50 protein-coding genes, 2 pseudogenes, 1 riboswitch and 1 other annotated feature are annotated in these 43,948 nt (G+C 40.7%); of the genes and pseudogenes, 26 read left to right on the forward strand and 26 right to left on the reverse strand.

Going from position 1 to position 43,948, the window contains the following annotated elements; genetic code table 11:
• Positions 1-248: 248 nt before the first annotated feature.
• Positions 249-470: a DeoR family transcriptional regulator gene (locus DCC82_RS14745; RefSeq protein ID WP_015864852.1), complete on the forward strand. Its 222-nt coding sequence runs from the start codon at positions 249-251 to the stop codon at positions 468-470.
• A gap of 180 nt (positions 471-650) precedes the next feature.
• On the opposite strand, the gene DCC82_RS14750 is transcribed toward DCC82_RS14745, so the two are convergent.
• Positions 651-1,373: a pseudouridine synthase gene (locus DCC82_RS14750; RefSeq protein WP_062755030.1), complete on the reverse strand. Its 723-nt coding sequence runs from the start codon at positions 1,371-1,373 to the stop codon at positions 651-653.
• A 111-nt stretch (positions 1,374-1,484) separates the two neighbouring features.
• Between DCC82_RS14750 and DCC82_RS14755 the strand changes: the two genes are divergently transcribed.
• Entirely contained in the window at positions 1,485-1,697 is a 213-nt protein-coding gene (locus DCC82_RS14755) for a hypothetical protein (RefSeq protein ID WP_108430402.1), read from the forward strand.
• A 20-nt stretch (positions 1,698-1,717) separates the two neighbouring features.
• Here DCC82_RS14755 and DCC82_RS14760 read toward each other — a convergent pair whose 3' ends face one another.
• Entirely contained in the window at positions 1,718-3,346 is a 1,629-nt protein-coding gene (locus DCC82_RS14760) for a putative polysaccharide biosynthesis protein (protein ID WP_097354880.1), read from the reverse strand.
• Between the two features lie 124 nt (positions 3,347-3,470).
• Here DCC82_RS14760 and DCC82_RS14765 point away from each other — a divergent pair, with 124 nt between their 5' ends.
• On the forward strand, positions 3,471-4,745 hold the full coding sequence (locus DCC82_RS14765) for a BaiN/RdsA family NAD(P)/FAD-dependent oxidoreductase (RefSeq protein ID WP_108430403.1): 1,275 nt from the start codon (positions 3,471-3,473) through the stop codon (positions 4,743-4,745).
• A gap of 9 nt (positions 4,746-4,754) precedes the next feature.
• Here DCC82_RS14765 and DCC82_RS14770 read toward each other — a convergent pair whose 3' ends face one another.
• From DCC82_RS14770 to DCC82_RS14795, 6 genes are all read right to left on the reverse strand, one after another.
• Entirely contained in the window at positions 4,755-4,934 is a 180-nt protein-coding gene (locus DCC82_RS14770; protein WP_015864857.1) for a sporulation protein Cse60, read from the reverse strand.
• A gap of 254 nt (positions 4,935-5,188) precedes the next feature.
• Complete coding sequence (locus DCC82_RS14775; RefSeq protein ID WP_097354882.1) at positions 5,189-5,506, reverse strand: rhodanese-like domain-containing protein; 318 nt, start codon at positions 5,504-5,506, stop codon at positions 5,189-5,191.
• Between the two features lie 53 nt (positions 5,507-5,559).
• A complete protein-coding gene (gene leuS / locus DCC82_RS14780; RefSeq protein ID WP_108430404.1) occupies positions 5,560-7,977 on the reverse strand; it encodes a leucine--tRNA ligase in 2,418 nt (805 codons plus the stop codon).
• 72 nt (positions 7,978-8,049) lie between these two features.
• Positions 8,050-8,282, reverse strand: a binding site (T-box leader).
• A 222-nt stretch (positions 8,283-8,504) separates the two neighbouring features.
• A complete protein-coding gene (locus DCC82_RS14785) occupies positions 8,505-9,698 on the reverse strand; it encodes an MDR family MFS transporter (protein ID WP_108430405.1) in 1,194 nt (397 codons plus the stop codon).
• A 102-nt stretch (positions 9,699-9,800) separates the two neighbouring features.
• A complete protein-coding gene (locus tag DCC82_RS14790) occupies positions 9,801-9,968 on the reverse strand; it encodes a hypothetical protein (protein ID WP_015864861.1) in 168 nt (55 codons plus the stop codon).
• Between the two features lie 15 nt (positions 9,969-9,983).
• A complete protein-coding gene (locus DCC82_RS14795) occupies positions 9,984-10,247 on the reverse strand; it encodes a YtzC family protein (protein WP_015864862.1) in 264 nt (87 codons plus the stop codon).
• A 159-nt stretch (positions 10,248-10,406) separates the two neighbouring features.
• Between DCC82_RS14795 and mnmL the strand changes: the two genes are divergently transcribed.
• Both mnmL and mnmM read left to right on the forward strand, forming a co-directional pair.
• Complete coding sequence (gene mnmL / locus DCC82_RS14800) at positions 10,407-11,369, forward strand: tRNA modification radical SAM protein MnmL/YtqA (protein ID WP_097354885.1); 963 nt, start codon at positions 10,407-10,409, stop codon at positions 11,367-11,369.
• The gene (gene mnmM, locus DCC82_RS14805; protein ID WP_015864864.1) at positions 11,366-11,941 is read left to right on the forward strand and encodes a tRNA 5-(aminomethyl)-2-thiouridylate-methyltransferase MnmM; all 576 of its coding nucleotides are present in this window, start codon (positions 11,366-11,368) and stop codon (positions 11,939-11,941) included. Before mnmL ends, mnmM begins: the two co-directional genes overlap by 4 nt.
• A 29-nt stretch (positions 11,942-11,970) precedes the next feature.
• Here mnmM and DCC82_RS14810 read toward each other — a convergent pair whose 3' ends face one another.
• Together DCC82_RS14810 and DCC82_RS14815 are read right to left on the reverse strand one after the other, a co-directional pair.
• Positions 11,971-13,050 (reverse strand): tetraprenyl-beta-curcumene synthase family protein, encoded by a 1,080-nt coding sequence (locus tag DCC82_RS14810; protein ID WP_097354886.1) that lies wholly within the window; start codon positions 13,048-13,050, stop codon positions 11,971-11,973.
• 29 nt (positions 13,051-13,079) lie between these two features.
• Positions 13,080-13,871 carry an alpha/beta hydrolase gene (locus tag DCC82_RS14815; protein ID WP_097354887.1) on the reverse strand — a complete coding sequence of 264 codons (792 nt, stop codon included), beginning with the start codon at positions 13,869-13,871 and terminating at the stop codon, positions 13,080-13,082.
• 87 nt (positions 13,872-13,958) lie between these two features.
• On the opposite strand from DCC82_RS14815, the gene DCC82_RS14820 reads away from it, so the two are divergent.
• Both DCC82_RS14820 and DCC82_RS14825 read left to right on the forward strand, forming a co-directional pair.
• Positions 13,959-14,477: a gamma carbonic anhydrase gene (locus DCC82_RS14820; RefSeq protein ID WP_097354888.1), complete on the forward strand. Its 519-nt coding sequence runs from the start codon at positions 13,959-13,961 to the stop codon at positions 14,475-14,477.
• A gap of 58 nt (positions 14,478-14,535) precedes the next feature.
• Positions 14,536-15,378 carry a C39 family peptidase gene (locus tag DCC82_RS14825; protein WP_097354889.1) on the forward strand — a complete coding sequence of 281 codons (843 nt, stop codon included), beginning with the start codon at positions 14,536-14,538 and terminating at the stop codon, positions 15,376-15,378.
• Here DCC82_RS14825 and asnB read toward each other — a convergent pair.
• Positions 15,375-17,273, reverse strand: coding sequence for an asparagine synthase (glutamine-hydrolyzing) (gene asnB, locus DCC82_RS14830; RefSeq protein WP_097354890.1), 1,899 nt, complete (start codon positions 17,271-17,273; stop codon positions 15,375-15,377). The genes DCC82_RS14825 and asnB overlap by 4 nt on opposite strands.
• Positions 17,274-17,473: 200 nt before the next feature.
• A complete protein-coding gene (metK, locus tag DCC82_RS14835; RefSeq protein ID WP_015864870.1) occupies positions 17,474-18,685 on the reverse strand; it encodes a methionine adenosyltransferase in 1,212 nt (403 codons plus the stop codon).
• A 180-nt stretch (positions 18,686-18,865) separates the two neighbouring features.
• Positions 18,866-18,980: riboswitch (SAM riboswitch) on the reverse strand.
• Positions 18,981-19,165: 185 nt separating this feature from the next.
• On the opposite strand from metK, the gene pckA reads away from it, so the two are divergent.
• Positions 19,166-20,752 carry a phosphoenolpyruvate carboxykinase (ATP) gene (gene pckA, locus DCC82_RS14840; protein WP_041269730.1) on the forward strand — a complete coding sequence of 529 codons (1,587 nt, stop codon included), beginning with the start codon at positions 19,166-19,168 and terminating at the stop codon, positions 20,750-20,752.
• Between the two features lie 30 nt (positions 20,753-20,782).
• Here pckA and DCC82_RS14845 read toward each other — a convergent pair whose 3' ends face one another.
• Both DCC82_RS14845 and DCC82_RS14850 read right to left on the reverse strand, forming a co-directional pair.
• Entirely contained in the window at positions 20,783-21,025 is a 243-nt protein-coding gene (locus DCC82_RS14845) for a DUF2584 domain-containing protein (RefSeq protein ID WP_015864872.1), read from the reverse strand.
• Positions 21,026-21,054: 29 nt separating this feature from the next.
• Positions 21,055-21,843: an alpha/beta hydrolase family protein gene (locus DCC82_RS14850; RefSeq protein WP_062755103.1), complete on the reverse strand. Its 789-nt coding sequence runs from the start codon at positions 21,841-21,843 to the stop codon at positions 21,055-21,057.
• 104 nt (positions 21,844-21,947) lie between these two features.
• Between DCC82_RS14850 and DCC82_RS14855 the strand changes: the two genes are divergently transcribed.
• From DCC82_RS14855 to DCC82_RS14865, 3 genes are read left to right on the forward strand one after another with little or no spacing between them, the layout of a single operon-like run.
• Positions 21,948-22,946, forward strand: coding sequence for an ABC transporter substrate-binding protein (locus DCC82_RS14855; RefSeq protein ID WP_015864874.1), 999 nt, complete (start codon positions 21,948-21,950; stop codon positions 22,944-22,946).
• A 17-nt stretch (positions 22,947-22,963) separates the two neighbouring features.
• Positions 22,964-23,737 carry an ABC transporter ATP-binding protein gene (locus DCC82_RS14860; protein ID WP_015864875.1) on the forward strand — a complete coding sequence of 258 codons (774 nt, stop codon included), beginning with the start codon at positions 22,964-22,966 and terminating at the stop codon, positions 23,735-23,737.
• The gene (locus tag DCC82_RS14865) at positions 23,721-24,530 is read left to right on the forward strand and encodes an ABC transporter permease (RefSeq protein WP_015864876.1); all 810 of its coding nucleotides are present in this window, start codon (positions 23,721-23,723) and stop codon (positions 24,528-24,530) included. Before DCC82_RS14860 ends, DCC82_RS14865 begins: the two co-directional genes overlap by 17 nt.
• 14 nt (positions 24,531-24,544) lie before the next feature.
• Here the strand turns inward: DCC82_RS14865 and ytkD are convergent, their stop codons facing one another.
• From ytkD to DCC82_RS14885, 4 genes are all read right to left on the reverse strand, one after another.
• On the reverse strand, positions 24,545-25,006 hold the full coding sequence (gene ytkD / locus DCC82_RS14870; RefSeq protein WP_015864877.1) for an RNA deprotection pyrophosphohydrolase: 462 nt from the start codon (positions 25,004-25,006) through the stop codon (positions 24,545-24,547).
• 86 nt (positions 25,007-25,092) lie between these two features.
• On the reverse strand, positions 25,093-25,428 hold the full coding sequence (locus tag DCC82_RS14875; protein WP_015864878.1) for a hypothetical protein: 336 nt from the start codon (positions 25,426-25,428) through the stop codon (positions 25,093-25,095).
• 70 nt (positions 25,429-25,498) lie between these two features.
• Positions 25,499-25,894, reverse strand: a complete 396-nt coding sequence (locus DCC82_RS14880; RefSeq protein ID WP_062678036.1) for a phage holin family protein — start codon at positions 25,892-25,894, stop codon at positions 25,499-25,501.
• Positions 25,895-26,005: 111 nt separating this feature from the next.
• The gene (locus tag DCC82_RS14885; RefSeq protein WP_015864880.1) at positions 26,006-26,446 is read right to left on the reverse strand and encodes a Dps family protein; all 441 of its coding nucleotides are present in this window, start codon (positions 26,444-26,446) and stop codon (positions 26,006-26,008) included.
• Positions 26,447-26,655: 209 nt separating this feature from the next.
• Between DCC82_RS14885 and ytzI the strand changes: the two genes are divergently transcribed.
• Positions 26,656-26,793, forward strand: coding sequence for a YtzI protein (gene ytzI / locus DCC82_RS14890; protein ID WP_073967992.1), 138 nt, complete (start codon positions 26,656-26,658; stop codon positions 26,791-26,793).
• Between the two features lie 33 nt (positions 26,794-26,826).
• Here ytzI and DCC82_RS14895 read toward each other — a convergent pair whose 3' ends face one another.
• Positions 26,827-27,300 carry an S-ribosylhomocysteine lyase gene (locus DCC82_RS14895; RefSeq protein WP_062755068.1) on the reverse strand — a complete coding sequence of 158 codons (474 nt, stop codon included), beginning with the start codon at positions 27,298-27,300 and terminating at the stop codon, positions 26,827-26,829.
• Positions 27,301-27,419: 119 nt separating this feature from the next.
• On the opposite strand from DCC82_RS14895, the gene yidD reads away from it, so the two are divergent.
• The 3 genes from yidD (at position 27,420) to DCC82_RS14910 (ending at position 28,781) form a co-directional block, all read left to right on the forward strand.
• Positions 27,420-27,656 (forward strand): membrane protein insertion efficiency factor YidD, encoded by a 237-nt coding sequence (yidD, locus tag DCC82_RS14900; protein ID WP_041269731.1) that lies wholly within the window; start codon positions 27,420-27,422, stop codon positions 27,654-27,656.
• A gap of 175 nt (positions 27,657-27,831) precedes the next feature.
• Positions 27,832-28,026 carry a hypothetical protein gene (locus DCC82_RS14905; RefSeq protein WP_041265042.1) on the forward strand — a complete coding sequence of 65 codons (195 nt, stop codon included), beginning with the start codon at positions 27,832-27,834 and terminating at the stop codon, positions 28,024-28,026.
• 299 nt (positions 28,027-28,325) lie between these two features.
• Entirely contained in the window at positions 28,326-28,781 is a 456-nt protein-coding gene (locus tag DCC82_RS14910; protein ID WP_108430406.1) for a replication/maintenance protein RepL, read from the forward strand.
• A 39-nt stretch (positions 28,782-28,820) separates the two neighbouring features.
• Here the strand turns inward: DCC82_RS14910 and DCC82_RS17385 are convergent, their stop codons facing one another.
• From DCC82_RS17385 to DCC82_RS14920, 3 genes are all read right to left on the reverse strand, one after another.
• Positions 28,821-29,069 (reverse strand): hypothetical protein, encoded by a 249-nt coding sequence (locus DCC82_RS17385; protein ID WP_097355121.1) that lies wholly within the window; start codon positions 29,067-29,069, stop codon positions 28,821-28,823.
• A 101-nt stretch (positions 29,070-29,170) separates the two neighbouring features.
• The gene (gene mobV, locus DCC82_RS14915; protein ID WP_097355120.1) at positions 29,171-30,163 is read right to left on the reverse strand and encodes a MobV family relaxase; all 993 of its coding nucleotides are present in this window, start codon (positions 30,161-30,163) and stop codon (positions 29,171-29,173) included.
• 309 nt (positions 30,164-30,472) lie between these two features.
• Positions 30,473-30,790 carry a hypothetical protein gene (locus DCC82_RS14920; protein WP_033017351.1) on the reverse strand — a complete coding sequence of 106 codons (318 nt, stop codon included), beginning with the start codon at positions 30,788-30,790 and terminating at the stop codon, positions 30,473-30,475.
• Between the two features lie 74 nt (positions 30,791-30,864).
• Between DCC82_RS14920 and DCC82_RS14925 the strand changes: the two genes are divergently transcribed.
• On the forward strand, positions 30,865-31,437 hold the full coding sequence (locus DCC82_RS14925) for a hypothetical protein (protein WP_108430407.1): 573 nt from the start codon (positions 30,865-30,867) through the stop codon (positions 31,435-31,437).
• A gap of 1 nt (position 31,438) precedes the next feature.
• Here the strand turns inward: DCC82_RS14925 and DCC82_RS14930 are convergent, their stop codons facing one another.
• Positions 31,439-31,654 (reverse strand): hypothetical protein, encoded by a 216-nt coding sequence (locus tag DCC82_RS14930; protein ID WP_097355007.1) that lies wholly within the window; start codon positions 31,652-31,654, stop codon positions 31,439-31,441.
• 534 nt (positions 31,655-32,188) lie between these two features.
• On the opposite strand from DCC82_RS14930, the gene DCC82_RS14935 reads away from it, so the two are divergent.
• The 3 genes from DCC82_RS14935 to DCC82_RS18310 all read left to right on the forward strand — a co-directional run bounded on the left by DCC82_RS14935 (position 32,189) and on the right by DCC82_RS18310 (position 33,628).
• Positions 32,189-32,539, forward strand: coding sequence for a DUF3221 domain-containing protein (locus DCC82_RS14935; protein ID WP_008881771.1), 351 nt, complete (start codon positions 32,189-32,191; stop codon positions 32,537-32,539).
• An 80-nt stretch (positions 32,540-32,619) separates the two neighbouring features.
• Complete coding sequence (locus DCC82_RS18305; RefSeq protein WP_233253003.1) at positions 32,620-32,877, forward strand: hypothetical protein; 258 nt, start codon at positions 32,620-32,622, stop codon at positions 32,875-32,877.
• 145 nt (positions 32,878-33,022) lie between these two features.
• Positions 33,023-33,628: a trypsin-like serine peptidase gene (locus DCC82_RS18310; protein WP_233253039.1), complete on the forward strand. Its 606-nt coding sequence runs from the start codon at positions 33,023-33,025 to the stop codon at positions 33,626-33,628.
• Positions 33,629-33,865: 237 nt separating this feature from the next.
• On the opposite strand, the gene DCC82_RS14945 is transcribed toward DCC82_RS18310, so the two are convergent.
• Positions 33,866-34,780, reverse strand: a complete 915-nt coding sequence (locus DCC82_RS14945; RefSeq protein ID WP_097355008.1) for a tyrosine-type recombinase/integrase — start codon at positions 34,778-34,780, stop codon at positions 33,866-33,868.
• 578 nt (positions 34,781-35,358) lie between these two features.
• Between DCC82_RS14945 and DCC82_RS14950 the strand changes: the two genes are divergently transcribed.
• Together DCC82_RS14950 and DCC82_RS18900 are read left to right on the forward strand one after the other, a co-directional pair.
• Entirely contained in the window at positions 35,359-35,874 is a 516-nt protein-coding gene (locus DCC82_RS14950) for a GNAT family N-acetyltransferase (RefSeq protein WP_047817803.1), read from the forward strand.
• A gap of 133 nt (positions 35,875-36,007) precedes the next feature.
• Positions 36,008-36,391, forward strand: a pseudogene (locus DCC82_RS18900) (IS3-like element ISBth8 family transposase); the annotation flags it as partial.
• A 55-nt stretch (positions 36,392-36,446) separates the two neighbouring features.
• Here DCC82_RS18900 and DCC82_RS14960 read toward each other — a convergent pair.
• A complete protein-coding gene (locus tag DCC82_RS14960; protein WP_097355010.1) occupies positions 36,447-37,670 on the reverse strand; it encodes an MFS transporter in 1,224 nt (407 codons plus the stop codon).
• A 510-nt stretch (positions 37,671-38,180) separates the two neighbouring features.
• Here DCC82_RS14960 and DCC82_RS14965 point away from each other — a divergent pair.
• From DCC82_RS14965 to DCC82_RS14980, 5 genes are all read left to right on the forward strand, one after another.
• Entirely contained in the window at positions 38,181-39,209 is a 1,029-nt protein-coding gene (locus DCC82_RS14965) for a radical SAM protein (RefSeq protein ID WP_097355011.1), read from the forward strand.
• Positions 39,151-39,495 (forward strand): PqqD family protein, encoded by a 345-nt coding sequence (locus DCC82_RS18760; RefSeq protein ID WP_158268590.1) that lies wholly within the window; start codon positions 39,151-39,153, stop codon positions 39,493-39,495. Before DCC82_RS14965 ends, DCC82_RS18760 begins: the two co-directional genes overlap by 59 nt.
• Complete coding sequence (locus DCC82_RS17720) at positions 39,449-39,616, forward strand: hypothetical protein (protein ID WP_167438927.1); 168 nt, start codon at positions 39,449-39,451, stop codon at positions 39,614-39,616. Before DCC82_RS18760 ends, DCC82_RS17720 begins: the two co-directional genes overlap by 47 nt.
• Before the next feature lie 75 nt (positions 39,617-39,691).
• Positions 39,692-42,076, forward strand: a complete 2,385-nt coding sequence (locus tag DCC82_RS14975) for a B12-binding domain-containing radical SAM protein (protein WP_097355013.1) — start codon at positions 39,692-39,694, stop codon at positions 42,074-42,076.
• Between the two features lie 13 nt (positions 42,077-42,089).
• On the forward strand, positions 42,090-43,232 hold the full coding sequence (locus tag DCC82_RS14980) for a hypothetical protein (RefSeq protein ID WP_047817797.1): 1,143 nt from the start codon (positions 42,090-42,092) through the stop codon (positions 43,230-43,232).
• Between the two features lie 145 nt (positions 43,233-43,377).
• On the opposite strand, the pseudogene DCC82_RS14985 reads toward DCC82_RS14980, so the two are convergent.
• Positions 43,378-43,745, reverse strand: a pseudogene (locus DCC82_RS14985) (DDE-type integrase/transposase/recombinase); the annotation flags it as partial.
• Between the last annotated feature and the right edge of the window lie 203 nt (positions 43,746-43,948).

A 43,948-nucleotide genomic window follows, 5' to 3' on the forward strand; every position in this document is an offset into this window, starting at 1 on the left:
TCTATCGAAAATCAAAAAAGAAGGGAGAAACAAAAAAGAAGCCATTCATCCCCCACCTGTAGAGGTGGGGGACTTCTGGCTAATTTATGTTAAAAAATATTGAAATATTTTGTTAATGTCGGTAAATAGGTAGCATTTTTCATCTATTTTCGTGTAAAATGATAGTAAATCACAGCAAGATATAATCTCTCATCTCAGAAGCAGCGATGTTGTGCCATGCGAATTATGCAATGATAGGGAGTGGTTTTTTGAAACCTTCAACACATCGTATGCTAACACGAATTAAATCCGTATACATGTACATTAGTGAGAAAGGAACCGTAACGACACAAGAGCTTGTTGATGAGTTTGGCACCACCCCAAGAACGATTCAGCGTGATTTAAACGTGTTAGCGTATAACGACCTAGTTCGCAGCCCTAGCAAAGGCAAATGGACGACAACCAATAAGAAGGTACGAATATCTTCTTAATGGGTGCGAAGAAGAGAGAGAAAGGTGAGAGGTTATAGCGAGATAAGAATAAGCCTCAACATGCCAAAAAAGAATACGTATTAGTTTGCATATAAAAGGAACCTAAGTGCGGTTCCTTTTTTTTCAGCTTTAATCCCAGAGAAGTCTCTCCTCCTCTAAACGGAGTGAAGGGAGGAAGGTTCATGGGCGAAATTGTTTTAACATCTCCACTTCCTCATCCGTCAATTCTCGATATTCACCAAGATCTAGCGACGGATCAAGCACAAGAGGCCCCATTTGAATCCGTTTTAAGTAAATGACCCGTTTACCTATCGCCCGGAACATTCGCTTCACTTGGTGAAACTTTCCTTCTGTGATCGTTACCTCCACATCCGAACGAAGTCCCGATTTTAAAACCACCAGTTCCGCTGGCTTTGTTTCGTAACCATCATCCAACACCACCCCGTGGCGGAATGCCGCCACATCTTCCTCTGTCACTTCTCCCTCAATAACGGCAAAATACGTTTTCGGCACATGCTTTTTCGGGGAAAGCAGCTGATGAGCTAATTGCCCATCGTTCGTCAACAATAAAAGCCCCTCTGTATCTTTATCCAGACGCCCAACTGGGAATGGCGAAAACACGCGATCTTCCTCTTCTAGCAGGTCAACAACCGTTTCTTCCACCACATCTTCCGTCGCCGAAACGACTCCCGGCGGTTTGTTCATCATTAAATAAATAAATTCTTTATACTCCACTTCTTTTCCCCGCACTGTCACGACCTGCTCCGTCGGGTTGACTTGTGTTTTCGGATCTTTGACCACAACCCCGTCAATTTTGACGACTCCTGATTTCAGCAATTTTTTTACTTCTTTTCTTGTCCCGTACCCCATGTTGGCGAGCATTTTATCAATACGCAATCCCAATGTTTTCACCACCTTTTAAAAAATTTGCTTCAATTAGGCGTTTGTCTAGTCCGCATTCTTCCTATTTCCATACACTATGAAAGAAAAAAGAAGAAAGGAGATTTGCCCATAATGAATTATTATTATCTTCCAGTGACAGATGATTATCATCAACAACCTACTCAACCTTTTGGCCCAGGCTTCCCAGGAGGTTTCGGAAACATTCAACAGCAACTGAATCGGATCGAACGGACGTTACAGCGTCATGAAGATCGTCTCAATCGCCTTAACCGCCGTTTGCAACGCGTCGAGCGCCGACTTGGGCTTCCTTTTGAACAATTTTAATCTTTTAGAAAAGAAGGCGGCTAAGAGACCGCCTTCTTTTCCTTTCTGCGCTGCAAAAACGCAAATCGATTTCCAAACAGCGAGGCAAGCAGCCCAGACCGTTCGCTGAAAAAGAAATACACCCCAGCGCCGATAAGCGCACTAATCGCAACAATCACGATCGATTCCACTCTTCCGCCATGATAATGCAGCATTGATTTCAAAAGCAGCTGCACAATCGCAACAAATCCTGACATAAGCGCCGTTAATATTCCAATAAAAATCGTGCGGCGCATGACAAACTGATATTGGTAGTTGGTGTATTTTTTAATAATCCATAAATTAAATACAACCGAAACAAAATAACCAGACATCGTCGCAAGTATCGCGCCAATCGTCGCCAATTTTGTGATAAGAAACGTATTGAGTAACAGTTTCACAAAAAGTCCCATCGTTAAGCTGACGACCGAAAAACGTTGTTGATTAATGCCTTGCAGCATCGCCGCTGTCACGGAAAACAATGCGAACAAAATGGCGGTTGGCGCATACCAGCGCAACACTTGCTCTCCAAGCGGATCATAGCTATAAAACGCGGCATAAACTGGTTCTGCAAGAAGTGCCATGCCGACAACGGCAGGCAATGTTAAAAACATGACGACTTGAAACGTTTGGTTTAAATATTTTCGCAATGATTTCCGGTCTTTTTCTACATACGCCTTTGTAATCGTTGGAATCAGCGTCAAACTAAACGATGTCGCGAGCGTTACCGGAATAATGACAAGTTTCTGCGCCCATATATTAAAAATAGAATAAGCATGCTCAGAAATTTTCCCAAGTCCTATGTTCGCCATCGCATGGTTAAAGGTAAACTGATCAATTAACTGGTAAAGCGGCATCGCCAGCCCAACAAAAACGAACGGCGCTGCATACAGAAACAATTCTTTGTACATTTCTTTCAAGGAAAGCGTGACTTGTCCACGATCTCTCCCTAATAAATCATCCAGATACTTCTTTCGTTTCCACCAATACCAAATAAGAATAGCGAGCCCACCGAGTGCGCCGACAAATGCAGCAAACGTTGCCACACTGACTGCCGTAACGAGAGAACCTTCAAATACGCGCAACACAACGTAACAACCGATTAACAAAAAGGTGATGCGGACGATTTGTTCAACTACTTGTGATAGCGCTGTCGGCCCCATCGATTCATGGCCTTGGAAAAAACCGCGGATTAAGCTCATGACAGGAACGATAATAAGCGCAAAACTTACCGCGCGAATAACAGTTACGACGTCATCAGTAGAATTGACGTTCGCACGTTCATCAATCACAAACGGAGCAATCCATGGGGCAATGGTATATAAAACAACACAAGAAACGATGCCGGTAACGATCATTAATCGTAATCCCGATCGAAATAGCACATAACCGACACGATACTCTTCTAAAGCGTTATATTTGGACACAAACTTGGAAACCGCCAGTGGCAGTCCTGCTGTAGCAAGGCTGAGAAAAATTTGGTACGGCACATATCCATATCCGTAAAGCGCACCGCCTTCTTCCCCTACAAGATGATAAAAAGGAATGACATAAATTAAACCGAGAATCCGGGAAATCATAACACCAGCTGTCAGAATAAACGTCCCGCGCAATAATTTTGAGGTAGACATACCATCCCTTCCCTAATTTGATCACATTGAAAATAATAACTATGTTATTTTATCATATTTTTGGTCAGGTCGAGAAAATTTCCCCCGCTCCATTATAATCTAGAAGGAAAGGATAGTGAAGAAGATGACATATGAAGTTGTTGTTATCGGGGGAGGGCCATCGGGATTAATGGCGGCAATTGGCGCTGCGGAACAGGGCGCAAAAGTGCTTCTTATTGAAAAAGGGAACAAGCTCGGGCGGAAGCTTGCCATTTCCGGCGGTGGGCGATGCAATGTAACAAACCGCCTTCCAGTGGAGGAAATTATTAAACATATTCCAGGAAATGGACGGTTTTTATACAGCGCTTTTTCTGAATTTAATAATGAAGATATTATCCGCTTTTTCGAACGGTTAGGCGTACAGTTAAAAGAAGAGGATCATGGCCGCATGTTTCCGGTGACCGATAACGCGCAATCTGTTGTACAAGCGTTAGTAAACGAATTAAAACGGCTGCATGTAGACATTCGGCTCAACACACCGGTTGCCGATGTCGAATACGAGCATGGAAAAACGATCGGCGTAACGCTAAAAACAGGCGAATTTATTGGCGCAAAAGCAGTTGTTGTCGCCGTTGGCGGCAAATCGGTTCCGCAAACAGGCTCTACCGGCGATGGCTATGCTTGGGCGGAAAAGGCAGGACATACGATCACCGAACTATTTCCAACCGAGGTTCCGATTACATCAAACGAACCGTTTATTCAAGAGCGGACACTGCAAGGATTGTCGTTGCGCGATGTCGCTTTAAGCGTCCTGAAACCAAACGGAAAACCGATCATTACCCATCGAATGGACATGCTGTTTACCCATTTCGGCATTTCCGGTCCCGCCGCTCTTCGCTGCAGCCAATTTGTCGTCAAAGCGTTAAAAAAGTATGGAACGAATTCCGTCATGATGAGCATTGATGCACTTCCCGACCAAAATAAAGAAGAACTGTTTCAGCAGCTTGCTAACGCGTGCAAAGCGGAACCGAAGAAGGCGGTAAAAAATGTCATGAAAGGCTTGCTTCCAGAGCGGTATATATTATTTTTGCTAGAACAATGCAATATCGATCCGCAAACACCGGCTGGAATGCTCTCACACGAAAAAATTCAAACGTTCGTTCATCATTGTAAACAATTTACGTTTCACGTCCACGGCACGTTGCCGTTAGAAAAAGCATTCGTCACCGGCGGAGGTGTTTCCGTCAAAGAAATTCACCCGAAAAAAATGGCTTCGAAATTGATGGAGGGACTTTATTTTTGCGGAGAAATTTTAGATATTCATGGTTATACAGGAGGATATAACATCACAGCAGCCCTTGTCACTGGAAGGCTTGCCGGAGTGAACGCAGCCAACCACGCAATCTCTTTACGGACCTAACGGATGGCGTTAGGTCCGATAAATAACCATTGCTGAAAAGCAATAAATTTGCTCTCCTTCGGATTCCATCATCGCAACATTATATTTCACATCAATCAGCTGCCCTTCTTTTAGTCCTGCCAAAAACGCATTCACCGCGCGTTCTAAATCTTTTTCATGCTCTTCATCAAATAATTTTACTTTATACATTTTTTTATTTCCCTTCCTCCCCCATTATGGTTTCCCCTCATTTACTCATTCCATTTACAAAGAGAAATTCCTTCACTTTCCTAAAAATAGAATATCAGCGAAAGAACTCTCCCTAACCTTTCATACATTCTGCCGCATTAAGATTTGTTATATCGTTATATTTCACGTAAACAATTAAAGAAAAAAGCGTTCAGCTATTTCCAGACCAAATAGCCAAACGCTTTTTTTATATCTTCACAAATAATCAATGACCTTTAATATTTTTTCGGAACGGTATCCCCTTCCCATGCCAGCATCCCATCCACCATATTGCGGACATGGTAGCCTAGCTCCTGCAAATAGAGGCAAACCATTTCGCTGCGCCGGCCGGAACGGCAGACGAAAATATACTCTTCCTCTTTATTGAATTCATCGAGCCGGCTTGGAATTTCCCCCATTTTGATATGTTTGGCGCCAGGGATCATGCCAAGCGCCACTTCCTCATCTTCGCGCACATCGACTAAATTTAGCTTTTCACCGCGTTCGAGTTTTTCTTTTACTTCTGCCGCGGTAATTTCTTTAATTTCTTCCATCCTCGAATCTCCCTTCAATCATTTGCCCCTCGTAAAAAGAGGGGCATTTTTTATTAGTTTGCCACGATATTGATTAATTTTCCTGGTACGGTAATCACTTTACGCACCGTTTTTCCTGCAATATGCTCTTTAATTTTCTCATCTTCCATCGCAAGCTGTTCGAGCTTCTCTTTCGATATATCCGCAGGCACCCGTAATTTAGCTCGCACTTTTCCATTTACTTGAACAACAATTTCAACTTCCTCTTCGACTAATTTTGACTCATCATATGTTGGCCATGGTTCGTACGCGATCGTATTGTTATGACCGAGTTTTTCCCATAACTCTTCCCCGATATGCGGGCAAACTGGCGATAATAGCTTCACAAATCCTTCCATATAGGCTTTTGGCAGTTGCGGCGCTTTATATGCTTCATTAATAAACACCATCAGTTGCGAAATCGCTGTATTAAAGCGAAGCGCTTCATAATCTTCCGTTACTTTTTTTACCGTTTGATGATATACGCGCTCAAGTGTATCTGTTTCTGGGTTGTCAACAATTTTCGGATTCAAATTGCCATTTTCATCGACAAACAAGCGCCAAACGCGGTCTAAGAAACGGCGCGCCCCGTCTAACCCTTTTGTCGACCATGCGATCGATGCTTCAAGCGGCCCCATGAACATTTCATATAAGCGCAGCGTATCGGCGCCATGGCTTTCGATAATATCGTCCGGGTTGACGACATTTCCTCTTGATTTACTCATTTTTTCATTGTTTTCCCCAAGAATCATTCCTTGGTTAAATAGTTTCTGGAACGGCTCTTTTGTCGGTACAACGCCAATATCGTATAAAAATTTATGCCAGAAACGTGCGTACAATAAGTGGAGTACAGCATGTTCCGCCCCGCCGATGTAAACATCAACCGGAAGCCATTTTTTCAATTTTTCCGGATCGGCAAGCTGTTTATCGTTATGCGGATCAATATAGCGCAAATAATACCAGCAGCTTCCTGCCCATTGCGGCATCGTATTCGTTTCACGGCGCCCTTTTTTGCCGGTTTTCGGATCGACGACATTCACCCATTCTTCGATGTTCGCAAGCGGTGATTCTCCTGTACCCGATGGTTTAATTTTATCTGTTTTTGGAAGCTTTAACGGGAGCTCTTCTTCCGGCACCGGTGTCATTGTACCGTCTTCCCAGTGGATGATCGGAATCGGTTCGCCCCAGTAGCGCTGACGGCTGAACAGCCAGTCGCGGAGGCGGTATGTAACTTTCTTTTGCCCTTTTCCATTGGCTTCTAGCCATTCAATCATTTTCTTGATCGCTTCTTCTTTGTTGAGACCGTTTAAGAAATCGGAGTTAATATGTTCTCCGTCGCCCGTATACGCTTCTTTCGCAATATCGCCGCCGGCGACCACTTCTTTGATTGGCAAATTAAATTTTTTCGCAAATTCATAGTCGCGCTCATCGTGTGCTGGCACGGCCATAATCGCGCCCGTACCGTAGCTCATTAACACATAATCAGCAATCCAAATTGGCAGCTTCTCGCCAGTGACCGGATGAATCGCGTATGCACCGGTGAATACTCCTGTTTTTTCTTTCGCCAAATCCGTACGCTCAAGGTCGCTTTTGCTTTTAATTGTATCTAAATATGCCTCTACTGCCGCTTTTTGTTCCGGAGTTGTAATTTTTTCGACAAGAGGATGTTCAGGTGCTAACACGGTATATGTTGCGCCAAATAGCGTATCTGGGCGAGTTGTAAAGACAGTGAACGTTTCATCACGGCCATCGACTTCAAAACGAATTTCTGCACCTTCTGAGCGCCCAATCCAGTTTCGCTGCATTTCTTTAACGCTTTCCGGCCAATCTAACTCTTCTAAGTCTTCCAAAAGGCGATCCGCATACGCTGTAATGCGAAGCAGCCACTGTTTCATCGGTTTACGGATGACTGGATGGCCGCCGCGTTCGCTTTTACCATCAATCACTTCTTCATTTGCCAGTACCGTTCCCAGCGCCGGGCACCAGTTGACCGGGACTTCATCCATATAAGCTAATCCTTTTTCATATAGCTTTAAGAAAATCCATTGCGTCCATTTATAGTAACTCGGATCGGTCGTATTAATTTCCCGGTCCCAATCGTACGAAAATCCTAATGATTTAATTTGGCGGCGGAATGTATTAATGTTTTTCTCCGTAAATTCCGCAGGGTCATTTCCTGTATCAAGGGCGTATTGCTCCGCAGGCAGCCCGAAAGCGTCCCACCCCATCGGGTGAAGCACATTATATCCTTGCATTCGTTTCATCCGTGCTAAAATATCCGTCGCTGTGTAGCCTTCCGGGTGTCCGACGTGAAGCCCAGCTCCCGAAGGATACGGGAACATATCTAGCACATAAAATTTCGGTTTGTCATCGTCATCGACCGTTTTAAACGTTTTATTTTTTTCCCAGTATTCTTGCCATTTTTTTTCGATTTCCCGATGATTAAAGCTCATTGTCTTTCCTCCTATTCTTTTTTCATATCCATCATTGTTAACGAAAATACGTATGAAAAAACCCCCCATCCCAAAAGGGACGAGAGGTGAAAATTCCCGCGGTACCACCCTTCTTAGCATGCATCGGCGCATGCTCACTCAATATCGTTAACGCAGATTCACGGCGAACATTACGAGGCAACCACACAGCCGCTCATGTTCGCAACTCCAAGGCGAGTTCGTGAACAAACTTCGGTTGACTCGCACCAGCCGTCAACTCTCTGCAGTCCGTTTTGTTCACTACTACTCCTTTTCACCGTTATTTACCGATATTGTTCGTGTATAATATTTTAAAAAATTTGTCGTTTTATTGCAAGTGGGGAAAGTAGAGATTACATGCTATATATGCCGTTAATATCCACACATGGCTTGTTTTATTCATCTATTTTATGCCACATTTCCCGCGGATTCAGTTCATATATGCCGTTTTCGATGAGGATTGTCAACCTCCATATTTTTTCAGATAAAAAATGAAGCAGAGAACATGTCTACCCTACTGTAACCGTTTGTTTCCCCTTGTTTTGCTTCTTTGGCAAGTTCCGGTCATAGAAGAACGTCGTGACAAGCGAAAGTGCGGAAAAGAAAACAAGCGCGGCAAACAGTGGTTTCATGCCAGCGTAATCAGCGATCAACCCGCCAAGCACCGGACCGACCATCCGCCCTGCGGTAGCCGTGCTGTTGACAAATCCTTGGTAAAACCCTTCTTTCCCTGCAGGAGCGAGCTCGCTTGCCACCGTTGGAATCGCCGGCCAGACGATCATCTCCGCCATCGTCAAGACGACCATCGCAACGGCAAATTCCACGAATGAATCTGCTTCTAGCAATAAAGCAAACGAAACGACAAAAATCGCAAACCCGACCAGCATTTGCTTCTTGATATAAGGCATCCATCGCCGGATCACGACAGACAAGAGCGGCTGCACCAATACAATCAGCGCGCCGTTGATTGTCCAAAGGAGACTATATTGCCGCAGCGGAATATGAAGTGTCTGCGTATAAGCAGCAATCGTCGTCGGCCATTGCACATAGCTGATCCAGCATAAAAAATAACCGATACAAAGCGTCACGAGCGCATACCAATTGGCCCGCGCCTCTCCTTTCACTGCTTCCGCCTCCTTTGATTTTGCCGCTTTGACAGCGCGGACATGACGCAATCCAAACACGATAAGCAAGCAAAAGACGGCGTATAGCAATAAATTGGCAAGGAAAATAAGCGTAAACGAATACGATGCGACTACACCGCCAAGCGCCGAACCAACTGCCACGCCAATATTTTGCGCGACATAAAGCCCGTTAAATGCCCGTCTTCCGCCCTCTGGCCAAATTGCTCCCGCATACGCAGCCGCTACTGGAAATACAATCCCGCTTCCCATCCCGATGATCGTTAAAAAGATGGCATAATGCGGCCAGCCATGAAAGAAAACAAGGCCAACAAGCGCGGACATCGTCGCGACAATTCCGATCATCATCGACTTAAAACCGCCAATTTTATCAAACAATAGCCCTCCGGCTAAGTTTCCAACCACGCTTGCTCCAGAATTGAGCATGAGCACCATTCCAGCGACAGAGAGTGATTTGCCAAGCTGCTCATGAACGTAAATCGTATTCATCGGCCATAAAAAAGAAGCCCCTGTCACGTTGATGGCCATGCCGATCATTAATATCCAAAGCGCACGGGGCATATGTAAATCCTCCTTCAATATTTCGAGTGACAAAATAATTGTATGGATTTTGCTGAAAAAAGGCAATAAAAAAGCAGCTTGCCGACTATTCGACAAGCTTTCTCACCCTTCGACGTGCTGCTTTGATTTTTGCGGCTGCCCGCCTGTTTGTTCATATGCTTTTTTCGCTTGTTTCACTGGATCAAAATCTTTTCCAAGTTCGATATCATTGTTGTTAAGGCCATTTCTCGTTTTTTGTTCAGGATTGTTCTGTTTAGAACGTTTTTTCACAGCGCCCACCCTTCCTTAATGATTAAGCAAAATCATTTCGTTTTGCAATTGCTGAAGCTGCAAACGCATTCGATGCAGCTGCTCGCGCTGTTGCGCGTTACAGCTAAGTGCTAAATGCGCCAAATCATTGATTGCGTTCTCTAGCATTTGCTGTGCTTGTGTATATTCAAGGTCATTATAATGTTCTTGCTTTTGCGCCTCTGTATATTGCTCTTTTGCATAGCGAATGACATCTTCGCAATGCTGCAAAAATTCATCGACCGATTGCCGCGTTGCCATTATGTTCCCTCCAAGCGTATAATCGTTTGTTTCATCTTTTAATGTGCACATTTCATTTTGCGAATATCACGTTAATGATTGGCAATCATCGATTTTTCCCGCTAATCATGTTACAATGCTGAAATGATGTTATTTTAAATAAGGAGGCGGCTGTTTGTTTTGAAACAGTTCAACCCATTTCCATATACAAACGATCATAAACGTTACCATACATGGAATTATCATTTACGACAAACGTTTGGCTATAAAGTATTTAAAGTCGCTCTTGATGGCGGTTTTGATTGTCCGAATCGCGATGGGACAGTCGCTTATGGCGGATGTACGTTTTGCAGCGCGGCAGGTTCTGGCGACTTCGCGGGCAATCGTGCTGATGACCTTGTTACCCAATTTAATAAAATTAAAGAAAAAATGCATAAAAAATGGAAGGATGGAAAATATTTAGCTTATTTCCAAGCGTTTACGAATACACACGCTCCTGTAGATGTATTGCGGGAAAAATACGAAACCGTCCTTAACTTAGACGGAGTTGTAGGATTGTCCATTGCGACTCGCCCGGATTGTCTCCCTGATGATGTGGTCGAATATTTGGCCGAATTGAACGAGCGCACTTATTTATGGGTCGAACTGGGCTTGCAAACCGTCCATGAACGGACAGCCATGCTTATTAACCGTGCACATGATTTTGAATGCTTTGTAAAAGGAGTTGAAAAACTTCGCAAACATGGCATTCGCGTTTGTGCTCATATTATTAACGGGCTTCCGCTTGAAGATTATGATATGATGATGGAAACAGCAAAAACAGTGGCAAGCATGGACATTCAAGGAATTAAAATTCACTTGCTTCATTTGTTAAAAGGAACACCGATGGTAAAGCAATATGAAAAAGGGCTAGTCAAATTTTTGTCATTTGAAGAATACGTGAACCTTGTCTGTGATCAGTTAGAAATTTTACCTCCAGAAATGATTGTGCACCGAATTACAGGGGACGGTCCAATCGACTTAATGATCGGTCCAATGTGGAGCGTCAATAAATGGGAAGTATTAAACGCAATTGATGCGGAACTTGAACGCCGCGACAGCTATCAAGGGAAATATTACAAAAAAGAAGTGATGAAACAATGAAATTGGCCAAAATCCTTCCTTTTACCCGAACATTGATGGATCTTGCGGTGAATGAAGGGGATATCGTTGTCGATGCCACGGTCGGAAACGGGCATGACACGCTTTATTTAGCCCAGCGCGTTGGAGAATCTGGACACGTATTTGGGTTTGACATTCAAAAAGAGGCGATTGCGAAAACATCGGCCCGCCTTCAAGAACACAATATGTTAAACCGAGTAACGTTATTTCAAGCAAGCCACGATCAACTGATCGAAAAAATTCCCTCTATTTATCATGGCCGCATCACCGGAGCAATGTTTAATCTCGGCTACTTGCCGGGCGGCGATAAACGAATTGTAACAAAACCTGATTCAACGATCCGCGCCATTGAGCAATTGATGCAAATTATGGCGAAAGAAGGGATCATCGTTCTCGTTGTTTATCATGGCCATCCGGAAGGCATCATCGAACGTGACGAGCTTCTTAACTACGTGAAGACGATAGACCAAAAGCGAGCCCACGTATTAAAATATGAATTCATCAACCAAATAAACAATCCCCCTTTTATTATCGCGATCGAAAAACGATCATGAGGCTGCCCTTCTAATCAGGACAGCCTCCTTCATTTTGCTATTACAGAGAACTTTTTTTGCCATAACCGATATGCTTTTCCATTCCAATAGAAAAACCAAGCAATCATTCCGCCTGATCGAACAAGCTTTTTCGCAAGGCGGCGGAGTTCTTTTTGTTTCTTTACTTTTTCATCCGATAAATATAAACCAAGAAGTCCTCGATGAATGAGACGATGAAACTCCCCATGCGGCAATTGATTCACATGGCGGTCCGCCTCTTCAATAAAATGGCAAAGCCGCTCTAACAAAACAGATTGATTTGGATAGTAAAAACAAAAATTCAAATCTCCTCCTAGACGATCTTCTTCTTGGTCAATAAAATAATCAAGCAAAATATGCAGCCCTTGAATATAAGGAAAATAACCGTCGCGTATTTGTTTTGCCATTTCCTCATGAAATGTTTCTGTAAACGCATAGGCAACTAAGCAAAAAATGCCCAGCGTAGAACCGGAACAAGCAGAAAACTCATACCATTCCATTGGTGGAAGCTGATCTTTATATTGTTTAAACCATTTCTCAAGACGCGGTACTCGCTCGTCTACATGCACATGTTTATGTACTTGTAAATCACAATAATATCCAGCTAATTCATGCAAAAACGGAACAATTTTATCGTAATGCGTTACTTTCTTTAAAACATCTTGACAGGTTCGTACAAGGTCATGTAAATAGCCGCCGTCATCTTGTTCTTGACGATGGCGGTAATAATTCGAAACGTCGGCATCAATCGATAATGCGGCAGGCATCGATTCATGAAGAGCACGAAAATCAAGCGGATCTAATGAAGTGCTTCGATCACATAAATTATCAAGATAATCGCTGATTGTTTGATAAGCGACAATAAAACGAATACACTCCTCCATTTTCTCTCCTGCTAATAACGATAAAATGGAGCCTCCTTCACAGTGAAACGTTTTTGTTTCAATACTTGCCAACGCTTGCTTTCGAAGCTCCGGGTCTGGAATATTTTGTGCTCTTTGTTTCCAATAGGCTAATTCGCGATGCACAATCGGAAAGACGTCGCGATAGACTTTTTTCATAAGAGTAATCGGATGTGTCGGGATTTTCAACAGGCTCACCTCAGATGCTTCTACATTGTCTAATAATACAGTTGGCATTGTGTATCTAAAAACGATTTTGCGTATAAGAAAACATCTTCCCGCTCCGGTTCGTTAAAAATTTCATGATATAACTTGTTCCATTCTTTATACATTTTTTCCGATATCGGCAAACGGTCAAACCATTCTTTTACAGCTGTTTTATCGACAATTTTATCGTCCCCGCCTTGCATGAGCAGCAATGGGATATCAGGGAATTTCTGAATACGGCGAAAAGCCAATTCCATCGCCTTTACTAATTCACGATACCAGCGGACAGATACTTTCGTCACATAAAGCTCATCATGTTTATCCGTCTCATGTACTTCTTTATTTCTTGTTGCCAGTTCGACAGACAATCCTGAATCGATCAAAAGGGATGGCGCGATATAATTTAATACTCTTGATAACATATCAAGCCCTTTCGATGGGTACGATACAAGTCCTAAACATGGCGAAGATAAAATAACCCCTTGTACAGAAGGGCGTTTTTCTTGCAATGTACGGATAACAACAAGCCCTCCCATGCTATGTCCAAGAAGGAATACCGGTACATGAAATTGTTTGGCTTCCGTGATCCAATCGGCCACCTCATTAATATATTCATCAAACGATTGGATATGTCCACGTTTTCTTCTCGTTGTCCGCCCTTGTCCAGGCAAATCTCCTGCTACAACATGATAACCGCTTTTCACCCACTGCTCGATCAACCATTGATAGCGCCCGTGGTGCTCCGCGGCTCCGTGGACAATCACAACCGTTCCTTTTCCTTCATTTGCCTCCCATTTCCACATCGTCAATCTCCTCCATTTACGAATCGTGCCACTATCTGTACAATAAATAATACCGAACCATTTTATAAAAGGAAAGGGAAGAAGCGTATGATTTATCCTTATAAAGGAAAATCTCCGAAAATTGCGGAATCTGCCTTTATCGCCGATTATGTCACCATTACCGGTGACGTGGTCATCGGGGAAGAAACAAGCATTTGGTTTAATACTGTTATTCGCGGAGATGTCGCTCCAACGATTATCGGCAATCGTGTCAATATCCAAGATAACTCAATTTTACATCAAAGTCCAAACAATCCGCTTATCATTGAAGATGGTGTAACCGTCGGCCATCAAGTCATTTTACATAGCGCCATCATTCGAAAAAACGCTTTAATCGGCATGGGCTCCATTATTCTCGATGGTGCAGAAATCGGCGAAGGAGCGTTTATCGGCGCCGGAAGCCTTGTCCCGCCAGGAAAAAAAATTCCGCCGCACACGCTTGCGTTTGGCCGTCCCGCTAAAGTCATTCGCCAACTGACCGACGAAGATGTCCGTGAGATGGAGCGAATTCGCCGCGAATATGTGGAAAAAGGGCAATACTATAAGGCGTTGCAGCTAAAACCGTGATCATCGTTCCTTATTTTCAGTAATTTAAAGTCATTCCGATCAATTAAGGAGTAGCATTATGCCTATCGTCTTGCTTCTTTTCATCATTGCTGTCGCATTGTTGATTATATTTTTCCTAACGAAAGCATTATCGAAATCAGCACTTGTTTCTCTTTTGATGTTTTGTCTTCTCGCGGCACTGTTGTTCAACCAAAAAATAGAAACAACGATCGCGCGTTTAACACAATCTTATTTAACAAAAGAAGAAGCACTGATAGAGAATGTGATTTCTTCCGCTGCTGAGAAGAAAATCAAACCTTCTGTGCTGCTTGATGTGCCAGCCATTCGCCAACTTCCCGAGTTGCCTCGCGGTTGTGAAGTCACGAGCCTGGCGATGCTTCTTGAGGATGCCGGCGTACAAACCGACAAACTGACGCTTGCTAAACAAATAAAAAAAGATCCTACTCCGTTTCAGCGAAAAAATGGCAAAGTGTATTTTGGCCATCCAAATGATGGTTTTGTCGGGGATATGTACTCGCTTACCACGCCAGGCTTAGGTGTGTACCATAAGCCGATTAAACAGCTTGCTGAAATGTATCTGCCCGATAGAATCATTGACTTAACAGGAAGCGACTTTTCCGTGTTGCAGCAATATCTTTCGAAAGGAGTACCGATTTGGATTATTACCAACAGCACGTATAAAAAACTTCCTGAATCCGCCTTCCGTGAATGGGAAACGCCAAGAGGGCCCATTAAAATTACGTATTACGAACATTCCGTCGTTATTACGGGATACGACCAAGATTATATTTATTTCAATGATCCTCTTACAGGCGAAAAAAATAAAAAAGCACCCAAGACCGATTTTGTAGACGCCTGGGCGCAAATGGGAAGACAGGCAATCACCTATCAACCTGATTAGATGGATAGGGGTTGTCTGTCTTTTTTATATAGATGGGAAAAATCGTACTTTCTTTCAATATATACTTGATGCCAAATCATAAATACTAGCACCGTCCAAATTTTGCGGCTATGATCCGCTTTATTGGCACAATGCTCTTCTAACAAGCGATATAACACATCTTTATGGAATAAATGATCGGTTTCACTTTCCTTGATGATTGTTATTGCCCAATCATGCATTTCATTTTTAAGCCAATGGCGAATCGGCACTGGGAAGCCAAGCTTTTTGCGGTGAAGAACATGATCGGGAACAATGCCTTCTGCCGCTTTGCGCAAAATGTATTTCGTCGTATTATTAGCCGTTTTCATTTCCGGCGGAATTTTTGCCGCCACTTCAAAGACGGCCTTGTCTAAAAATGGGACGCGCAATTCCAACGAATGGGCCATCGTCATTTTGTCGGCCTTTAACAAAATATCTCCGCGCAACCATGTGTGAATATCAATATATTGCATCCGATTCATCGGTGGATAATGGGTTGTCTCTTCATAAAACGGACGAGTAATCTTCGTATATTCCAACCCATGTTTGTAAGATTTCAACAAACCTTGCTTTTCTTCTTCACTATACATTTTCGCATTTCCAATGTAACGTTCTTCCATCGGAGTTAATCCGCGTTCGATAAAGCTTTTTCCTTTGACACCTTCTGGAAGCATATGAGCAATGACGCGCAATGCGGATTTTACCGGGTTAGGGATCCGTTCAAACACTTTTAATGACTGTGGTTCGCAATAAATATTGTACCCTCCAAATAACTCATCTGCTCCCTCTCCAGAAAGAACAACCGTTACATGCTTTCTCGCTTCACGGGCGACGAAATAAAGCGGAACAGCTGCTGGATCGGCAAGCGGATCATCCATATGCCACATAATTTTCGGCAATTCTTCCATGTACTCTTCTGGTGAAATGACGTAGCTAATGTTTTCGACACCTAATTTTTCTGCCGTTTCTTTCGCAACATCAATTTCGCTAAATCCTTCCCGTTCAAAACCGACCGAAAAAGTTTTGATGTTCGGATGAAACTGCTTCGCAATCGAAGCAATCAGCGAAGAATCGATTCCGCCCGATAAAAATGAACCAACCGGCACATCACTGCGCATATGTACGCGTACAGAATCGAATAAAACATCGCGAATTTCTTTCACAAATTCGTCTTCCGATTTCCATACAGGCTGGAACCGCGCTTTCCAATAGCGGTGTACCGTTAATTTTTCACCGACTTTCTTTTTGATATAGTGGCCCGGCTCCAATTTTTTAATCCCAGCGGACATGGTCATTGGCTCAGGCACATATTGGAATGTTAAATAGTGCTGCAGTGCATTATAATCAAGAACGTCGTTTTCCATCGCATGCAAAATGCTTTTCTTTTCCGATGCAAAAAACGTACGACCCGCTTCTTCTAAGTAGAAAAACGGCTTAATGCCGAATGGGTCGCGCGCGGCAAAAATCGTTTTTTCTTCTTTATCCCAAATGACAAACGCAAACATGCCGCGAAGCTTTTCTACCGCTTTTTCTTTTTCAGCGCTGTAAAGAGCGATAATGACTTCCGTATCCGAGTTGGTTGCAAATTCATATCCTTTTTCCACTAATTCATCCCGCAGCTCAAGGTAATTGTAAATTTCGCCATTAAAAATAATCCAATACCGCTCATTTTCGTAAGAAAGCGGCTGATGACCTGCTTCTAAATCAATGATGCTTAAGCGGCGGAACCCGAAATGGACATATTCATCAAAATAGTATCCATGATCGTCCGGACCACGATGTGTAATCATATCATTCATCTCTTCGAACGTTTTCTGCCATTGTTCGTCTGGCATTTTCGGCTCATCATGAACGCATCCGATAAACCCACACATGTTTTGTTTCACCTGTCCTCTTATATTTACCCTATTGGTTATACCATACATAATAGGAATATAACATTTCGTTTACTCTTTTGAAACAAATTGTTGCCAATCTTTTCTGCAGAGCAGTCGAAGCAGATGCTTTTTCGTTGCGTTTGCCCTTGATTTTGCCAAAAAAGAGAGCTACATAACGTAACTCCCTTTTCTGTTTGTTATTGCTTTGCTAACGCAAGAGCTTGCTCTTTCAATGTTTCCGCTTTATCAGTGCGCTCCCATGGAAGATCGATGTCCGTGCGTCCGAAATGGCCATAGGCCGCTGTTTGTTTATAAATTGGGCGGCGCAAATCTAACATTTTAATAATGCCAGCAGGACGAAGATCAAAATTGTTGCGCACCACTTCAATTAAAATATCTTCGGATACTTTTCCGGTCCCGAATGTATCAATGGAAATGGAAACTGGTCTTGCAACACCGATCGCATATGCCAACTGCACTTCACATTTATCCGCAAGTCCTGAAGCAACAATGTTTTTCGCTACATAACGCGCTGCATAGGCTGCGGAGCGGTCTACTTTTGTCGGATCTTTACCAGAAAACGCACCGCCGCCATGGCGAGCATAACCGCCATATGTGTCAACGATAATTTTCCGTCCTGTTAAGCCAGCATCGCCTTGAGGTCCGCCGATGACGAAACGGCCTGTCGGGTTAATAAAATATTTTGTGTTTTCATCGATCAGTTCTGCTGGTACAATCGGCTTAATGACATGTTCTTTAATATCGCGCTCAATTTGTTCTTGTGTAATTTCCGGATGATGTTGCGCTGATACAACGATCGTATCGATACGCACTGGTTTTCCATTTTCATCGTATTCTACTGTTACTTGTGTTTTGCCATCTGGACGCAAATATGGCAAAATGGCTTCTTTCCGCACTTCTGACAAACGGCGTGCCAAACGATGCGCTAACGAAATCGGAAGCGGCATTAATTCTTTCGTTTCATTGCAAGCAAATCCAAACATTAACCCTTGGTCTCCAGCACCGATCGCTTCAATTTCCTCGTCAGTCATCTGACCTTCGCGGGCTTCTAACGCCTTATCGACTCCCATTGCGATATCTGGAGACTGTTCGTCAATCGATGTCAATACAGCACAAGTATCGGCATCAAAACCATATTTCGCACGAGTATAGCCAATTTCGCGAACCGTATCGCGGACGATTTTCGGGATATCTACATATGTTGATGTCGTAATTTCTCCACTTACGAGCACAAGCCCTGTTGTAACGCTCGTTTCGCATGCGACGCGAGCATTCGGATCCTTCTCCAAAATGGCATCTAAAATGGCATCGGAAATTTGGTCACAAATTTTGTCAGGATGACCTTCCGTTACAGATTCCGAAGTAAATAAACGTCTTTTTTTTGACATTCGTCAGTTTCCTCCTCTTTTCATAATCGAACGTCTAAATATTGTATTCCTGCAAACTGCAGATGATACGGTACTCATTCCCTTTTATTATAGCTTTTATATATCTTGACACATAGACATATAAAAAAACCTTTCCTGTAATTTTGAGGAAAGGTCATTGCAATCATATTGCTCCTTTCACTCTTATCGCTCAAGGACGTTGCCTTGCCACAGGTTAGCACCATTTCACACATTTCCAGTTGTGACGGTTGCTGGGTTTCATCGGGCCTGTCCCTCCACCGGCTCGGGATAAGAGTATCCGTTCAATGAGTTATCATATCGTAATTAAATAAAGAAAGTCAACAAAATTAGACAATTTTTTTATGAACAAAAATGAGAAAAATAAAAGAAAAGAAATTGTCACAAATAGTATGGACTAATAATAAAAATGTGTTATACTATTTGAAGGAGACCATTTCAATAAAAAGGAAGGTTTTGTACATGGGAGTCGCTAATATGACAAGTAAACTTACCACATTATTACAACAGCCAAATGTGTTTCATAATTTATCGGTAGCACAGCTTGTAGAAAAAGTGTTGCAACGAAATGAAGGTCGGTTGACAGCTACCGGAGCAGTTGCGGTAACGACAGGAAAATATACAGGTCGCTCTCCAAAAGATAAATACATTGTAGAAGAAGCTTCGACGAAATCAAAAATCGATTGGGGGACGACGAACCAGCCGATTTCTGAAGAAGTTTTCGAAAACTTATACAATAAGGTAATTGACTATTTAATGAAAAAAGATGAAATATTTGTTTTTAAAGGATTTGCCGGCGCTGATCCCAAATACCGCTTACCTATTCAAGTCATTAATGAATTTGCGTGGCAAAATTTATTTGCACATCAACTATTTATTCGCCCAACAGCGGAAGAACTGCAAACACACAAAGCGGAATTCACCGTTATTTGCGCACCAAACTTTAAAGCAGATCCTGCTGTTGATGGAACAAGATCGGAAACATTTATCATTATTTCTTTTGAACGGCGGATCGTGCTAATCGGTGGCACAGAATATGCTGGCGAAATGAAAAAATCGATTTTCACTGTGATGAATTATCTGCTCCCAGAACAAGGAATTTTATCGATGCATTGTTCGGCAAACGTCGGTAAAGAAGGGGATGTCGCATTATTCTTTGGTCTATCCGGCACGGGAAAAACGACGCTTTCCGCCGATCCAAACCGCCGTCTTATTGGTGATGACGAACACGGCTGGTCCAACCGCGGCATCTTTAATATCGAAGGCGGTTGCTATGCAAAATGCATCAATTTATCACGGGAAAAAGAACCGCAAATTTTTGATGCGATCCGATTCGGTGCGGTGCTCGAAAACGTTATTATCGATGAGCATACAAGACTGCCTAATTATGATGACGCTACGTTAACGGAAAATACCCGCGCTGCTTACCCTATTCAAGCGATTAGCAATATCGTTGATCCGAGCATCGCTGGTCATCCGTCGACGATTATTTTCTTAACGGCAGACGCATTCGGAGTATTGCCGCCGATTAGCAAGCTAACGCGCGAACAAGCGATGTATCATTTCTTAAGCGGCTATACGAGCAAGCTGGCGGGTACAGAACGCGGCATCACTTCTCCGCAAGCGACATTCTCTACTTGCTTTGGAGCTCCGTTTTTACCGCTTCCAGCTGTGCAATATGCGGAAATGCTCGGTAAAAAAATCGTTGAACATAACGTGCGAGTGTTCCTCGTTAACACAGGATGGACAGGTGGAGAATACGGAGTCGGCAGCCGCATAAAGCTTGCCTATACCCGTGCAATGGTGCAAGCAGCTGTCGAAGGAGAACTCGACAATGTCGAAACAGTGAAGGACCCTATTTTCGGTTTAGAAATTCCGATTCATATTCCTGGTGTACCAGATGAAGTGCTGCAGCCAAAAAATACATGGGCCGATAAGCAAGCATATGAACAAAAAGCAAAAGAACTTGCCGCAAAATTCCGGGAAAACTTTCAAAAGTTTAAACATATCGCTCCGGAAATCGAAGCGCTGGGCGGTCCAATCGTATAACTTCCAAGGAGGGAATCATTCCCTCCTTTTTTAGTTTATCGAATGCAACGAAATCAGCTCATACGTTACAATCGTCTGATTGTTGGCAAGTTCCAGCTTTTTTACCACTGCTTGGCCGCTCGCTTCGCTTTGCAACGTTCTTCTCACTTCAAGCGGAATATCGATCGGATAAATACGATACCCTTCCTTTTCTAGAATAAATAGATTGTCTTTCACTCGCTTTTCCTTGCCTTTTGTCACAATGAGTGTTTGAAATTCCAGCGGCATGCCCATTGAAACACACCCCTTTTCTTTTTATCGTATCATACATTTGGTTGTCGTTTCATCCATTCCGTTAACCGACGAACTGTTTCGCGGTTATCTTTCGGTGGAAAGTAATGAGTAAAGTTTGGAAAATACCATGCCGTCACTTGTTTATTTGCCTCTTTTAGTCTTTTTTCAAGGCGATACGCGTGTTCAATCGAAACGTTTCGATCTTTCTCTCCATGAATGATTAACACAGGGGCTTGAATCTTTTCGATCTCATACAATGGGGTTCGCCACCGGTAGCGCTCTGGATATTTCGTTGGCGTTCCGCCTATTACCCGTTTCATCATTCTCCGCAAATCTTCTCGCTCCCAATATGTCAATGCAATATCAGATACTCCGCCCCAGACGACGACGGAACAAACCGCAGGCTCCAAAATCGCTGTATGAAGCGCCATCGCTCCGCCGCGAGAAAAGCCAAATACGTGAATGCGTTTTGTATTCACCCAGGGATGCTGCTGCAAAAGGCGGAAACTTGCGAGGGCGTCATACCGATCTTCCCCCACAAAATCTTCATTTCCTTCTCCCCCTTGATTTCCTCGATAAAATGGCGCCATGACAACAAATCCGTACGAAGCAAACTGTGTAATGCGAGATAGGCGCACTTGCCCAACGTTTTTAATTCCGCCGCGCAAGTATAAAAAACCATCGTATATTCCAGGTGTTTTCGGCTGGGCCAAAAAACCTTTAATTTTCAGCCCTTGACATAAATACGTGACGAGAAATACATCCACATGCGGGTTGGGGGAAGGAAATCTATATTGATCCACGATATATCCGTCCATCTCCATATATTTCTTCCTTTCCATTAGGCATTCACACATTTTTGTCTTGCGCATACGATAAGGTGAAGTAAGTTTCATTTCACCTTTCCAAGGAGGTTCCCTGCATGAAAAAGATTGCTATGATATCGCTTTTTCTCTTCCTTCTTATTATTCCGCTAGCTGCTTGCAACAAGCAAACGAAGGAAGAAATAAAGACAGTACGTGTTGCGGAAGTAACTCGTTCGATTTTCTATGCCCCGCAATATGTTGCCCTATCGAAAGGATTTTTTAAAAACGAAGGATTAAAGGTCGAACTCACCACAACATGGGGCGGCGATAAAACGATGACAACTCTTCTTTCGGGAGGAGCCGATATCGCCCTCGTTGGTTCAGAAACATCCATTTATGTCTACAGCCAAGGAACAAATGATCCAGTCATTAACTTCGCGCAGTTGACGCAAACGGATGGAACTTTTCTTGTCTCCCGCAATAAAATTGAAAACTTTACTTGGGACCAACTTAAAGGTAGCACATTTCTTGGCCAGCGCAAAGGCGGTATGCCGCAAATGGTCGGAGAGTTTGTCTTGAAAAAGCATGGCATCGATCCACATAAAGATTTAAAGCTAATTCAAAACGTCGATTTTGCTAATATCGCGAACGCATTTGCCAGCGGTACAGGTGATTTCGTCCAACTATTTGAACCAACAGCAAGCATTTTCGAACAGGAAGGCAAAGGGTATATTGTCGCATCATTTGGCACGGAATCCGGCCACGTCCCGTATACGACTTTTATGGCAAAACAAAGCTTTATTAAAAACAACAAAGATACGATCGAAAAATTCACACGCGCACTTTATAAAGCCGAGCAATGGGTGGAAACACATAGCGCAGCAGAAGTGGCAAAAGCAATTCAGCCTTACTTTAAAGATACGGATATTCAAATTATCGAAAAAGTCGTCGATCGTTATAAAAGCCAAGGGACATATGCGACAAATCCGGTTCTTGACAAAGAAGAATGGAATAATTTGCAAAACATTATGGACGAAGCGGGTGAATTGCCAAAACGCATCGATCATGAAACACTTGTCGATAATTCATTCGCGGAAAAAGTGATGTCCAAATAACGAAAGCGGGTGAAAATATGAGTTTTTTAGCCGTTGACCGCGTTTCCCACACATATTTTACGGAAAAAACAGCCGTTATCGCCCTTGAAAATATATCGTTTACAGTAGAGAAAGGGGAATTTGTCTCCTTTCTCGGCCCTAGCGGCTGTGGCAAAACAACGCTGCTTTCGATTATCGCCGCATTAATCCAGCCGACAGAAGGAGCGGTTTTCGTCGAAGGAAAAGAATTGGACCGCGCTCATCCAACAGCTGGATACATGTTGCAGCAAGACTATTTATTTCCTTGGAAAACGATTGAGGAAAACATTTTGCTTGGCTTAAAAATCATGGGAACATTGACGGAAGAAACAAAAAAACGGGCGCTGGATTTGCTTGCCTACATCGGTTTAAAAGGGGTCGAAACACATTATCCAAATCAGCTCTCAGGCGGTATGCGTCAGCGCGTCGCACTCGTAAGAACTCTTGCGACAGACCCAAAAATGTTACTTTTGGATGAACCGTTTTCCGCTCTCGATCACCAAACGAAATTAAAACTGGAAGAGTTAGTGTGGCAAACACTAAAGGATTACGGAAAAACTGCGCTTCTTGTTACGCATGATATCAGTGAAGCGATTGCGATGAGCGACCGTATTTTTCTGTTTTCCGCAAAACCAGGGCGAATCGCGCGCATCTTTATTGTTCCCGATGAATTGCGCCGTTTATCCCCATTTGCGGCACGTCAGCACCCGCAATTTTCCTCGCTATTCCAATCCATTTGGAAGGAGCTTGATCAACTTGAAACAAACAAATGAACACGTTCGTTCTCTTCATCAGCAGTACATCGCCACATTGAAAAAAGAAAAGCGGCTCATCCGCTTTTTTCAGTTCATTATCTTTGTCTCCTTTTTCCTGCTATGGGAGGCGGCAAGCAGATATAACTGGGTCGACCCGCTTTTGTTCAGCTCTCCGTCAGCGATTTGGAACTTATTTGCTCAAAAGATTGCGGATCACTCTCTTATTACCCATACGCTCGTCACGTTGTTTGAAACCGTATTAGGATTTATTATCGGCACGTTGGCAGGCGCATGCTTGGGCGCTCTCCTATGGTGGTTTCCGCGCCTATCGAAAACGCTCGATCCATATTTAGTCGTATTTAATGCCATGCCAAAAGTAGCGCTCGCTCCCATTCTCATCGTCGCGCTCGGTACGGGATTTACTTCGATTATCGCAATGGGAGTCATTATCTCTGTCATCATCACGACGATCGTCGTTTATTCTGCCTTTCAAGAAGTGGATGCCAACTATCTCAAAGTGCTAAAAACATTCGGCGCTACCCGCTACCAATGCTTCAAAGAAGCGGTATTGCCGTCATCGTTTCCTACCATTATTTCTACGTTAAAAGTCAATGTCGGTTTATCGTGGGTCGGAGTCATTACCGGCGAATTTCTTGTCTCGAAACAAGGGCTTGGCTATATGATTATTTACGGATTCCAAGTTTTTAACTTTACGCTTGTCTTAATGAGCCTGCTTGTCATTGCGCTTTTATCGACCGTTATGTATCAAGCTGTCAGCATCATTGAAAAAAAATTAATGAAACATCGCTAGAGACGTTCACCGCGTTATAAAGAACGTCTCTTTATTTCTTCTAACACTAAGCGCAGCACATCATCTTTCATAATAAAGCTGAACCGATCGTCCGACCGAATATGTTCCGGCAACTCCGGAAACAACACCGGACCGTTTGTTTCTAAATAAGAAGGCTGCTTAACCATCGCTGCAATTTCCGCAAAGTATATATTTTTTATGATGGACGGTTCTACTTTATATTGGCCAATATACGTTAACGAACCGACAATTCCCCCCGTTTCTTCTTTCACTTCACGAACCGCAGCTTGTTCCGGCGTTTCTCCCTTTTCCACTTTCCCGCCTGGGAACTCTAATCCTCGCTGTGAATGATTCGTCAACAACCATTGCCCTTGATAGCGGCAGACCATCCACACATGGCCGGGGGATGGGGAAAATGGATGATCAGCAAACGATAACCAAACACGATTCCCGTAGTAATCCAAAAACGTATACATGATTCCATACCCTCATTCCATTTTTCTCTCTATTTATTATACTGACAAATGACATAACAAAAAAAGCCGCCAACATGGTTGGCAGCTCATTTATCTTTTGTCTCCTCCGAGAGAATGCCAAGCGAACGAATATGTTCCTTTGCTTCTTCGTTGCCAAGCTTATAAATGAGTTGATAAATTTTCGTTAGCGTTTCATCATAAGCATCGTTTTGACGATCATAATGATATTGAACATATGGAACGTGAGCGCGCCAAAACGCTTGCCAATCTGTAGAATAGTTTTGATCAAAGTACTCACGCAATTGAATAATTTCGTCATCTGTAGCTTCAATTTGAAAATCCCAAGGGGAAGCGGTTTTTACTTGCGAAATTTCTCCCGTTGCGATCGACACATAATAGGTTTTTTTTTGCTGCTTTGCCACACTTGTCATCTCCTTATAATCACTTTCTTTATGTTTAGTGTGGGTGAATGGAAAAAAATTATGCTAAAAATTAGTTCATCTCGTCTTTAAAAAGTTCGATCGCTTTCCTTAAAAAGGATGGAATCGGAACACCTGCTCTTCCTGCATTTTCAACAATGGAGATGAATTCATTTGTGATATAAAAAAAGATAATCACATCACGAATAAAATGATTGTTCCAGCCAATCGCGATCTCTAATAAATGGGAAACAGCCACTAAAACAAAAATAAGCAGCTTACGGACAATGCCGCGAAATCCGACTTGACTTGACAATCTTCCTTCAATAGCGCTAGCGATCAGTCCTGTTACATAGTCTGCTATCACAAAACAAAGTAAAATCATTACCAATGAGTCCATGCTTCCAATTAGAAATGAAACGAACGACCCAACTAACGAAATGCCAAACATCGACGCATACTTTTGCATCCTCTCTCCTCCTGTGAATAAGCATTATTATGATATGCGCAAAGGAGGAAAGAGGCATAGACAACCTCCTACAAAAAAATCACTCCTTCGTCATCGAAGGAGTGATTCATTTTATCGGTCAAGAAACGATTTTAACATCCATACATGTTTTTCTAAGCTTTGATGAATCCCAAGCAACATATCGCCTGTTATTTCATCTCCGACTTCCTCGGCAACTTGCATTCCTTCTTTTAATTCTCCGATCATTGTTTCAAAATCGCTCACAATGGTTGCGACCATTTGTTCCGCTGTTTCTTGCCCAGTCGCTTCTTTTACGGATGATTGTTCAAGACATTCTTTCATCGTAGCGACCGGCGCTCCGCCAAGCGCGAGAAGACGTTCCGCCAACTCGTCAATATGTAACGCTGCCTCATTGTACAATTGTTCAAATTTCTCATGAAGCGTAAAAAATTGCGGACCTTTGACATACCAATGATAATTATGGAGCTTAATGTAAAGAACACTCCAGTTGGCAATTTGCTTGTTTACAATGTCTGTTAATTGTTTGGACATATCCTCATTCCTCCTCTAATATGAATGTGTACAATTGGATAACCTTGAGATATATTCATAATCAAACTATATTATTTGCTATTACCTAACACATATTCATTACCAATAATCACCAAAATTATGCCTGTTATTTATCCATTCGTGCAAAGTGTCATCTCACCAATACGATGATAATGTGTTACAATGGAAAGAAAAAAGGTGAATTAGCGATGTATTTGACTTTAGTGGCATCACTGATCATTGCTGCGCTCATTCTTGCTTTAACCTTGATTGCTACATCAAAAGCATATAAGTACAAACACACAATCGACCCGCCTTCTGAAAAGGATCATTCGCAAAATGAATAAGGTTATCATCAATATAATAATAGCCTTTCCACTTTATCCAAATACTTTCTTTAACTCCTCTTTATCATGCTCTAGCCAGAAACGCATGAGCCGCTTTGCCCCTTCGAGGTCGTGCAGCTTCGCTTGCCCGCATTGCCGCTCTGTCGCTGCTGGGACTTCAGTCGCGTTTAGCGCATCTTTCATCGTTTCCTCAAGCAAATCAATGATTTCATCCACTGTCGGCGATCCGCTCACAACAAGATAAAATCCTGTTTGGCAGCCCATCGGCGAAATATCAATAATATCAAAGTGATCATACTTTTCCGCATGTTTACGAATGGTGTAAGCTAATAAATGTTCCAGCGTATGAATCGCATCTGGCTTCATCGCCTGTTTGTTCGGCTGGCAAAAACGAATATCGAATTTATTCACAACTCCATCGCTTCCGACTTTATGAACACCACAATGTCTCACATACGGCGCTTTCACAGCGCAGTGGTCCAATTCAAAGCTTTCTACTGAAGGCATACAAATCACTCCTACTTTATTTTCTCTTTTCATCATACACTGAAATTCGATTTTTTTCATCTTTTTTACATTTATGATACATTATTAACGAAATCATTTATTGATTGGGTGTATGGGAAGTGGTGAAAAAATTATTGATTTCCTTCATCCGTTTTTACCAAATTTTCATTTCTCCGTTAAAGCCGCCGACATGCCGGTTTTATCCAACCTGCTCGCACTATGGTCTAGAAGCGGTGAAACGGTTTGGCGCCATTAAAGGCGGATGGCTGACAATAAAGCGAATTTTAAAGTGCCACCCGTTTCATCCCGGTGGATTCGACCCCGTTCCCGAGAAGCAGGAAAACGGCAAATCGTAAGCAGCGATTTTTTGTCAGCAATATATATACTCGAACGAGAAAGCTATCGGGCAGCATTAGTATGCCTGAACCTTTCTCGTTCGGTTCTAATGAAAACTATACTCGTGGTGCTAGTTGAGTCTTAACGCTCAACATTCCAATAAACCAAGACCATTTGAAGAAAGGATGACCAATTATGTACGAGTACCATGAAATCCTGGGCAGCGAAAAGCCGATTTATCGCACTAAGCCGCCGGGTCTTAAGACCATTTCTGAGATTCCTTCAGGAGAATTTCTCATTGATTATGAGATAGTAGGGTATCTGGAATATGAAGAGAACGGGAAAAAACTGTATGAGCCACTGTACGCCATAGTGAGGGATGAATCATGAGTTATTACCAACAATCGAATGAATACAAAGGGTGGAGATTTTCGGAACGTTAGTGGGGAAAATACTACCCGAACCTTGCATAGTGGATAGCCCCTTTTTTTACAGATACAGAAAGGGAATTTAAAAAGGACAGATATATCAATGGTTTGAAGGGTTGACTATATAGCTGGTGAGCTATAAACTATAACTATAGCTGTAGCGCTATATAGCTGTGGAGCTATACTTTATAGCTCGTAAGATATACACCTTAGAATATACATAACGATATTAGACATATATTAGGGGGTGTAAAATACATAATGAATCAAGAAGAATACAGACGTCTCAAAAAGGCGAAAATGTTACATGCTAATGTAGATACTGAAACAGGGGAAATAATTAGTCTTACAATGCCATATAAACCTATGAAATCTAATTTAGGAGGTGGTTGGATGGCTATGTACCAAGAAGCATTAAATTGGGTAGCTGACGCTAAATTGAGCTATGAAGAATACAGGGTGTTTTTAAAACTATTAGGGAAGCTAGATTTTGAAAATTATATACGAGTAACTCAAACTGAAATAGCAAAAGAATTAGGAATGAAACAACCATCTGTAGCAAGAGCCATTAAAGGTTTACTCGAACAAGATATTATTCGTAAGGGTCCCAAAGTAGGTAATTCTAATACTTATCGATTAAATCCAATGATTGGACATAAAGGTCAAGGAATCAATAAAACCAAAAAAGAATACGAACATCTTAAAAGAATTAAATAAAGCGAGTAGTGGAGAATTACTCGATCTATTTTTATACCATCAACGTCCCAGTTCCATTTCTTTACTTTTTTGAGGTTTCTCCAATTTATCCAATGAATCCTGAACGAATGTATCGCGCTTATCATCCAAGTATTTGATATATTTTTGATCTGCATCCTTGATCCGCAAGAATGTTTTCACCCGATCGATTTGAGCATATAAAATCGCAGTCACTTTCTGCTTGAATGCAGAAAACTCCTTACTGATCTGCGACAGCTTTTCATTCAGTCTCTTGTTCTCTGATTTCAATTCTCGATTTTCATTTTGATAAGAACGGTTCTCGAAAGTCAGATCATTGACCTTTTGCCTTAATTCTTTTCTCTCCTGTAACTGATCATTATACTCCCGAACTAGTCCATGTATTTGTCGATTAATTCCCCATAATTCTTTACGATATCGCTCTTTTTCAGCTTTTCTACGGCTTTTTTCTCTGCCAACGCATCCATATTCTTTTCAACGTCTTTGTAATAGTGCCGAATCTTTTCCTGTCCAAGCTTCATATCCTTTTTAAGCTGCGCTACTTCTTTTTGAGCCTTCTCCAGCTCTTTCTGCAAATTCTCCGTTTGGAGCTGATAAACGACTCCATTCATGGCGTAATCCACCAGAGTTTTATAATCCTGCTCTTTCATCCCCACCAGTCCAAGAACCTTTTTTGCTTCAATGTCTTCGATTGCTTTTGTTTTATCGTCAATCTTTTGAATATGCTCCATTGTCCGCTCATATCTTTCTTTCGCTACCTCTTCCATTCGTTTGAACGTCAATGCTTTGTATTTAGCTGATTCTACATGTTTACGGCTGGATGAAATCCCCCGCTCCAGATCAAATCCTTCTTTCACCATATGGTCATGAAACTTATCTTGTAGCTTCACCAATTGTTGCTTTTTACCGAAGAAGTCTTTTGCGGAAAGCCGACCATCTTCTGTAATCGGCACAAAACCAACGTGCATATGGGGAGTTTTCTCGTCTTTATGAACCATCGCATAAGCAATGTTCTGTTCTCCATATTCTTTTACGAAAAACTCATAGGCAGATTCAAAAAATCGCTTTTCTTCTTTTTCCGAGAGATTGTGAAAATACTCCGAATCAGACGTCACAAGAAAACTGGCCACTTTCACCGCATCTTTCCGAATGGCTTTGCCAGTTGTCACCCTTTCCTCAATCATTTTGTTGATCTTCTCGCTGTAATCAATCGGACTCGGATTGACCAAATCGTAATTTAAGTGTGAACGTCCTCCATCAATATCTGGATTCGTTTGACTCTCTTTTTCCCTTTGATTATGAATTTGAATGCCCTTGATCGCAGGTTGTTTTAGCTTTTGCATATGTAAAACAGCATAGCTCATATGAGGGGGTTCAGCTCCTTCTCGAAGATAGATAGATTAAGAGAAGTGTAGCTCAAAAACTCCCCCAACCCCCTCACTTTTGAGGGGGCTCCCTCGCCGGTAGGCAGGTCAAAAGGTGAACTTTTGACACACCAAGAGGGTCTTGGTGTAGTGAGTCTGTCAACTCCTTAATGCTCCCTTCGGTCCGCTTACCGTTGACAGACGCCATACGGGGCATTTCTGGCCCGAAAAGGACATGCCCCTTTGTTTACCCCTTCTGTTGCCTTTAAGGCAACAGAAAACGCCTTTAAGGCGCTCTAATTCTTTCCTTTAAATATCTCCTTTTTCTAATTTTTCATTTAAAAGTACGTAGTCCTCTTTATTAAACATTATTGTTACTCTGTCTAATCTCTCTCCTCGTGGATATAAGTATAACTGTTGTTCAAAGCGTATTCCTAAAGGTGAAGCTGTTTGATGGATCAAGTTTAAAATTTTAAAGCATTCTAAATCTACGCCCTCTTTCAATTGATTTTTTATATTAATAATTACAAAATCTTCAATTTGTTCGAATCTAAGCCTTTGAGGGGAAATATTATTAGCTTTACAAATCTTCTTTAATAGATTTTTATAATGATTTTTTTGCTCCAAAACAAAGCACCTCTCTTTTCATTTTATGTTATTATATAAGAAAAATGGAAGGTATAGAAAGAGAGGAGAGTTTTATGAGAAAGTTTATCTTTTCAGCAGTTATGATATTTTTTTCTCTTGTATTAGTCACTCCAGCATTCGCTAATGAGAAGGCTGATCAAGAACTAGAAAAATTATCTCAAACAGGAGAAATTATCTATGAAGATGATGAAATTACAGTTATAAGTTTCGGTGATGATCCCGAAATTTCTGATGCTATTTTTAACCACCCTAATAGTGTTGTTGTAAATGAAAGTGAAATAAGTAGCGAAAATAATATTATTATACCTTTTTCATCAGTTACTGGTCCAGGAGGGCGAGCAAGCATTGTAGCTGGTGATTCTGGAAGAATTGTGTATTGGTCTGTAAAACCCGCTACAGCATGGCCATATAACTTTGTAGGTCTTGTAAAGTTAAGATATTATTCTGGATTTAAAAGAGATGTCCCTGTAGGTGGTATGGGAGCTTTAGGATCAACTGTTAGCGGAGCTGTAACGATGAACAAAAATAATGGAGGAGTTGCATATCTATCAGGTACAGCATATGCATTAACAGGTGATAGATACAGAGTTTTACCAGGAGTTTCTACTACATTTAGACCGAATTAATCTATCTTCTACTACATTTAGACCGAATTAATCTATCAAAAAGAGCACTGATTTCAAGAATTAGTGCTCTTTTTGATTTTAAGGCGAATTTTTCTTGTTGTCCTTCTATTCTTTTATCATAGAGCTCATATTTGTAAGCGCTAAACAACATAAATAATGTATAACTTATTAAAATAACAAAAAGAGCAACTGGCAATATAATTTTTGCTTTTTTCAAAAGTTCTCCACCTTTCTAATTTTCCCACCCAGTATTTTTCATTCAATAGGCTGGCTTTATAAATTTCTAGTTTTATTTACTTCTAACACAAGCTAAGGATACCCTTCTTGTTTTGGGGTGTGAGGTTGGCTGGGGGTGCGGGGGCTAGCCCCCGCATAGCGTCATCTATGAATGGATAGGAATGCAATCTATCGAACGGTAGAGCTGGGCGGTTCGGCAGGTACAATGATCAGAGCAAGCCGATCTACGAAATCCCTCGTTTTGGGTATGCTCGGCTTGGCGACATAGACGAAACCTGCAAAAGCTGAACAAAATCCAAAAAGAAGTTGATCGAGCCATTGAGCGCATTTTCAAGAATGGAGAGTTTCAACGATACCTAGAGGTGGTTGCGAGGTTTCCAAAGTACAGCCTTCACTGAATATGCTGAATATGTATTACTATAAAATGCTCTGTTATCTTGGGAAGGGAAAACTATGGATCTATAGAAGATAGACCATTATATAACACAAAATATAAAAGCTAGGAGGCAAGCGTATGGAAAGATATATTTTAGTGAGTACTATTTTAGGTCTTATATTATTATTATTTTTCTTTAGCGAATATAGAACTAACCAATCTCTTAATCAAGAAGCTACTTTGGAAGGTTTTATAATTATGAAAGAAGGGGAAGTATATTTAGTTGAAGATCCAGATTTTGTTCAGGAAGACGCAAACAAATTAACAATACAGGAATTAAGAAGAAAATATAATATGAGTAAGTTATTAATTAAGGGGTTTGGTACTTTGAGGGGAATAGAAAATGGACAAAAAGTAAAAGTGTGGTATTCAGAGATTTTAGAATCGTATCCGGGCAAAGTCGAAGTTATAAAGATTGAACCTATGTAATTATAATTTTCAAAATAATTGAAATATATGAACTATTTGGTTATAATAACTTTGAAAAATTCATAAAGGGGGGCTACTTTATGAAAAAAATTGGATTTATCATTTTAGTAATGGTTGGGTTTATCATTTCGCCCATAATTAATGCTCCAGAAACCGTCAACGCTCAAAAAAATAGTAATAATGCTTATGACATGATTAATTCAAAAGGTGAAGTCATTAAGTATGAAGACTACATAAAAAAGTTAAAGAATTCCAAATCTTTAGTCACAGAAGGCTCGGAAGGTACCGGTGAAGTTCTTCCAAAAACAGAGATAAATACGGATTTCAAAAAAAAATAAACCTTACAAATATAATTTAACCCCTGAAACAACATATATAGGTGGTAAATCTCCAAATGAATATTTCCCTCAGGTCGTTATTGGTGCTGATGGTCGTACAAAGGTTTCCAATACTTCAGTCACTCCTCACAGACAAATCGCGTACATTGAATTAGAATTTAGAGATGGTTGGTATACTTGCACAGGAACTGTTATTGGGAAAGATAAAGTCCTTACAAATGCACATTGTGTTATGGATGTTACAAATCAGTCTGGTGCGATAAACGGTTATGTATATCCCGCTGTCAATAATAATACGTATTCATATGGGGTATATCAAATAGTAGATTATTATATTACAAGCAACTATGTTCAAACAGGCGATCCAACTCAAGACTTTGCAGTACTTAAGCTTAGCACATACTTAGGAAAAAATATTGGTGATGTAGTTGGATACCTTCCATTAAGACAAGTATCTAGCATTCAAGGTACATCAGCAAAACTTTATGGATACCCAGGGGATAAAATCGAACAGTATAACGAAGTTTCTCAATGGGGAATGACTGGCTCTATTTCAAAAGAAACCAATGAACTTGCATTTTATCAAATTGATACTTACAATGGGCAATCCGGTTCTTCTTTATTAAATTCATCAAATGAAATCATTGCTGTTCATAGAGGCAGTTTTAGTGTCAATGGTACCACTTACAATGGAGGACCAAAAATGATTAAACCCGTATATGATTTTATTAGAGCAGCAATGCTAAATTAAAAATTTCTCCTAGCTATTTATTAATTGACCAGCAAGGAAGATCTTAGTGATTGTAAACCTTACTAAGAGGTTTTTTAACAAGGTAGGTAAATTTTGAAGGTTTCGTAGTTTAATTGACTCTTCTCGGAAAGGGAACAAAAAAATGCCCTGAAATTCTACCCTCCAGGGCATTTTTTCTATATAGTCTCTAAATGTACTTGGACAGCTCCGATGCCAAAACTGTCATCCATCTTGATGTTAGAATTTCGGCAACGCCTCCACGGCATCCGCCAAATCACTGTAGCTATCTTTTAAGTATCGTGATGTCGTGGCGATATTGCTATGACCTGCGAGTCTCCGTACTTTCTCGATATCGTTGTTCGTCGCCTTTAACATCCATTTACAAAACGTATGCCGAAACATATGGGGCGTCAGTTTTTTATTCGGCAGGCTGTAGCTTTCAATCATTCGCTGAATGCCCCTTACGGAAAACTTCGGCGAGCGCTGGCTGTAAAAGACGTATGGCGATGCGGCGACATGTGGTTTCTTTTTCGCCATTTCCGAACGAAACTCCAGCCAATCCTCGAGTTCTGCCAACAAGATATTCGAAATCGGCACTGTTCTTACCTTCATCCCTTTTCCTACAATCCGAATTCGTTTCATTTCTAAATCTAAGTCCGTTAATTTTAAATTGGATAACTCTTCCACCCGCAATCCTGCATAGGTAAGCAGGTACACCACCGCACGGTCCCGACGATATTTCTCCTCGGGATCAACTCCCCGGCTTTGCACCGGTTTTTTCCGCATTCGATGCAACAAGTCCTCAAATTCTTCTTCCGTCAGCCACATGATTTTTTCATTGTCTTCATCGGCCGATTTTAAATCCTGGATGTCTTTCATTGGGTTCTGCTCAAGCTTATGATGTTTGACCGCCCACGCATAGAAGCTTCGCAACGAATTAAGCCGGCGGTTGATCGTAGAAATGGCCAACGGTTTTCCTTCCGCCGGATTCAACATTTGCTGGATCCATTTGCGGATGTCAGCTGGCGTGACGTAATCACCCGGACGGATATGTAAATCGTTGAAAAAGATATTCAAGTCATTGGTATAAGAGATGATCGTGTTTGGGGAAGCGCCTTTTTCTTGAAGGTAATTGACATACTCGTTGAGCACCTTTTTCACCCTTTCACTTATACGACGAGTTTAAAAGGATTCGAAGAGCAAATAATCGCTTTGAAAAATAACATTATATGACGAGTATATCACAAAAAAGACGAGATTGTTAGACATATAATGTATATTATATGACTAGTTATAAGAGAGAAATGAACTACCCGTTTCAGATCTTCGGAATAGGTGTTAAAAGTTTGTCCTTTCTTGAATATAAAAAATCCCCTCTCAAATAGAACTCTTAAGAACATCATATCGAATGTTCTCTCTACCTGTAGGGGATAATACCAAAGTAGCTGCATAAGTTCAGATATTTCTCTCTGTTTAACGTGTCCATTTTCTTGACATAACACCAACTAGTGGATTCTCAAAAAATAGATAATTTACCAACGGATAATTGATGCAAACCAGGCAGTTTATTTTAGGGAAAATTATGGTATAATTACTAAAGTAATTCAAGAAGAAGGGAAATTTTAATGTATAACAAAAAATTAACTATTCAGTTGTGAAAAGCAGAGTTATTTTGGGAAAATGAGAATATGAGTGAGTTAAACCGTAATTTATTGAAGGAGAGAGGTATAATGTTTGAGACTGACCGACTTCTCATAAAACCGATTGAATCTATTCATGTAAATGCGCTCTATGAGATTTATATGTCTAATCCAGATTACGTTAATTTGACGGAAGGTACAACTGACGGGGAAGGCTCCTATACGAAAGAACAAATGTTGCGGGATTTACATATTGCAGAACTAACAGGCAGACAAGTTATGGGGATATTTAAAAAGATGGATCAGGAAATGATAGGTTTTCTTGAATATTGGGAGAAGGCCGATGTAGATCAGATGCCTTGGTTGGGATTGCTGATAATTCATAAAAAGTATCAAGGAAAAGGTTATGGCACCGAAGTTACAAAGGGTTTTCTTCAATGGGCAACTTCAGTGGGGTGGCCGGAGGTTCGAATTGCCGTTGTCAAAGATCTTAAGGATGTTGTATCTTTTTGGCAATCATTCGGTTTCCTCCCTTTTGCAGAAAAGGATAAACGTTTTCCATCTGGTATGAAACAGCTTGTTTGTATGAAATATCAATGTAAATAGGTGTAAAAAATAATTCCACAGTCACTCACTGACGATTTATATACTGTGTGCGACTTTAATAAAGGAGCTAGAGATCCCCAATCCGTGATCCGCAAAAAACGGACTTTCTACGGACAAAGAGGATTCGTGGTAAGTTATTGCGAGGGAATTATCTGAAAAAAATGATCTTGAATTGGTAGAGAATACACTGAAACAACTGAATGGGAAGCCGTTGGGTTAGAACGCTCTTCCTCATTCCAATCAATGATTCCAGTATATGATCAAATCCTATGAGAACAAGATCAAAGAACTTAACATTCAAGGAAGCCATCCTCGAAAAGTAAATTGCCATGACAACGCATGTATCGATGTTTCTCCTCACATTTAAAGATATAGAAGTTGTACTTAGTGTGCCCAAAAAGATCGAGCAGGCTTATCAAGCGATTCAAGAGATATTCATTTTTACAATCACCCATCATTTTCAAGAAAAACTAAACGACCTTTCCACGATTGATACCGAGAAAAGGCCGCCGCTTAATATAATCTTTTTTTTCATTGTCCACTTGACAGATTTATGTGCAAACCTTAGGTGTTCAGCATGTCTTTTTTTCTTGGAATGTTTGCTTAGATGGGTCTGTAACCAATAGGATTCCCACTAACGCTCCTACAATAGTAATAAGAATACCGCCCAAAAAGCCCAATACACGAGGTTGTATCCATTCTAACAGCAAACCTGCGACAAACATGCTAATTCCCAGAATGCTGTTCCTCAGTGTAGCTAACGTACCAAAGACTTTACCTTGTTCATCGATGCTGACAGCTTCCATTACTAGTGTATTGGTACTTGCGATACCTATGCTGGAACCTACTGTACCCAGAAACAGCATTAATGAAGCTAAAGAGAAGTATGGAGATACACTCACAATTGAAAGAGATATTCCTTCTAAAATAAATCCCGCTGCTGCCATCTTTTTAAGATTTTGTGAAATGTAGTCCGCAAAAATGCCGCCTATTACAAACCCCAAACCAAGTGAACCGTAAAATATTCCCACACCTTGTTGCCCCATATCAAAGACTTGAAAAGAGTAAACGCTTAACAATACATTGATTGCCCCACCTCCTACGGGCCAAAGGGCAGACAAAACAATAATAGCTCGAAGCAAACGCGATTTTTTACATAAAGACAAAAATGATTTAATCTGCTCTTTATATGTGATTTTATTGGATTTAGTTCCGGTACGTGGAAAAGTAATCCCCATAGTAAGAAGAGCAGAAACAAGAAATGAAACGGAATTGAAAATAAAAGCAAACTGCAATCCCCATATAGCTGTGAAAAACGCACCGGAAACGGAACCGATGATCATTACAATTCCAAAACTGGTTTGATCCAAAGCGTTTGCCGTCAATAAATTTTCCTTTCTTACCAAAGTTGGTATAGAAGCCGCCCGAGCTGGTATATAGAAGGTAGATAAGATAACTAGCCCGAAAGTAACCACATATACAATCCAGATTTGATCTTTAGAATTGACAAACAAAAAAGATAAAGCTAACACAGACCTAGTCAAGTCCATAGTTACAAGTATGATTTTTCTAGGGATTCTATCAGCAACCATTCCACCCAATGGTCCAAATACTAAATACGGGAGAACTCGTAGGGCAAGAGTAATTCCTACAGCCAAACTAGAACCAGTTAAAGTTAATATAATACTCAATACAGCTACATTGTTGAACCAATCCCCTACTCCACTGATGAATCCGGAAATAAATAAGCGCCGATATGATCTCTCATGACGCAAAAATTTAATGCTCTTGATCATTAAAGAGTCCCCCCTAATTTTTATCACTTAAAAACTATATTGAAAACTACGATTTGGTCTTAAATGATATGAATTCTCCTTGGTAGGTCTAAAAATCTTTTCCAATGCCAAGAGAAAGAAAAAGTAGCCTAAGCTACCTTCTTATGATGACAATATTTTTTGAAAAGTTATTGCCAATTACCCCTTCTATAAAAACGTATTCGTAACAGCTGAATGCCCGTAGAGACGCCCTTAACTTGTATAGTCCTCGATTACCTTAGGTGCTTGCTGACTTAAGATCGGCTTTTTGAAAAGTTGATCTGACACGTTTGTTATTTCAGAGCGGGATATATAATCATTCAAATACAAGAATAATCCACGCTTTTTCAACCATAAGAAAATAAATCGTATCTTACTTTGTTTATAGAACTAAATTATATAATAATTGAAAAATAGTTTCAAATATTGTAATAATAATAAATATTTGTTAAAATAAATTACAAATATAACAAAAAATGGGGTGGTCAGGAATTGCAACTTGTTCTTAATAAGCCAATAAAGTTAACAATCCAAATAACAAATACTTGTAATTTGGAGTGCAAACATTGTTATGGGAATTGTACAAAAAGTCCGTCTAGTCAAGAACTTACAAAAGAAGAGTGGCTAGATTTTATCGATGAGTTGGTAAAGAATGAAGTTATTCAAGTCTTTTTTGAGGGTGGAGAAGTTTTACATAGGCCTGACTTTTTAGAAATTTTGGAGTATTGTTGTCCAAAAATGTTAACTTGGGTTCGTACAAACGGAACATTAATCACCGAAAAAATAGCTAAGGAATTTAAACGAATTGGGGTTGGGACCGTCTGTGTAGATTTAATGGGAGCTACCGAGGATACACATGATGATTTGGTCGGGGTAAAAGGGAGCTACCAACGTGCTGTAAAAGGAATCAAATACATGGTGAAACATGGGGTCCCGACCTTAATGTGTCTAATTCTCAACCGTAAAAATGCGAACGAGCTCCAACAATATGTCGATTTAGCTGCGGAATTAGGGGTTAACCGAGTGGGATTTCTTCGACTTTACCCTTTGGGACGAGCAAAACACAATTGGAATGAACTTTCCTTATCACTTGATGAGATGATGGAAGCCATCCAGAGTGTCAGGGTACCTAATAATGTAACAATCATGCAATCTTGGCATCCTAATGACGGAAACTGTTGTTGGCAAATGGCAACTGTAAATTACAAAGGAGATTCTATCGGCTGTCCATATCTAAGAGAATATGTCAACTTCGGTAATATCCGAAAAATGTCTTTTTTGGAAACTTGGGATGATCCGCTTTACAAAAGATTAAGGTCTGGAAATGTAGTTGATTATTGCCAAGACTGCAATGAATCTCAAGGATCTCGTGGTGGTTGCCGTTCAACGGCATATGCTTTCACAGGACGGTGGGATGCACCCGATCCATACTGCGTGAATACAAACAAAGGAGTTGATCTTCGTGAGTTGCCCGAATGGATACTACAAGAAACACCCAAATCTCCGTACGAGGGCTGTTGAGGAATGGAATACAATTCTAATATATACTCCTCACAAACCCAATATTCACTATCTGAATCCTACTGCATGGTTAATATTCGAGTTATGTGATAACAGAACCTACGATGAGATAACTAAACTTTATCAAGAAATTGTTCCTTCCGATTCATCTGTGACCTTAAAGGAATTGGAAGAAAGCCTAAATATGTTACTCGATGCGGAAATTGTTATTTGTGAACCTTTGAAAGGAGGTGAAAAGGATGAGCAACAACGAGCGAATCTTGAAGTTGGGAAAGCTCATTCGTGAGAAAAACATGGTAGATCCACCTTATATTAATAAAATCGAACCTGAGATTCGCACAGGTGTTCAGTACGCGTTACCTCCGGCTATGAGAAAAAAACTGAACCCCGAATTAAAAGAGAACTGATTGAGACTTTGACTGAGAATATCCAGGGGTTTTACTCCTGGATGTTCTTTCTTAACAAGGAGTTGTGGTTAGGTTATGAGTAAACCCAAAATATTACTAATCAACCCTCCGTTATGGAATACATATGCACCACATCTGGCTATTCCCTTACTTGCAGGATCTTTAAAGGCACGAGGATGGGATGTCAGATGCTTGGATTTAAGTATTGAATCAGTAGACTGGCTTGTATCAAGGAAAGGACTACTATCACTTGAAAGCTTGTTCGAAAAGAGGTATCGTGATTCCGACTCCAATTTACTCCCAGAACTTGAAAGAGCTAGGCTAATTTACCCTGAAACGATAAAAAATATTGACAATGCTAAGCAAACATTGCGGTCATTCTCTGGTCTTCAAAATCACGAAGAGTTTCTGAAAGCCAAAATCACTCTACGCAACGCACTTCATTTTATCTCTGCATCGTTTCCGGGATTGAAATTTGATTTGTTTGCCAATGATTTATACTATTCGGCTCGTTCAAGCCAAGCAGTACTTAAAGCGGCAGATGATCCTGAAAAAAATATTTATCGATGGCTGTTTCAAAAAATGCTTCCTCCTCACTTAGAGGACCCAAATCTAGGATTAGTAGGAATTTCTGTTTCTGCAGATACCCAATTGGTTGCAGCAATTACAATCGCCAAATTGATCAAAGAAATTCGTCCAGATATTCACATTACCATGGGAGGCAATTATACAACTCGGATTGTTCATAAATGGAAGGAGCCTCATCCGTTATGCCAGCTTATTGATTCCTTTATTCTATATGAGGGAGAAGAATCTCTTCCGAAGCTTTGCCAATCTTTATTCAATGGTGGAGTTGAATCTATACCAGGACATGTATATAAGAAAGGAGATAAATTACATCATACTCCACCTCAGGATGTCCAGCTGGATGAAGTACCGTTTGCCGACTTCTCTGACTACCCTTTAGAAAAATATTTTGCTCCTGGTCCTGTTCTGCCGACTTATGCATCAAGGAGCTGCATTTTTAATTGTGCATTTTGCTCCATTCCTTTTGCTAGTAACAGGTTTCGTATGCGCAATCCCGAAAGAATAGTCGATGAGATGGAATACCAAAAAGAAAAACATGGTTCCAGGCATTTTATGTTTGTGGATGAGCTACTAACTCTGCCCACTCTTCAAGGTGTTAGCGATGAATTAATTAAACGCGACAGTAAATTGTTCTGGTACGGAGAGACGAGATTTGCTCCGGGTTTAAATGAGAAAATTGCAAATCGCTTATATCAGTCTGGGTGCCGTAGAATGAACTTTGGACTAGAATCATTTAACCAGCGTATTTTGGATTTGATGAACAAAGAAACTAGAGTTGATTATATCCCTAAGAATCTACATGCATTTTTGGAATCAGGTATTCCTGTACATCTTTTTGTAATTCTTGGATTTCCAGGGGAGAATAAACAAGAAACAACAAGAACCATTTTCTTTGCCGAAGAAATTATGAGGAAATCTGATGAACAGTACGGTGTTCCTTATTCAACATGGGGAGCTAGCCCCTTTGTTCTTGATTTGAATTCTCCTATCGGTCTAAATCCGGATAAATTTGGAATCGAAATTATTCCACCAAAAGATGATGAGGATCTCGCTTTAAGCACTAATTACATCACCAGAGAAGGAATAAGCGAGACTGAAACATCCGAACTAATGGAAGCAACTGCTAGACGAAGCCCTTATCGACCAAGACGAGATGCAAATTGGTTTCATCGTTCATCCTCACGCGAAGTAGAAGAGGAAATGTTTTTGCGTGCTTGTTATGATACCGGTCTTCCCAAACCCTTGACCTGCAAACCAAAATTATTTATTGAATCGATTGACAATCAATATACATGGCTGGCAGATGATGTCACCGTCCTTCAATCAAATTACTCATTTGTTGACCAAAAACCTAAAAAGTGTACATTGCTTTACAAATCGAACCGAGATTACTTAGTTGAAATTCCAGGTTCGTTATATAAATGGGAGCATTGGTTAAAAAACCCAACCCCCTTCAAAGAGCAAAGAGATATACTCGCCAAAACACTGAAATGGACCAAAAGACAGTCTCAAGAATTGTTGGAAATGTTACTGCGTTTTGAACTGCTCATATGCAATAAGATACCTGTTTCTGTTGAGGATATTGATAGTGAAGAACTGATCTTCTATCAAGAAAAAGGGGTCTATGAGGAATTTATTGAGGAGGAGCAACAAGCAATATTAATCAGTACAATTACAGGGAAAAGCGTTACGATGAATTTAGAGGCTTACGCTTTATGGAGTTTATGTTCTGAAGGATTTAGCCTTATACAAAACGATAAATTACAGTTTGTAGGACTAGATCATCTGCCTTTAAAGGAAATAAAAAATGTTCTCTTTCAACTTGCTGAATCAGGATTTGTATACCTTAAAAAATCAAAAAGAAACAGATAAGGAGTAAAATATTATGAACGAGAACTACGTGTTCCAAGTGGAAAAAGAAATGTCTCTTCATCCTTTGTATTGTAAATATACATTTATAAACGATTTAGTCTTTCACACCTATACATTTATTACAGAGTTGTTAGCTGAAGAAAATAGTGACTTTAGAAGGCTGTATGATCGGTTTCAAAAATCTGAACGTACAATCACACACAGGGTTATTCAAGATCCAGTAATGAGAGATGTGCTAAATAAAGCTTTTGGCCTTTTGAAAAAAGGTAAGACTGAGAAAATTAGACTTTATAATAAAATATTAGATTACACAATCTCAATACTGGATGAAGGCAAACAAATAGGTCCTTTAAAAAGTCGAATGGAAAAAATTATTTACCTTGGAAGTACTGATTCGTCACCTTGGATTTGGTTTATTAATGAATCCAACAATGATATTATTGAAAAACATTTCAAAACACTCTTTCAAAACGAACTAGCAGCAGGGACTGACCCTGAACCAATATTGGTCATGCCTGATGAAAAGACACAAAAAACTTTACAATATAGCTTTGAACTTTTAACCTTATTATTGCCTGATTTATCAAAGAATGTCTTACCCCATGTTCAAATGATCGCAATCGTAGATACACTAGGTAATCGTGAAAACTTATTTGAAAGTGCTTCTACCAACGACATTCCAAGTACTATATTCCTCTCACGTTTAGTTGTAGATAATCCTATTAAGACTGCTGAGGCTATACTTCACGAATCCTTACACAAAAAATATGCCGACCTATTACTAATCAAACCTATATTAAGGCCAGGATATTCAGCTCAAACGTCACGTCCTATATATATCACTTGGCGGGATACCTATTGGCCGGTGGACCGTGTTTTAGCCGCTTTTCATGTATACACTTATCTAGGATTGTACTATTTACAAACTATTAGGAAGCATGAGTTTCTCTCTCCTGAGCTGCGAAAAGAGAACGAAAAAGCCACATTATATAAACATTTGTTTCAAGCGCTTGATAAAGGTTTCTATTTAGGTGATCAGTTAATTCGAGAGGGTAAGGAAGAGCTGGGATCAGAGGGTAAAAACTTTGTTCGGTGGTTATATGAGCAACTTGACAAAATAAATAAGTTAAGCAGAAGTGCAGCATTCACTGAATGATGACTAAAATTCATAGGTAGATTATAAAAACTGCCTCGACTGAGTCCCAACCTATGAATGGGTTAGCTAGATTATGGAAGATTTGTGTGGCTATAAGTCCATCTTTACGAATAGCTGAAAAAAGATTTTGAATTTAATAAAGCCTTTAAGCAACCATTCCAAATAGTTGGTGGATAAACTTCACTTGATTTTGGACAGTCTGATCCCGTTAAACAAGTTGCCGTTTTTTTACTATATGCATAGCTTCTATTCGAGAAATAATGGATTTAGCTGTGCGAAAGGATTTCAATTCTAACATTGAACGAACTCGCTTTTTAATAAATCGATGATCTTGTTCGACGATGTTATTAAGATATTTCACTTGCCTTACTTGGATGCCTACAGGCATCTTTTTTTCTTTCTTCAACTCTTCCTTGCTACAGGATAAGCTGGATTATTGTCAACTGTGATGACACAAGGAGTCGAAACATGAAAAGACCGCAAAGCTTTCTTTAAAAAGCGCTTTGCAACATTCTGATCCTCATCTTTCTATATACTTTTCAGTAATAAACTAATCGTATGATTTAGATTATATGTCTAGTTAAAAATGGCAATGAAAGAAAATTAATTTATTTTGAATACCCGTGGTGCTAGATAAACTCAAACAAGCATAAAAATAGCCCTTGCATGAGGATCCCCTTAAAATGAAAGTGTAACCAACCATTAAAAAGGAGGAT

This window comes from Geobacillus sp. LYN3, assembly GCF_003064505.1.
In the GTDB taxonomy this organism is placed as follows: Bacteria; Bacillota; Bacilli; order Bacillales; family Anoxybacillaceae; genus Parageobacillus_B; species Parageobacillus_B toebii.

Excerpts from the sequence above, each read along its gene's own strand:
- DCC82_RS14755 (WP_108430402.1), top strand. The coding sequence starts at position 1,485 with ATGAATTATTATTATCTTCCAGTGACAGATGATTATCATCAACAACCT.
- DCC82_RS14760 (WP_097354880.1), bottom strand. The coding sequence starts at position 3,346 with ATGTCTACCTCAAAATTATTGCGCGGGACGTTTATTCTGACAGCTGGT.
- DCC82_RS14765 (WP_108430403.1), top strand. The coding sequence starts at position 3,471 with ATGACATATGAAGTTGTTGTTATCGGGGGAGGGCCATCGGGATTAATG.
- DCC82_RS14770 (WP_015864857.1), bottom strand. The coding sequence starts at position 4,934 with ATGTATAAAGTAAAATTATTTGATGAAGAGCATGAAAAAGATTTAGAA.
- DCC82_RS14775 (WP_097354882.1), bottom strand. The coding sequence starts at position 5,506 with ATGGAAGAAATTAAAGAAATTACCGCGGCAGAAGTAAAAGAAAAACTC.
- leuS (WP_108430404.1), bottom strand. The coding sequence starts at position 7,977 with ATGAGCTTTAATCATCGGGAAATCGAAAAAAAATGGCAAGAATACTGG.
- DCC82_RS14785 (WP_108430405.1), bottom strand. The coding sequence starts at position 9,698 with ATGCCCCGTGCGCTTTGGATATTAATGATCGGCATGGCCATCAACGTG.
- DCC82_RS14795 (WP_015864862.1), bottom strand. The coding sequence starts at position 10,247 with ATGGCAACGCGGCAATCGGTCGATGAATTTTTGCAGCATTGCGAAGAT.
- mnmM (WP_015864864.1), top strand. The coding sequence starts at position 11,366 with ATGAAATTGGCCAAAATCCTTCCTTTTACCCGAACATTGATGGATCTT.
- DCC82_RS14815 (WP_097354887.1), bottom strand. The coding sequence starts at position 13,871 with ATGTGGAAATGGGAGGCAAATGAAGGAAAAGGAACGGTTGTGATTGTC.
- DCC82_RS14820 (WP_097354888.1), top strand. The coding sequence starts at position 13,959 with ATGATTTATCCTTATAAAGGAAAATCTCCGAAAATTGCGGAATCTGCC.
- DCC82_RS14825 (WP_097354889.1), top strand. The coding sequence starts at position 14,536 with ATGCCTATCGTCTTGCTTCTTTTCATCATTGCTGTCGCATTGTTGATT.
- asnB (WP_097354890.1), bottom strand. The coding sequence starts at position 17,273 with ATGTGTGGGTTTATCGGATGCGTTCATGATGAGCCGAAAATGCCAGAC.
- metK (WP_015864870.1), bottom strand. The coding sequence starts at position 18,685 with ATGTCAAAAAAAAGACGTTTATTTACTTCGGAATCTGTAACGGAAGGT.
- pckA (WP_041269730.1), top strand. The coding sequence starts at position 19,166 with ATGGGAGTCGCTAATATGACAAGTAAACTTACCACATTATTACAACAG.
- DCC82_RS14845 (WP_015864872.1), bottom strand. The coding sequence starts at position 21,025 with ATGGGCATGCCGCTGGAATTTCAAACACTCATTGTGACAAAAGGCAAG.
- DCC82_RS14850 (WP_062755103.1), bottom strand. The coding sequence starts at position 21,843 with ATGGACGGATATATCGTGGATCAATATAGATTTCCTTCCCCCAACCCG.
- DCC82_RS14855 (WP_015864874.1), top strand. The coding sequence starts at position 21,948 with ATGAAAAAGATTGCTATGATATCGCTTTTTCTCTTCCTTCTTATTATT.
- DCC82_RS14860 (WP_015864875.1), top strand. The coding sequence starts at position 22,964 with ATGAGTTTTTTAGCCGTTGACCGCGTTTCCCACACATATTTTACGGAA.
- ytkD (WP_015864877.1), bottom strand. The coding sequence starts at position 25,006 with ATGTATACGTTTTTGGATTACTACGGGAATCGTGTTTGGTTATCGTTT.
- DCC82_RS14880 (WP_062678036.1), bottom strand. The coding sequence starts at position 25,894 with ATGCAAAAGTATGCGTCGATGTTTGGCATTTCGTTAGTTGGGTCGTTC.
- DCC82_RS14885 (WP_015864880.1), bottom strand. The coding sequence starts at position 26,446 with ATGTCCAAACAATTAACAGACATTGTAAACAAGCAAATTGCCAACTGG.
- ytzI (WP_073967992.1), top strand. The coding sequence starts at position 26,656 with ATGTATTTGACTTTAGTGGCATCACTGATCATTGCTGCGCTCATTCTT.
- DCC82_RS14895 (WP_062755068.1), bottom strand. The coding sequence starts at position 27,300 with ATGCCTTCAGTAGAAAGCTTTGAATTGGACCACTGCGCTGTGAAAGCG.
- DCC82_RS14905 (WP_041265042.1), top strand. The coding sequence starts at position 27,832 with ATGTACGAGTACCATGAAATCCTGGGCAGCGAAAAGCCGATTTATCGC.
- DCC82_RS14910 (WP_108430406.1), top strand. The coding sequence starts at position 28,326 with ATGAATCAAGAAGAATACAGACGTCTCAAAAAGGCGAAAATGTTACAT.
- mobV (WP_097355120.1), bottom strand. The coding sequence starts at position 30,163 with ATGAGCTATGCTGTTTTACATATGCAAAAGCTAAAACAACCTGCGATC.
- DCC82_RS14925 (WP_108430407.1), top strand. The coding sequence starts at position 30,865 with ATGAGAAAGTTTATCTTTTCAGCAGTTATGATATTTTTTTCTCTTGTA.
- DCC82_RS14935 (WP_008881771.1), top strand. The coding sequence starts at position 32,189 with ATGGAAAGATATATTTTAGTGAGTACTATTTTAGGTCTTATATTATTA.
- DCC82_RS18305 (WP_233253003.1), top strand. The coding sequence starts at position 32,620 with ATGAAAAAAATTGGATTTATCATTTTAGTAATGGTTGGGTTTATCATT.
- DCC82_RS14950 (WP_047817803.1), top strand. The coding sequence starts at position 35,359 with ATGTTTGAGACTGACCGACTTCTCATAAAACCGATTGAATCTATTCAT.
- DCC82_RS14960 (WP_097355010.1), bottom strand. The coding sequence starts at position 37,670 with ATGATCAAGAGCATTAAATTTTTGCGTCATGAGAGATCATATCGGCGC.
- DCC82_RS17720 (WP_167438927.1), top strand. The coding sequence starts at position 39,449 with ATGAGCAACAACGAGCGAATCTTGAAGTTGGGAAAGCTCATTCGTGAG.
- DCC82_RS14975 (WP_097355013.1), top strand. The coding sequence starts at position 39,692 with ATGAGTAAACCCAAAATATTACTAATCAACCCTCCGTTATGGAATACA.
- DCC82_RS14980 (WP_047817797.1), top strand. The coding sequence starts at position 42,090 with ATGAACGAGAACTACGTGTTCCAAGTGGAAAAAGAAATGTCTCTTCAT.